Annotated in this window: 47 protein-coding genes (1 of these 47 running past the window's edge); 19 read left to right on the top strand and 28 right to left on the bottom strand. The window is 59.3% G+C overall.

All coding sequences use genetic code 11. The features are described 5' to 3' along the window. Positions 1-226: 226 nt before the first annotated feature. The gene (locus P8K07_02675) at positions 227-1246 is read left to right on the top strand and encodes a phosphotransferase family protein (GenBank protein ID MDG1957422.1); all 1020 of its coding nucleotides are present in this window, start codon (positions 227-229) and stop codon (positions 1244-1246) included. 43 nt (positions 1247-1289) lie between these two features. On the opposite strand, the gene P8K07_02680 is transcribed toward P8K07_02675, so the two are convergent. Then, on the bottom strand, positions 1290-3905 hold the full coding sequence (locus P8K07_02680; GenBank protein MDG1957423.1) for a TonB-dependent receptor: 2616 nt from the start codon (positions 3903-3905) through the stop codon (positions 1290-1292). 141 nt (positions 3906-4046) lie between these two features. On the opposite strand from P8K07_02680, the gene P8K07_02685 reads away from it, so the two are divergent. Further along, positions 4047-5201, top strand: a complete 1155-nt coding sequence (locus P8K07_02685; GenBank protein MDG1957424.1) for a CoA transferase — start codon at positions 4047-4049, stop codon at positions 5199-5201. A 30-nt stretch (positions 5202-5231) separates the two neighbouring features. Here the strand turns inward: P8K07_02685 and P8K07_02690 are convergent, their stop codons facing one another. Continuing rightward, complete coding sequence (locus P8K07_02690; GenBank protein MDG1957425.1) at positions 5232-6071, bottom strand: SDR family oxidoreductase; 840 nt, start codon at positions 6069-6071, stop codon at positions 5232-5234. Positions 6072-6203: 132 nt separating this feature from the next. Here P8K07_02690 and P8K07_02695 point away from each other — a divergent pair, with 132 nt between their 5' ends. Next, the gene (locus P8K07_02695; protein ID MDG1957426.1) at positions 6204-6488 is read left to right on the top strand and encodes a helix-turn-helix domain-containing protein; all 285 of its coding nucleotides are present in this window, start codon (positions 6204-6206) and stop codon (positions 6486-6488) included. Then, positions 6476-6718 carry a hypothetical protein gene (locus P8K07_02700; protein ID MDG1957427.1) on the top strand — a complete coding sequence of 81 codons (243 nt, stop codon included), beginning with the start codon at positions 6476-6478 and terminating at the stop codon, positions 6716-6718. The genes P8K07_02695 and P8K07_02700 overlap by 13 nt, the downstream gene beginning before the upstream one ends. On the opposite strand, the gene P8K07_02705 is transcribed toward P8K07_02700, so the two are convergent. Genes P8K07_02705 through P8K07_02715 form a run of 3 tightly spaced genes read right to left on the bottom strand, consistent with a single transcriptional unit; the run spans position 6701 to position 8645 of the window. Then, positions 6701-7309, bottom strand: a complete 609-nt coding sequence (locus tag P8K07_02705; GenBank protein MDG1957428.1) for a TIGR04211 family SH3 domain-containing protein — start codon at positions 7307-7309, stop codon at positions 6701-6703. The two genes, P8K07_02700 and P8K07_02705, sit on opposite strands and share 18 nt — an antisense overlap. 26 nt (positions 7310-7335) lie before the next feature. Beyond that, positions 7336-7854: a dihydrofolate reductase gene (locus tag P8K07_02710; GenBank protein MDG1957429.1), complete on the bottom strand. Its 519-nt coding sequence runs from the start codon at positions 7852-7854 to the stop codon at positions 7336-7338. Then, the gene (locus P8K07_02715) at positions 7851-8645 is read right to left on the bottom strand and encodes a thymidylate synthase (protein ID MDG1957430.1); all 795 of its coding nucleotides are present in this window, start codon (positions 8643-8645) and stop codon (positions 7851-7853) included. Before P8K07_02715 ends, P8K07_02710 begins: the two co-directional genes overlap by 4 nt. Before the next feature lie 412 nt (positions 8646-9057). On the opposite strand from P8K07_02715, the gene P8K07_02720 reads away from it, so the two are divergent. After that, on the top strand, positions 9058-10017 hold the full coding sequence (locus tag P8K07_02720; GenBank protein ID MDG1957431.1) for a hypothetical protein: 960 nt from the start codon (positions 9058-9060) through the stop codon (positions 10015-10017). A gap of 230 nt (positions 10018-10247) precedes the next feature. Here the strand turns inward: P8K07_02720 and P8K07_02725 are convergent, their stop codons facing one another. From P8K07_02725 to P8K07_02740, 4 genes are all read right to left on the bottom strand, one after another. After that, positions 10248-10391 carry a hypothetical protein gene (locus P8K07_02725; GenBank protein ID MDG1957432.1) on the bottom strand — a complete coding sequence of 48 codons (144 nt, stop codon included), beginning with the start codon at positions 10389-10391 and terminating at the stop codon, positions 10248-10250. A gap of 146 nt (positions 10392-10537) precedes the next feature. After that, positions 10538-11065, bottom strand: coding sequence for a hypothetical protein (locus P8K07_02730; protein ID MDG1957433.1), 528 nt, complete (start codon positions 11063-11065; stop codon positions 10538-10540). 90 nt (positions 11066-11155) lie between these two features. Next, positions 11156-12547, bottom strand: coding sequence for a DEAD/DEAH box helicase (locus tag P8K07_02735; GenBank protein ID MDG1957434.1), 1392 nt, complete (start codon positions 12545-12547; stop codon positions 11156-11158). A gap of 10 nt (positions 12548-12557) precedes the next feature. Further along, positions 12558-13313: a Sir2 family NAD-dependent protein deacetylase gene (locus tag P8K07_02740; GenBank protein MDG1957435.1), complete on the bottom strand. Its 756-nt coding sequence runs from the start codon at positions 13311-13313 to the stop codon at positions 12558-12560. A 127-nt stretch (positions 13314-13440) separates the two neighbouring features. Between P8K07_02740 and P8K07_02745 the strand changes: the two genes are divergently transcribed. Both P8K07_02745 and P8K07_02750 read left to right on the top strand, forming a co-directional pair. Beyond that, entirely contained in the window at positions 13441-14565 is a 1125-nt protein-coding gene (locus P8K07_02745) for a DUF1214 domain-containing protein (GenBank protein MDG1957436.1), read from the top strand. A gap of 61 nt (positions 14566-14626) precedes the next feature. Continuing rightward, positions 14627-16420 (top strand): carbamoyltransferase N-terminal domain-containing protein, encoded by a 1794-nt coding sequence (locus P8K07_02750; GenBank protein MDG1957437.1) that lies wholly within the window; start codon positions 14627-14629, stop codon positions 16418-16420. 33 nt (positions 16421-16453) lie between these two features. Here P8K07_02750 and P8K07_02755 read toward each other — a convergent pair whose 3' ends face one another. Both P8K07_02755 and P8K07_02760 read right to left on the bottom strand, forming a co-directional pair. Then, positions 16454-19552: an efflux RND transporter permease subunit gene (locus P8K07_02755; GenBank protein ID MDG1957438.1), complete on the bottom strand. Its 3099-nt coding sequence runs from the start codon at positions 19550-19552 to the stop codon at positions 16454-16456. Between the two features lie 6 nt (positions 19553-19558). After that, positions 19559-20689, bottom strand: a complete 1131-nt coding sequence (locus P8K07_02760; GenBank protein ID MDG1957439.1) for an efflux RND transporter periplasmic adaptor subunit — start codon at positions 20687-20689, stop codon at positions 19559-19561. Positions 20690-20821: 132 nt separating this feature from the next. On the opposite strand from P8K07_02760, the gene P8K07_02765 reads away from it, so the two are divergent. Further along, entirely contained in the window at positions 20822-23254 is a 2433-nt protein-coding gene (locus tag P8K07_02765) for a vanadium-dependent haloperoxidase (GenBank protein MDG1957440.1), read from the top strand. A 16-nt stretch (positions 23255-23270) separates the two neighbouring features. On the opposite strand, the gene P8K07_02770 is transcribed toward P8K07_02765, so the two are convergent. The 4 genes from P8K07_02770 to P8K07_02785 all read right to left on the bottom strand — a co-directional run bounded on the left by P8K07_02770 (position 23271) and on the right by P8K07_02785 (position 29750). Further along, positions 23271-24251, bottom strand: a complete 981-nt coding sequence (locus P8K07_02770) for an SDR family NAD(P)-dependent oxidoreductase (GenBank protein ID MDG1957441.1) — start codon at positions 24249-24251, stop codon at positions 23271-23273. 2 nt (positions 24252-24253) lie between these two features. Beyond that, positions 24254-26176: an ABC transporter ATP-binding protein gene (locus tag P8K07_02775; GenBank protein ID MDG1957442.1), complete on the bottom strand. Its 1923-nt coding sequence runs from the start codon at positions 26174-26176 to the stop codon at positions 24254-24256. Further along, a complete protein-coding gene (locus tag P8K07_02780) occupies positions 26173-28050 on the bottom strand; it encodes an ABC transporter ATP-binding protein (protein MDG1957443.1) in 1878 nt (625 codons plus the stop codon). Before P8K07_02780 ends, P8K07_02775 begins: the two co-directional genes overlap by 4 nt. A gap of 122 nt (positions 28051-28172) precedes the next feature. Further along, positions 28173-29750, bottom strand: a complete 1578-nt coding sequence (locus P8K07_02785) for a transmembrane 220 family protein (GenBank protein ID MDG1957444.1) — start codon at positions 29748-29750, stop codon at positions 28173-28175. Positions 29751-29838: 88 nt separating this feature from the next. On the opposite strand from P8K07_02785, the gene P8K07_02790 reads away from it, so the two are divergent. The 4 genes from P8K07_02790 (at position 29839) to P8K07_02805 (ending at position 35535) form a co-directional block, all read left to right on the top strand. After that, positions 29839-30627: an enoyl-CoA hydratase-related protein gene (locus P8K07_02790; protein ID MDG1957445.1), complete on the top strand. Its 789-nt coding sequence runs from the start codon at positions 29839-29841 to the stop codon at positions 30625-30627. 140 nt (positions 30628-30767) lie between these two features. After that, a complete protein-coding gene (locus P8K07_02795) occupies positions 30768-31793 on the top strand; it encodes a hypothetical protein (protein ID MDG1957446.1) in 1026 nt (341 codons plus the stop codon). Between the two features lie 194 nt (positions 31794-31987). After that, positions 31988-32437, top strand: a complete 450-nt coding sequence (locus P8K07_02800) for a hypothetical protein (GenBank protein ID MDG1957447.1) — start codon at positions 31988-31990, stop codon at positions 32435-32437. A 17-nt stretch (positions 32438-32454) separates the two neighbouring features. Beyond that, entirely contained in the window at positions 32455-35535 is a 3081-nt protein-coding gene (locus tag P8K07_02805; GenBank protein MDG1957448.1) for a DUF4215 domain-containing protein, read from the top strand. A gap of 97 nt (positions 35536-35632) precedes the next feature. Here the strand turns inward: P8K07_02805 and P8K07_02810 are convergent, their stop codons facing one another. The 4 genes from P8K07_02810 to pgeF are packed head-to-tail and all read right to left on the bottom strand — an operon-like array spanning position 35633 to position 38931. Then, positions 35633-36247, bottom strand: a complete 615-nt coding sequence (locus tag P8K07_02810; GenBank protein ID MDG1957449.1) for a YceI family protein — start codon at positions 36245-36247, stop codon at positions 35633-35635. Positions 36248-36277: 30 nt separating this feature from the next. Next, entirely contained in the window at positions 36278-37177 is a 900-nt protein-coding gene (locus P8K07_02815; GenBank protein MDG1957450.1) for an ROK family protein, read from the bottom strand. Positions 37178-37225: 48 nt separating this feature from the next. Further along, positions 37226-38269 carry an A/G-specific adenine glycosylase gene (locus P8K07_02820; GenBank protein MDG1957451.1) on the bottom strand — a complete coding sequence of 348 codons (1044 nt, stop codon included), beginning with the start codon at positions 38267-38269 and terminating at the stop codon, positions 37226-37228. After that, positions 38266-38931 (bottom strand): peptidoglycan editing factor PgeF, encoded by a 666-nt coding sequence (gene pgeF, locus P8K07_02825; protein ID MDG1957452.1) that lies wholly within the window; start codon positions 38929-38931, stop codon positions 38266-38268. The genes P8K07_02820 and pgeF overlap by 4 nt, the downstream gene beginning before the upstream one ends. 95 nt (positions 38932-39026) lie before the next feature. On the opposite strand from pgeF, the gene uvrA reads away from it, so the two are divergent. After that, positions 39027-41936, top strand: a complete 2910-nt coding sequence (gene uvrA / locus P8K07_02830) for an excinuclease ABC subunit UvrA (protein MDG1957453.1) — start codon at positions 39027-39029, stop codon at positions 41934-41936. Here the strand turns inward: uvrA and P8K07_02835 are convergent. From P8K07_02835 to P8K07_02845, 3 genes are all read right to left on the bottom strand, one after another. Then, positions 41920-42969, bottom strand: coding sequence for a site-2 protease family protein (locus P8K07_02835; GenBank protein ID MDG1957454.1), 1050 nt, complete (start codon positions 42967-42969; stop codon positions 41920-41922). The two genes, uvrA and P8K07_02835, sit on opposite strands and share 17 nt — an antisense overlap. A gap of 90 nt (positions 42970-43059) precedes the next feature. After that, entirely contained in the window at positions 43060-44064 is a 1005-nt protein-coding gene (locus tag P8K07_02840; GenBank protein ID MDG1957455.1) for a hypothetical protein, read from the bottom strand. 18 nt (positions 44065-44082) lie between these two features. Next, positions 44083-44664, bottom strand: a complete 582-nt coding sequence (locus P8K07_02845; GenBank protein ID MDG1957456.1) for a D-sedoheptulose 7-phosphate isomerase — start codon at positions 44662-44664, stop codon at positions 44083-44085. A gap of 111 nt (positions 44665-44775) precedes the next feature. Here P8K07_02845 and P8K07_02850 point away from each other — a divergent pair, with 111 nt between their 5' ends. The 4 genes from P8K07_02850 to trxA all read left to right on the top strand — a co-directional run bounded on the left by P8K07_02850 (position 44776) and on the right by trxA (position 48731). Next, positions 44776-45792 carry a phosphotransferase family protein gene (locus P8K07_02850; GenBank protein ID MDG1957457.1) on the top strand — a complete coding sequence of 339 codons (1017 nt, stop codon included), beginning with the start codon at positions 44776-44778 and terminating at the stop codon, positions 45790-45792. Further along, positions 45792-46151, top strand: a complete 360-nt coding sequence (locus P8K07_02855) for a DUF6285 domain-containing protein (GenBank protein MDG1957458.1) — start codon at positions 45792-45794, stop codon at positions 46149-46151. The genes P8K07_02850 and P8K07_02855 overlap by 1 nt, the downstream gene beginning before the upstream one ends. A gap of 49 nt (positions 46152-46200) precedes the next feature. Continuing rightward, entirely contained in the window at positions 46201-48252 is a 2052-nt protein-coding gene (locus P8K07_02860; GenBank protein ID MDG1957459.1) for a hypothetical protein, read from the top strand. A 152-nt stretch (positions 48253-48404) separates the two neighbouring features. Further along, a complete protein-coding gene (gene trxA / locus P8K07_02865; GenBank protein MDG1957460.1) occupies positions 48405-48731 on the top strand; it encodes a thioredoxin in 327 nt (108 codons plus the stop codon). 70 nt (positions 48732-48801) lie between these two features. On the opposite strand, the gene rodA is transcribed toward trxA, so the two are convergent. Genes rodA through P8K07_02890 form a run of 5 tightly spaced genes read right to left on the bottom strand, consistent with a single transcriptional unit; the run spans position 48802 to position 54302 of the window. Further along, a complete protein-coding gene (gene rodA / locus P8K07_02870) occupies positions 48802-49995 on the bottom strand; it encodes a rod shape-determining protein RodA (protein MDG1957461.1) in 1194 nt (397 codons plus the stop codon). After that, positions 49943-51916: a penicillin-binding protein 2 gene (mrdA, locus tag P8K07_02875; GenBank protein ID MDG1957462.1), complete on the bottom strand. Its 1974-nt coding sequence runs from the start codon at positions 51914-51916 to the stop codon at positions 49943-49945. Before mrdA ends, rodA begins: the two co-directional genes overlap by 53 nt. Continuing rightward, entirely contained in the window at positions 51903-52412 is a 510-nt protein-coding gene (gene mreD, locus P8K07_02880) for a rod shape-determining protein MreD (GenBank protein MDG1957463.1), read from the bottom strand. Before mreD ends, mrdA begins: the two co-directional genes overlap by 14 nt. Positions 52413-52415: 3 nt before the next feature. Then, positions 52416-53261: a rod shape-determining protein MreC gene (mreC, locus tag P8K07_02885; GenBank protein MDG1957464.1), complete on the bottom strand. Its 846-nt coding sequence runs from the start codon at positions 53259-53261 to the stop codon at positions 52416-52418. Between the two features lie 6 nt (positions 53262-53267). Continuing rightward, positions 53268-54302, bottom strand: a complete 1035-nt coding sequence (locus P8K07_02890; GenBank protein MDG1957465.1) for a rod shape-determining protein — start codon at positions 54300-54302, stop codon at positions 53268-53270. Between the two features lie 130 nt (positions 54303-54432). Between P8K07_02890 and P8K07_02895 the strand changes: the two genes are divergently transcribed. Both P8K07_02895 and P8K07_02900 read left to right on the top strand, forming a co-directional pair. After that, positions 54433-56361, top strand: coding sequence for a SurA N-terminal domain-containing protein (locus P8K07_02895; protein MDG1957466.1), 1929 nt, complete (start codon positions 54433-54435; stop codon positions 56359-56361). Positions 56362-56363: 2 nt separating this feature from the next. Then, positions 56364-57146, top strand: a complete 783-nt coding sequence (locus P8K07_02900; protein MDG1957467.1) for an alpha/beta fold hydrolase — start codon at positions 56364-56366, stop codon at positions 57144-57146. A gap of 15 nt (positions 57147-57161) precedes the next feature. On the opposite strand, the gene radA is transcribed toward P8K07_02900, so the two are convergent. Continuing rightward, positions 57162-57671, bottom strand: the end of a protein-coding gene (radA, locus tag P8K07_02905) for a DNA repair protein RadA (GenBank protein ID MDG1957468.1). Its footprint extends 867 nt past the window's final position; 510 of the gene's 1377 nt are visible here — the last part of the coding sequence; its start codon lies beyond the right edge, outside the window; its stop codon occupies positions 57162-57164.

Here is a 57671-nt window from a genome sequence, read left to right on the forward strand (position 1 = left end):
ACACCGACACCGACACCGACACCGACACCGACACCGACACCGACACCGACACCGACACCGACACCGACACCGACACCGACACCGACACCGACACCGACACCGACACCGACACCGACACCGACGCCGACGCCGACACCGACACCCACACCGACGCCTTGAAGCGAGGTTTCGGCGCGGGACCCCGTTTCCGGTTGGAGTCCGGGCGCTCAGTCGTTAATGGCTAGGGATGCCCGACGGTATCGATATTGAAAAAGTAAGCGCCTGGCTTGAGGCCGAGATCGAAGGAGTGAAAGCTCCGTTCACGTTTTCTCCTATCGCAGGCGGTCGCTCGAATTTGACCTTCCGTGTGCAGGGCGCGGACGGGAAGTTGCTGGTTTTGCGGCGGCCCCCGATGGGTGCCGTTCTGGCAACCGCTCATGATATGGCGCGTGAGCATCGTATCATCGCGGCCGTCGGGGCCAGCACGGTTCCGGTGCCGCCGGCACTCGGACTTTGCCTGGACGAAGAGGTCAATGGTGCTCCCTTCTACGTGATGGACTTTGTCGAGGGTGTGGTGCTGGGTGAGCCCGGCAGCGGTGAAGATCAATTCGATGCTGCCGCCGGCCGGCGCACCATGGAGCATATGATCGAGGTGATTGCTGATCTGCACACGGTGGATCCGGACGATATCGGTCTGGGGGATCTGGGTAAAAAGGAAGACTACCTCGGACGACAGCTGAAGCGCTGGCGCGGACAATGGGAGAAGTCCAAGCAACGCGAGTTGCCGGCGATGGAATCCTCCTACGACCTGCTCGTCGATATGCAGCCCGAGCAGCGCTACACCGGCATCGTGCACGGGGATTATCGCCTCGGCAATGTGCTGCTGGCCCCGGAAGGCCGCGTGGCCGCCGTGCTGGATTGGGAGCTCTGCACACTCGGCGATACCCTGGCTGACATCGGCTACCTGCTGAACAACTGGCCGGAAGCCAGCGCGGGCTCGGCGACGCTCAGCGTGGTGCTTGCGGGGTGCCCGTCCAAGGAAGAGTTTCTGGCCATCTACACCGAACGCACCGGCCGCGAGGTTCGCAATATCGAATACTATCAGGCGTTTCAGTTATGGCGTCTGGCCTCGATCTGCGAGGGTGTCTACGCCCGGTTTCGCAAGAAAGTCATGGGGGATCAGAAAGTGGATCTCACCCAATTCGAAGCGCAGGTGACCTACCTGGCCGAGGCCTCGCTGGACATGGCGCGGCGCGTGGCCGGCTGAAGGCCTGCCCGCAGGCAGTCCCTCAGCCGACATCCGCATAGCATCAGAAGCGGTAGCTGAATTCGGCGCCGAAGGTCGCCGGCGGCGCGTAGAATTGCATGACGGTGCCCATGGTGCTGGCAACCGGTGTGGCATTATTGAAATACCTCGTGTTCGTGACGTTCTTGCCCCAGAGAGCAAATTGCGCCTGATCGTTCATGAACTCATACGACAAGCGCAGGTGCAGCAGGTGGTAGGCGGGTTGGGTGGCCGAGGTCAATTCGGGCCCATAGTAGTGGACCGAGGTCTGGAAGGACCAATCAAAGCGAGGCGTGATCCAACCGTTCATCATCGAGCTGCCCAGATCGATCGGGAAGGAATATTGTGCGCCAAGATGGGTCTGCATCTGCGGCACGCCCGGGAAGGTCTCGCCCGAGCGGTTTACAAAAGCGTTGTCGGGATCAAATGTCGGATCAACCAGGTCGGATGCGGCTCTGGGAAAGCTGTTGTACTTCGCATCGAGCAAGGCGAATGAACCCTGAATCCGCAGGCCTTCAATGGGAAGAGCCATGAACTCCAATTCCAGACCGCGCGTCGCGGCGCTGGCGGCATTCTCGATCACCAGGTCGACTTGCGGGACGCAGGGTTGGGGAGAACAAGGTTGCGGCACAATCGTACGCACCTGGATCTCGTCATATTGCCCCATGAAGACTGCAGCGTTGAGGGTCAGTCGCTGCTCGAAAGCAATCATCTTCGATCCGATCTCGAAGTTGTCGAGAGTCTCGGGGTCATAAGCGTTCAGGTTGGATTGCGAATCGGACCGCGCCCCGCCGTTGAAGCCGCCCGCCTTGTAGCCGCGACTGTAGGTGAAGTAGGCCATCAGGCTGTCGATCTCGGTATCGTCGAAGTAAGCTTCGGGCATTCGGTAGGCGACACTCGCCATCGGTGTCCAGGCAGAATAGGTTTGCGAAAGAGAGGTTGGTACGAGAGCGCCGGTTTCCGGATCAACGGTACCGACGAGCGGCTTGAAGGTGGTTTCCTGCCCTGTTTCGCGGTTGTAGAGGGGCGGGATCGACATAAGCTGGTCATATCCCTTCTTGTCCTGACTATAGCGGAGTCCGGCGGTGATCCCGAGCCACTCCACCGGGTCGACGGTGGCTTGTGCGAAAAGTGCCCAGGACCAGTTGTCGACCTCGATCTCTTTCAGTGTCGATCCGCCCTGAGTCCTGGTCGCGACGCTCGGGAAATACTCCTCGGCGCGGGTGGTATCTGCCTTTTCCCAGAAGCCATAGGCACCAAAGACACCCACCGCGCGCCCGTCCCAGGTCTCGACGGTGGCCTGCGCTTCCTGACTGGCCTGCCACGCGTTGCCAGGCTCTCCCCAGGCTCCTGGTCCGCCAACCTCGTTGGCGCCAAGGCCACTGAAATCGCGGTTTCCGCCCGCGGCTCCGCGGTAACCCACCGGCTGAGTGGTCATGTCGATATCGGTCTTCTCGCGGGACTCTTGCGCGCGCCAGGATGTAATCGATTTAAGTTGGAGATCCTCGATGAAGCCGAAGGCGCCCGCTTCATAGGTCGCGGTGGCCCAGGTACCATAACTTTCGATGGTGGCCAGCTGCGGGGTATTCAGGGCGATATTATAAGCGGTGCTTCCCTCGCATGCATCAAAGTAATCAGCCCCTGCATTTGGAAGGAAGCTGTCGGTCAAAAGCGTTGATTGCACAAAGACGCATTTGGCCCCTCGTGCCCGGGTCTGGTCCTTGAACCAGCTACCGGTCACTTCGATCGTCAGCTCGTCGGTGGGCAGGAATCGCAGGCTGCCCAGAAAACCGAGTGAAGCATGATTGTTCAGGTAGACATCGTTGCCCGCGTCATACACGTAGCCGCGCTCATTCTGTGAGGCGAAGGTGAAACGAGAGAAGAGTTTGTCTTCCAGCCAGCCGATATCAATCGGGAGATCGAGCGAAACGCGGGTATCGACGGTGCCGAGCGTGCCGGCGCGCAGGTAGGCATAGGCACCGAGTTCCTGTGCGGGTTTGATCGTGGTCAGGTTGATGGCACCACCGACGGTGTTTTTCCCGAAGAGTGTTCCCTGCGGCCCGCGCAGGACTTCGATGCTCTGGGTGTCGACCAGGCTGAGGATCGATCCTTGCGAGCGGGCAAGATAGACGCCGTCCACATAGATGCCGACGCCGGGGTCGAAGGTGATCTCGGTGTCGCCCTGGCCGACGCCGCGGATGATCACGGTGGCATCATAGCCGGTGATGCCGTCGCGGATCTGCAGGTTGGGCACAAGGTTCTGGATTTCGTCGAGTCGCTCGATGCCGGCGTCGCGCAGCATATTGTCGCTCAGCGCAGTCACGGCAATCGGCGTGTCTTCCAGAGCTTCTTCGCGCTTGCGCGCGCTGACGACGATCTCTTCGATCCGGTTGGCGGTGCGGCGTGAGACCTCGGGGATTTCGCCGTCGTTGTCGGCGGCGGCCTCGACTTGCGCGTCCATGGCGTCGATCTCGTCGGTGATCCCGCCGGTATCGGCCTCGTCGAAGAATTCGGCGGCGGGATCGGTGACAATGCCACCCGCATCTTCCTGCGCTGTGGCGCGGCTGGCAAAACTCAGCAGGGCAAGGCTCAGGACCGCAACAAAATGGACCGGCATCAGCTTGGCATTGGCTTTACGCATTCGATTCCCCCCGCGACCGCTGGATTGGGCCGCTTGCATCTATTCTCAGGAAATCGTCCATTCGTCTAGCGTTTTCGGGTGGGTGCTTCGCTCCGAGTGTTTGGTTTGCGTATCCGGTCGACGGCAGGCTTAAACGGATTTATGGATCCACGACCGCTTGCTGGAATTACTGTTCTCGACCTGACTCGGGTGTTGGCCGGACCCTATTGCACGATGGTGCTGGGGCATTTGGGGGCGCGCGTGATCAAGATCGAAGGCCCCGGCCATTCACAGGATGCCGCGCGGACGCTGGGGCCCTTTGTCGGCGGGAAAAGTCTCTATTACGCGGGCCTGAACTACGACAAGGAGTCGATCCTTCTCGATCTGAAAAAGGACGAGGATCGCGCCATTTTCGAGGATCTGTTGGCAGAGGCGGATGTTGTGGTCGAGAACTACCGACCCGGCGTGATGGAACGTCTTGGCTACGGTTTCGATGCCTTGCACGAGCGCTACCCACGCTTGATCTATGCGGCGGCCTCCGGTTTCGGTCACACCGGGCCGCTCTCCCCGCGTCCCGCTTACGATATGGTCGTGCAGGCGATGAGCGGCCTGATGAGTCTCACGGGACCTCTCGGCGGCGATCCGGTGCGGGTCGGTGTATCGGTCGGCGATATCGTGGCGGGACTCTTCCTGACCATCGGGATCAACTCGGCTCTCTATAAACGCGAAGAAACCGGTCGGGGCCTGAAAATCGATGTGGCGATGCTCGATGCTCAGGTCGCGATTCTCGAGAACGCGCTCACCCGCCATCTGGCGACGGGTGAAGTTCCCGGTCCGCTCGGCACGCGCCATCCCAATATCGCTCCATTTCAGGCTTTTCGTGCGAAGCAGGGGCAATTGGTGGTCTGCGCGGGCCATGACGAACTTTACTGGGATTTCTGTGATGCGATCGGGCGCTCGGATCTGAAGGAGGACGAACGCTTCCTCACAGCCGACCTGCGACGTCAGAATATCGACGAACTCGAGCGCCAGGTCGAGCAGACCTTTGCCTCGGAAGATGCCGCGCATTGGCTCGGCGTGCTCGAGAAGGCCCGCATTCCGGTAGCCCCGATCAACACTGTTGCCGACGTGGCGCGCCTCGATCAGGTGGCCGCCCGCAAGATGATTCGGTCGGTGGAAGATCCACCGATCGGCACGCTGCGGGTGCCGGGCAACCCCATCAAGATGTCGGGCGTACCTGAGCCCGAGACCCACCGGCCCGCACCCGAGCTCGATCAGGATCGTGCGATGATTCTGCGGTGGTTGGGCGGCACCTGACCTCGCGCCTTATATCGCGCCACGACCAATTCAGCCGGGTTTTTTACCCGTCAGCACTTCATCGCCCACCGCGTCGCGCAGGAATGACGAAAAGTCGGGACCTCGCCGCAGGGCTTGGCCGCCGTCAATATTGATGGCGGCCCCGGTGATCCAGCGGGCCTGATCTCCGATCAGGAACCGGACCAGATGGCCCACGTCCTCGGGTTCGCCGACATCCCCCAGCGGCGTGTTCTTGACGTAACTCTCGAAGACTTCACTGTCGCGGGGGACCCCCTCCATGATCTCGGTGGCAATAAACCCGGGTCGAACACTATTGAAGCGGATCTTTGCCGGACCGAACTCGTCGGCGGCATTGCGCATCATTTGCTCGATCCCGGCCTTGCCGGCCGTATAGGCCCCGAAAAGAGGGTGCGTGACATGGCCCGCGAGCGAAGACATGCCGACAAAAGAGCCGCCGCCCGCGTCTCGCATCAGCGGAACCGCATGTTTGATGCAGAGCATGGTCCCCAACACATTGAGTTGCAGGACCCGCAGGAATTCGTCCTTTTCCTGCATATGAAATGGCGCGATCATGCCCCCACCACCGGCATTCGCGACCACACCGTCGAGGGTGCCGGTGAGTGAGGCTGTGGATTCGATGGTCTCGCGCACCGAGTCCTCATCGGTCACATCGCAGACCCGATGTTGGACATCGCCACCGAAGCCCGCCTTGTCGCGGGCACGTCCAGCGGAGTCGACCAGGCTGGATTCGGTCCGGCCGCAGATCATCACTTGCGCGCCGTCGGCTGCCAGCGCGGCGGCACAGGCATGGCCGATGCCGGTGCCTCCTCCGGTTACCAGAATTGATTTTCCCTCAAGTCCACCTTGCATGCGTGTCACTTCCTTCCACCTCTAGTGCCGGAATACTGCAAGAGGCGTTACGCGTCGAGCCATTCTCTGACTTTTGCTGAGGTCGGGTCCTGTTCCGGACCCCGTCTGACCATGGGAGGTGAACCATTGAAGATGATTCGGAATCGATTGCACCGGGTTCTTTTCGAGCGCGAGGTTCTGGGGAAGGATTTTGCGAGTTGGTGCGAGATGGACCCCAGCCATTTCAATCGGATCAAAAATGGGCATGTTGTGCCCAGTTTGAAAACGGCTTTGCGGATTTGTGAAATCCTCGGTCTGGAGGTCGAGGAGATTTTCTCATTGGATGACACGAAAAAATCAGCGCCGGCACGCGCGAGTTCATCGTCGGGAGAGACAGCCAAGAACATCGGCAATATGAGGGGCCGATGGTCCGCCTGAGTCTCGACAACCGCATCGCAAAAATACTCGCAGCTTCGGGATGGCGCGAGAGCGAACTGGCCTTCCATTGCGAAATGGACCAGGGCCACCTCAATCGCATCAAGCATGGGCGGGTGCAGCCGAACCTGCTGACCGCGCTCAAGATCTCGCGGAGCCTCGAGTTGCCCGTGCGTGCGATTTTTCGCTTGCGGCGCTCGGATCCGCGGGGAGACTCAGAGCCGGACGCGTGAGTTCTTCTTGCGTCCGTTCCCGCGCAAGACAGCACCCAGCGCCATGCCGAACAGAAGGATCCCTCCGCCCGTCAGCCATTCTCGCCATCGAACGTCGGCCCGGAGTTGGTCTCGCTCGGCCTGTAGCAGGTCGATTTTGGCGACCTGATTTTTGTCGCGGCTCTCCAGTGCAAGGTTCTCGGATTCGAGTTCCTCGGTTCGCGACCGCAGGCCGTTGGTGATGCGAGCGGCTTCGGTTTGGGCCTGTAGGAGAGATTCTTTGGTGGCCGCCAGGGCCGCGGTGACGGTTTCCAACTGGATACTGGCGGGTGGGGTGTCCACCAGATAGCCCGAGGGAATCCAGCCCGAGCGGCCCTCGTCCGGTTGGACCTCTCGCCAACCCTCGCGCGAGTTGAGGATGTCCACATGTGCCTCGGCCGAGATCTTGCCGAGGATCTTGTATTGCGTGCCAGGGCCACGCCGGAGGTTCAAGGTCACCTTGCCGCTGACCCAGGCGTCTTCGGCGTGGCTTGTTTCGGGGCCGAGTCCGAGGAGGCAAAGCGAGGCTAGTATGATTCCCGTGCGACGAAGCGGATTCCGGATGCGCATCATCGGAGTATTGAGCCATCCGGGGTTGATCACAAGCCCTCGGGGTTCGTCGGCCCTGCCACTCGCGAAAGTATTGAAAAATTGAAGGAAAACGTATGCTTGCTGTCGGCCGGATGGGTCTTGCCGCGCTCTTCCTGAAAAAGTGAGGTGTCGATTGGAGGCAGAAAGACGTCGCCTTCAGGGGCCGCATGAACACGGGTCAGATAGATTCTGTCCGCAAGAGGGAGGGCTTCGGCGTAGAGCGATGCCCCGCCGATAACGAAGGCTTCGGTTTCTCCAGCGCTCTGTGCTGCCTTGAGTGCCTCGGTGAGATCGGGCAGGACCCGAGCGCCCGGCAACTCGAGAGATTTCGAGCGGGAGAGCACCAAACTGGTGCGCCCGGGCAGAGGTCGGCCAATCGAATCCCAGGTGCGCCGGCCCATCAGAATATGATGTCCGGTCGTCAGAGCTCGGAATCGTTTCAAATCCTCCGGAAGGCGCCAGGGAAGGTCGCCGCGCTGCCCGATCACGTTATTCTCACCGGCAGCAACGATCAGCGAAACTTTCAAATCGCGACCGCGGCCTTGATATGGGGATGAGGATCGTAGGCTTCGAGGGAAAAATCCTCGTAGGTGAAATCGAAGATGGATTCTCTGGGCTGCAGGATTCGCATCGTCGGGAGTTCCCGTGGCTCTCGCTCCAACTGGAGCCGCGCCTGGTCGAGGTGGTTGGCGTAGAGATGGGCGTCGCCGAGAGTGTGGACGAACTCGCCAGGCGCCAGACCTGTGGTCATCGCCAGCATCTGTGTGAGGAGAGCATACGAGGCGATATTGAAGGGAACGCCCAGAAAAACGTCCGCGCTTCGTTGGTAGAGCTGGCACGAGAGCCGGCCCTGACTGACATAGAACTGAAACAGGCAATGGCAGGGGGGCAGGGCCATTTTTTCGACATCCGTTGGGTTCCAGGCCGTAACCATGAGCCTCCGGGAGTCCGGATTAGTGCGAATTTCATTCTCGACCCAGGCGATCTGGTCAATGGTCTCGCCGCCCCGGCCCGGCCAGGAGCGCCACTGATGGCCGTATACCGGCCCCAGGTCGCCTTCGGCATCTGCCCACTCGTCCCAGATGGAAACGTTGTTCTGTTTCAGCCATGCGATGTTGGTCTCACCGCGTAAAAACCAGAGGAGTTCAATAATAATTGAGCGTAAGTGGAGCTTTTTTGTGGTCAGGCAAGGAAACCCCTGAGCCAGATCGAAGCGCATTTGATGGCCGAAAACGCTTCGTGTGCCGGTCCCCGTGCGGTCACTGCGGTCGGTACCGGTGGCAAGGATTCTCTCCAGAAGGTCATGGTAAACTCGCATCGCGGACCCCGATCATAGTCGGAAGGGTGGGCTTGCTCCATGGTTCGGGATGAATTGAGGCATGATTTTTTGGAAAACTGCCGATGGCGTAGCCAGAGGTTGGAAAAGGCAATGGTATGCCCCGCGTTTGGGCAATCGCTGCTGATTTAGGCACTCGAGATCAGGGGGGTTGGGCGGTGCTTGCATTGAACCCCATGATTTCTGTAGAATGGAGCGACTTCTCGTTGTCCCAAGGTGGTGACGACGTTCGGGCATGATGGTTGCTGTGTGGATGTGGTGTGGCCTGCGTTGCAGGATTGGCTCTCGGATCAAAGGATCCCAAGTGCGAACTTTGCGCAAAGCTTGATCTCGTTGGGGGGCGTCCCCAATGGGTCCAAAGGCTCGCCCAGAATTGAATGAGGAGAAAAAGAAAATGAAGAGTTTGAAAACAGGAAAGAGCTTCCGCTTCGCGGTGGCAATGATGGCTGCGGGTTCGCTCGCAATGGCGGGTGCGGCGCAGGCGGACGAGGTCGTCCCCGGCGAAGCCGTAATCGTTGGCGAGGAAATCGTCGTAGTCGAAGAAGGATGTGCCGATTGCCCCGTGGGCAATAACGGTTTCATCACGATCGCCGGCGGCGTGGACCTCTACGACAAGTACTTCTTCCGTGGACTGACCCAGCAGACAGCCGGTTTGCAGGCGCAGCCCTGGGCCGAGATAGCGATCCAGTTGGTCGATAACGGCGAAGGCCCTTTCCAGAACGTTTCGTTCTTTGTGGGCACGTGGGCCAGCCTGAACTCCAAGGATCTTGGTTTCGGGAATCTGGATGCCACGCAAAATCCGGCTCCTCTTTATGAGTTGGATCTCTACGTCGGCGTGAGTGCATCGCTGGGCGCCGGTTTCACCGCTTCGGTGAGCTACGTCAACTATCTCTACCCCAACAACGGATTCTCGACGATTCAGGAATTGGATCTCGGAATCAGCTTCGATGACTCCGAGCATTTGGGTGCCTTTGCTCTCTCTCCCTACGCGTTGTTCGCTTTTGAAGTGGCAGGCGGCAGCAGCGGTATCAACGGCAACAAGAACGGCAGCTATCTCGAAATCGGCGCCGAGCCGGGATACACCTTCAACGAAGATGGCTCCACGCCGATTACGGTCAGCGCCCCGATTGCTTTGGGCATGGCCATTGGCGAGGACTACTACTACGGTGGCGACACGCTCGGCTTTGCTTCGCTGGGCCTCTCCGGAGCGGCACCTCTGTCGTTTGTGCCTGCGGGCTACGGCGACTGGTCTGTCTGGACCGGGATCACCGGCATCTGGCAGGCTGCGGCAATTCGTACGGGTGGTTCGGATTGGAAGCCGAACTTCGGTGCCGGCATTTCCATGGAGTACTGATTTCCCTTTGTTCGGAAAGCGGTTTCCAAGGGGAACCGCTTTCCGGCAGATGGTTTTCAAAGCCCTCGACCTTCGGGTCGGGGGCTTTTTTGTGCCGAAAGAGTTGGGCCGGGGACTGACGCGACCTGAGTCTCGGTCGAGTCGCCGGTGCCCCGCAAATTCCCGGCGGGATCACGGGAGGTCAACCGCGGAAGCAGGCGCTCGAACGGTCTTCGCCAGCCCGGCGATTGCTATTGGGGAGAGGTACCGCCGAGAACAGAGGCTCCGACGAGAATCAGAGCCGATATCAGCCATACCCCAAGTGCGAGGGTGATCGGAAGCGGCGTCGCTTCTTCCTCCCCAACAACCTCTTCCACCAACCCCTCCGTCCGCATGGGTCTTGCTTAACAGTTCCGCAGAGTCGTTTCGATCGCAAGCTGGCAAAAACTGAGATCGGGGGGCGTGTCGACTCGATGCACGCGGCCTTCGGTGAGGCTCCGAGGGCCATGATTCAGGATCATGGCCCTCGGTCTCGGGTCGATCAGAATTGGGCGATGATCTTTTCGCCGCTCTTGGTTTGGCATTCGCCTACGCCGCCGCCTTCCATGCCGGCTGCGGGCTGCGAGAGGTGGAAACGGCAGCGCATGGTGCCCCCCTTGTCGCCAAAGAGCGTCGCGATGACCTTGCCGCTATAGTTTTTCACAAAGGTCGAGTAGTTATTTCCATAACCCCAGGGACTCCCGTAGGGGCCCCAATCATTCCAGTAGCCGCCGCCGGCGCCCCAGCCGCCGCCCCAGCCGCCCATATAGCCGCCTCCGCCGAGGGTATTGGCGCTGGTGGAGGAAGTGATCTGGAGATATTTGCCGGTATAAAGCTCCCCCGAGGGGACGTGTACCGACATGGTGCCCCCACCGCTGAAGCCGGGGGTATTCCAGTTCATGGTGACGGGCGTGGTTGCTTTTTCGCCGGGGACTTCCAATCGGCCGAGGATGGTGCCTTGTTGCGCACATCCTGCGAGTAGCGCGAAGCTGGCCGCAATCCCAAAGTTCCGAATTAATTTAGCGTTCATTATGAGCCCTCCTAGGCGCCTAGTATACGCTCTCTGGCCTACGTCGATTCCGGAGCTCCTGCAAGCTGATCCAGAGAAACCCAAAGATTTTCAGTAGAAGCTGGGTTGGACCGGGCGGGCCAGCCGGCCCGTCTGCAGGGCCGACTCGAATTGGCGCACAGCGTCCGCGACATGCAGATCGCTGGTGCGGATGGGTCGCAGGAGCAGCACGTCTTCGAGGCGACGGCAGCGGCTGAGAGCGACGTAGAGTTGACCGTCGGCAAACGCGCCGCGGCCAAGGTCGATGGCCATTTTCTCGAGAGTCATTCCCTGACTTTTATGAATGGTGATCGCCCAGGCCAAAACCAGCGGCAGCTGGTGATATTTGCCGATCACGCGGCTTTCGATGCGCCCGGCCCCCGGGTTCCACTCAAAAGAGGTCGATTCCCAAGTCACCTCGCGGACCTCATGAACGTCGCCGGTTCCGGGACCCCAAAGAATCTCGACCTCGGCACTTTCCTCGCCGACCTCGACCACGCGCCCCAGGGTGCCATTGACCCAACGGTGCCCCGAATCGTTGCGGGTAAACAGCACCTGAGCTCCTACGGCAAGATCCAGCTGCATGGGGGCGGGGAGCCGCTCCTTTGTCGGGGGCAACTCGCCCTCGGTCCGACCCAAATACCGACGAGAAGCGTCGGTGAGCTCCCGGAGTTGATAGCGATTCCGAGTTTCGGCGTCGTTGACTCGTGTGGTCAGGGTGACGCGTCCCTCGAGTGCGGCAGCGTCAATCCCGTCCGGAAATCCGACCCGGCACCGTTCGTTGATTGCCTCGATGGCCGCAGGTGCGCCGGGACCGCCGTCGCGGACAGCTTCAAGCAGCGCGAGATCTTCGGCATCCTCCTGTCGATACACGGTTTCCAGTTCGACATGCTGCAGCACCGCATCCTGCAGGCAGAGGGCATCAAAGAACCATTCGCTGGCATAATGGGTGTCAAAAAAAGGTTTTTCAGCCTCGCGGACCACAGGGGCGAGTTGAAAGAGATCGCCCACGCAGATCATCCGCACGCCACCGAAGGGGCGGTCGCGGTAGGGCCCATTCATGCGGAGGAACTTCTCCATTCCATCGAGGAGGTCTGCACGTACCATCGAGATTTCATCCACGATCAAGACGTCGAGGTTCTCGTAGAGCGCCCGGTTGCGGAGCTTGCGGATATCGGTCAATTCCACGGGCCTGGGGGGGAGGCGGCAGAAAGAGTGGATGGTTTGCCCCCCGATCTGAATCGCCGCCAACCCGGTAGGCGCGACCACAGCGACATTCGCCTTGTTTTCCAGAGAGTCGCGCAGAAGGTGGATCAGGGTGCTCTTGCCGGTCCCCGCGCGCCCGGTGACGAGGAGAAACGGGGCTTCGTCCTGCACCAGCTCGATGGCTCGAAAAAATCCTTCGTCGAGTTTCAGCCCTCGCTCGGCGGCATCTTCCTGAATCTGATCGAGAATGAGGTCCATGGGTTCTGCCTCAGAGGTTTTCGGCCGGCGAGCGGACCAGAAGGCTCAGCGTCTCGCTGATACCGGCATGCACGACGGCGTCTGCCTGATGATCCATTTCCGTGGGCTCGCCATTGATAATCACCACCCGTGCGCCATTTTTTCTGGCCAGAGGTACGACTCCGGCGATCGGGTAGACGCCAAGCGTGCTGCCGATCGCCAGAAGCAGATCGCAGTTGCGGGCTTCCTCCTTGGCGCGACTCAGATCTTCGGGGACCAGAGCCTGACCGAAGGAGATCGTGGCGGATTTCAGAATCCCCGCACAGTCAATGCACGCAGGGTCGGACTCGCCGTCGTTGACACGGTCCAATGCATGCGACATCGGCCAGCGACGATCGCAAGAAAGGCAGACCACCTCGCGGACCGTGCCGTGGATCTCGACAATCTTTTCCGGGTCGGAACCCGCGGCGTGATGCAGACCGTCCACGTTTTGTGTCAGGATCGCCTGCAATTTCCCTTGTTGCTCGAGTTCGACCAGGGCGAGATGGCCCGGATTTGGATCCCGCGGGCTCCCGAACATTGCCTGCCGGCTTTGCCATGCCGCTTCCCTCACTTCCGGGTCGGCCACGTAGTGTTTGAGGGTGGCCATTTTTTCCGCCTTGGGGTTCTTGGTCCAGAGCCCCTGAGGCCCGCGAAAATCCGGGATCCCGGAATCCGTGGAGATTCCGGCGCCGGTCAGAGCGACGATGCGTTCAGCCGCTTCGATCCAATTTCTGATTTCTTCCATCTCGCTCACAGCTTGGTCCTAGCCCAGCCCGCGCCGGTCGGGAAGTGTGGCGCTGGTACAAATACCCGCGGCCAGCATAGAGTGGTCCCGGAGTTGAACGGGCCCCGCGCCCAAGAAGGAGAAGTCGATGTCGGATCCCGAGAGTGTCAGTCGAGAAGCCCTGCGGCGTTTGATCGCCTTGTTGGAAGAAGTGGATAGCCGCTGGCTGGGACCGGAATGGAACCTGAACTCCGCAGACGATATCGCACAAGGCACGCGCGCGCTGATGCATATGCTCCAGGGTGGGCTCGATTCGTTTTTCGAGTGTGATCCCAAGCATCCCGATTTTCGCAAGATTGTGACCCCCTACAAGAAGTTCACGGGTGATAATGCAGATGCGATTTATTACGACGCTCCGATTGATCCGGGATGTTCCTACGAGGTGGAAGGCAACCTGAGCGGCGCGGTCTATACGGCCTTTACCATAGAATGTGGTGTCGGAGATGGCCGGATGGGCACGCGTCTGGGCGGTGTTCTGAATGACTCGGACCTCGATATCGATGCAGCGGGCAACTTCGTGATTCGTCTCGGCGGTGCGCCGCAGGAGCGGAATTGGCTTCCTTTACCCGAGGACGCCTTCCGGATTACGACGCGACATTATTTCGAAGACAAAGTTCATGCCGCTGTTGATACGAACCGGCATTGCTCTCTAAGTATTCGCAACTGCGATGCTTCGGCACCGCCGCCGGCGCCCAGCGATACCACCGTGGCTGCCGGCATCGACCGCGTCGGCAATTTCATTCGCTCACGCACCCTGGAGCAGCCTGCGATGGCAGACGCCGAGACACCGGCCTTTGTGTCCAAGGTGCCCGGAGTTTTTCCCGCTCCGGTCTCGCCCGGCGATCATGGTTTGGCCGCGTCGGATGCTGCCTATTCCATGGCGCCGTTTTTTCTCGGCCCGGACCAGGCATTGGTGATGACGGCTCGATGGCCGGAATGCCGTTGTGCGAATGTCGTGCTCTGGAACCGGCATATGCAGACGTTTGATTACGTGAATCGCACGATATCCCTGAACCGGGAGCAGACGGTGCTGGAGGAAGACGGTAGTTTGCGAATTATCGTGGCCCCTGCTGATCCGGGGCATCCGAACTGGCTGGATACCGAAGGGCGGGCCCTGGGGTTGGTTTTCTGGCGCTTCATGTTGCCGGAGGGCTCGATCGAGACGCCGGTCGCCGAAGTCGTTTCCATGGAGTCGCTTGTGGCGAAGCCATGATCCGACGGGTGAGGCATCGAGTTGAGGCTCGATACCGGTTGAGATACCAGCAATAGATCCTATGGTCGTCCTTGGTCTGTCTTTTTTTTACCACGATAGCGCGGCCGCGCTGGTGCAAGATGGTGTGGTGGTGGCCGCAGCAGCCGAGGAACGATTTTCTCGTATCAAGCACGATAGCGGGTTTCCGTTGCGGGCGATCGATTTCTGTTGCAAACGTGCCGGCATCTCGATTCACGATGTGGATCAAATCGTTTTTTACGAGAAACCGTTTGTGAAATTCGAGCGCCTCTTGCTAACGGCATTCGCTACCTTTCCGCGATCGCATCGGGTCTTTCAGGAGTCGATGCGTCGTTGGATTACGGACAAACTTTGGGTCAAACCTCTGATCCGCGACCAGTTGAAAGTCGATCCTCGAAAAATTCTCTTCTGCGACCATCATATGTCGCATGCGGCAGCTTCGTTTTATTGCTCGCCCTACGAGGAGGCCGCGATTATTACGGTCGATGGGGCCGGTGAGTGGACGACCGGGACAACAGGTCTGGGTCGCGGCAATCATATCGACCTGGAACAGGAAAGCCGTTTCCCGCATTCGCTGGGCTTGCTCTATTCGGCTTTCACTGCGTATTGCGGCTTCGAGGTCAATGAAGGTGAATACAAGCTGATGGGGATGGCGCCCTATGGCGAGCCGCGTTACGTCGAGCGGATCGAAAAGATGATTCACGTCGGCAGCGATGGGTCCTATTGGCTGGATCTGGATTATTTCTCATTCCATCATTCTCCGGACCAGACCTTGTCGCCCAAATTTTCCGAGTGCATGGGTGCCCCGCCACGTGATCCGTCGCTGGGGGACAAGACCCTCGATCCATTTTATTGTGACGTGGCGATGTCGATTCAGGCAGTCACCGAATCCATCCTGATCAAGCTCGCAAGGAATATGCGGCAAAAAACTGGCCAGGATAATCTCTGCCTCTCCGGTGGGGTCGCGCTGAACTCGGTCGCGAATGCGAAGATTCTTCGCGAATCCGGATTCTCGAGTATCTATATACCGCCCGGCCCCGGGGATGATGGTGGGGCCATCGGGGCGGCATTGTGGTGTTACCATCAAGTCTTGGGCAAGCCCCGTGGCCCGATGCTCGACTCGGCCTATCTGGGGAGTGAGTACAGCGAGAGTCAGATCGGAGATTTCCTCAAAGAGCATGATTTGCCGTTCGAGCATATCGATGACGATGAGAAATTCTTTGATCGAGTCGTCGAGAATTTGCTCGACGGCCGTGTAGGCGGATGGATGCGCGGCCGTCAGGAATGGGGCCCGCGTGCTCTTGGGGCGCGATCGATTATTGCCGATCCACGGCGCGCCGAGATGAAGGAAATCGTCAACGCGAAGATCAAGTTTCGGGAGGCCTTCCGTCCCTTTGCGCCCAGTGTTTTGGCCGAGCGCTGCAGCGAGTTTTTTGAACTCCCGAATGCACTGGACCATTATCCGGCTGATTTCATGCTCTATGTCGTTCCTGTGGTCGAAGATAAGCGCGAGGAGCTGCCCGCGATCACGCATGTCGATGGCTCCGGTCGCCTGCAGACCATTCGGCAGTCGACAAATCCGGCGTATCATCGGGTTGTCGAGAAGTTCGGTGAAGCGACGGGTGTTCCTGTGGTGCTCAACACGAGCTTCAATCTAAAGGGAGAGCCGATCGTGGAAACGCCTGCGAACGCCTTCAATACGTTCAGTCGTTCCGAGATGGACGTGCTCTATCTCGGGAATTTCATCGTCCCGCATAAGGCCAAGAAGAAGATCGTTGACGACGAGAAGTTTGTTCTCCGCCACGCCGGAGACTCTGTCGTCGGGATGCTCTCCTGAAAGATTTCGTTGCCCTCAGGCGGCCGCCTTGGATCAGTGGGCTTCGGGTTGTTTGCCTCGAATGCGTGAGGCGAACTGTTGCAGGTCTCCCGCGACTGTATAGATGACGGGAACGAAGGCGAGGCTCGCGATGGTTGTGAGTGCCAGGCCCCAGCCAAGTGCAAGTGAGATCGGTGCGACGACCGAGTCGTAGCCGCCGATTCCATATGCCATCGGAATCACACCGCCGAGTGTTGTAATGGAAGTCACCAGAATGGGGCGGAGTCTGCCGCTGGCTGCCTTGATAATCAGCGATTGTCGGGCGGCGCCATGCACTTCCTTGCCCTTGGCTTGTCGGTGAATGGAATCGACCATGACGATGGCCGAGTTGACCACAACGCCGGAGAGGCCGATCGTTCCGGTCATGGCAAAAAGCGATAGCGGCTGGTCGTGCACGAAAAAGACGAGGAGAACCATCGCGAGAGCAAAGGGGATGATCGAAATCAGAAGGAAGGCTTCGAGGAATGAACCGAGCATCAGGGCAATGGTCACGGCGATTCCTGCCATGGCTATCAGTGCGGCGGTTCCGATATCGCCGCCGGTCTTGCGACTTTCGACAGCCTCTCCGCCCAGTCGGACGGCAAGACCGGAGACGCCGGCAAACTCCGGCATCAACTCGCGATCAATTTTTTGACCCATCGACAAGGGGGTATGCCCGCTATCGGGAACGAAATTCGCGGTGACCGTCGTCGCTCGAACTCCGTTGCGATGGTTGATTCTCGAGAGGGCAGGCATCTCGATCGGATCCACGACATCGCGCAACTGGACCAAGGAACCATCGTGGGCACGAATGGGTAACTCGAGAAGTGAATCCAAAGAGTTTCGGTAGGCCGGGTCGATGGTCACGAGCAATCGAGTTGTTTGGTCGATGTCGCGGTGTTCGGATGCCGGAATTCCGTAGAAAGCGGCTTGCAGCGTTCGACCAATATCGGCCGCTCGCAAGCCTCGCAGTGCCGTCCGTTCGGGGTCGAGATTGAGATCAATCTGGAAGGGTCCCGATCTTTCGTCCACATCGATATTGCTGACGCCGTCGACGCTACGGAGCCATTCCGCCACGCGGTTGGCAGCCTGTCGCCTTTGGGTGTCATCATTGCTCTCGATGTAGAGTTCGACGGGGTAGCCCATCGGTGGACCGAGCACCTCGGGCACGAAGACAACGGTGACGTCGTCGGGGACGACGATTCTCTCCCGGAAAATGGGAACCCATTCGGCACTCGATGTTGCGCGTTTTCTCGTGTGATCAAAGATCGCCCGGACAACAGCCTCGTTGGTGTTGGCACCCGTATCTCGTTCGAAGCCTACATCCGTTTCGCTATGGCCGATTCGAGCGGTGACGGCGAGGAGATCATCGCCGGTAATTTCCGGGATCTGTCGCTCAATCGATGCCGCGACTGCCTCGGTTTGTTCGATCGGAGTTCCAGGGGGCATGACAATTTTCGCAAACAGGGATTGCGAGTCGTCCTGCGGAAAGATGACCACGGGGGTGCGGGGTCCCACGACCAGGAAAGCGAATGCGAGAATCGCAAAAAATCCGGCGATGACGAAGGCGCGACGGCGGAGCAAGCGCCGGAGCAGGCCGCGGTAAATCTCCTCGAGGCGTGTCACGAAAGCGCGCTTGGCAGGGGGCGTACTTCCGCCCATGCTCATATGGCCGGGTAGAATAAAGAACGACTCGAAAAGAGACAGTAGAAGCGCCAAGATGACAACCGTCGGCATCGTTTGGAGCATTTTTCCCGCCAATCCGCCAATCGACCACATGGGCATGAACGCCAGCATGGTGGTGATGGCCGATGCCGTTACGGGTCGAATCATCTCCATGGCGCCTTGGACGGCGGCGTCGCGCGCGGACTGACCTTCCTGGCGAAGTGTCGTGATGCGTTCTGCGACAACGACGGCATCGTCCACCAGCATTCCCAAAACGACGACACAGCCGGTCAGCGAGATGACGTTGATGGTCAGGCCGAGCCAGGGGAAGAGGGCAAAGGTGCCCAGAAATACAACAGGCACTCCGATCAGGACCCAGACTGCAACGATACGCGACAGGAAAATAAAAAGGGTGATCATGATCAGGGCAGCCCCGACCATTCCATTGGTCGTAATCAGATCGATACGGTTTCTCGTCCAATGCGAATCGTCATTCAGCAGTCGCGCCGAGACGCCCTCGGGCATCTGGAAAGTTCCGAGAAAACCGCGAACCTCGTCGACGGTATCAAGGATATCGGAGCCTTCACGTTTGATAATCTCCAGAGCAATACCGGGTCGACCGTTGGTGTGAACGATCAGGCCTCGGTCTTCACGCGTGCGTTCGACGCGCGCGACATCAGATACATGAAGTGCACCTCCGTCGGGGAGATAGCGGATCACTGCATTGGCGGCGTCTTCCGGTTCCTCGAAGCGATTCCATAGAACGACTTGTCGCCTGTCGCCGCTGGTTTCGAGGACGCCGCCAGTGTTGGAAACGTTGCTGCTCGCAATTGTTTCCACCACATCAAGAATGGTGACCTGATGCGCGCGGGCGAGCAGCGGGTCGATGAGGACTCGTAGCTCGGGATCTTCGAGGCCGATGGTCGTTATTCGGGAAATATTCTCGAGCCGTCGAAGCTCGTCTTCAAGTTTTTCGGCCGCGGTAATCACGCCATCGGTCGGTCCCCAGAGGGCAATCTGGACCACCGGGAAACGCTTGGTGTTGGCCCTCTGAACTCGAGGCTCTTCCTCCATTTCAGGTGGAAAGTCGGTGATGGAATCGATCAGTGCACGAAGTTCCTGCTCGGCGTCGCGGATCCGCGCGTCCGAAACATCTTCCGGGAACTCAATCTGGGTCTGGCTACTATTATCGGTGATGACCGATGTGAATTCTCTTACACCGTCGAGTTCCTGAACGGCTTCTTCGATCGGTTGTGTCAGCTTTGTTTCGATATCTTGCGCGGCAGCACCTGGCAGGGCGGCTCCGACAAAGAGAGTGGGCAGGGTGATCTCGGGGAATGTTTCGCGGGGGGCACTGGCGAGGGAGCGTGCACCCAGAGCAATGATCGTGAGTACGATGATGTGGACGACGAGATGTCGCTCGACGAACCAGCGGACAAGTTTCTGCACGATGGTTCAAGTCCCGTTGTTTCTGTCGATGAGGACAGGTGAGCCATCGTTCAAGGCGAAATGGCCATCGGTGACCACCATTTCTCCTGCTTGAACTCCATCGAGAATTTCGACCTTGTCCTGATCGCTCCGACCCAGGCGGACCATCCTGCGCGTTGCTCTCTGGATCTCGCCCGCGCCTTCGACGACAAAAACCACGGCGCCCCGGGGCGAACGTGCAAGGGCGGCCCGCGGGACGAGAGGGCCATCACTCTCGGTGGAAGGGTTGAACGCCAGCGTCGCCGTGATGCCATCGCGAATGGATCGGTCCGCGTTTGGCATCCAGACCTCTACGGAAAAGTTGCCCGTACGTGGATTGGCGACTTGGCCAATACTTTGAACCAAGGCCTCAAAGGGCCGCCCACTTCCGGCGTCGAATACGATTTGCACGGGGTCACCAACGGCCAATCGCGATGCTTCGCTCGCGGTCACTCCTGCGTGGACCCGGACGCGCGCGAGATCGACGACCATCGCGACCGGCGTTCCGGCACGGAGGAAGTCACCCGGATCGGCATCGATGCTCTCCACAATCCCGTCGAATGGCGCTCGAACGGTCGTGTCCGCGAGGTCTTGCAGTGCGCGTGCAAGATGAACCTCGGCGAGGCTCAAGGCGGCTGCGGCGCGATCGCGCCGCGAACGCAGGCGATCCAATTCGCTATCGCTGATGGCTTTTTCTGCAGACAATTCCTCGCCGCGTCGGGCACTCCGCGTGGCCTCGTCCAGGTCTGTTTGTCGGGAAACCACACCAGCTTCAGCTTCCCTCAGGGCGAGTTCGGTGCGGGTGGGGTCGAGTTTGAGGAGGGGGTCGCCGGCGCGCACCGACGCCCCGGGTTCGGCGGCGCGCTGAAGGACTCGCCCGCTGACTTCGGCAGCCACTTGGGCCCGCTGGAAGGCACGCGTGAGTCCGGTCGCGCTGGGGCGCACCTCCAATTTATCCCGCTTGGCCTCGGCGACGAGAACACGAACCGCGGCCTGCTGAGTCGTGTCGTCCGCGATCGTTTTCGTCGATTCCTCAGGGCGCTTCTCGCCGCAAGCTGCGAGCGGCAGAAAGGGAATAAAGCAAAGAATAAAGAGCTTTTTCTGGCAAACTGAGAACATCTCACTTTCCTTTCTAACGATCCGTCGGCCTCCGTACCAGCATGGCGCCTTGCAAAGAAAATGTACTGGCAACCGCGTCGTTCTGCGGTAAGCTGTGGGCGGTCCGTGTTCCAAGGCGGACAGCCACTCGTCATGAGAAAAATTCTGCCGATTTTCCTGATTCTGATCCTTATGCCGGCGACCAGTTTTTGGGCGACTCCGGTGCACGGGCAGGAAGCTCATAGCGCCGCGCGGCATTGGAACGAGCAGGCTTTGGCGGCAGTTCGGCTCGATTTTGCTCGCCCTACCGTCATTGCGCGGAACCTTTTTCATCTTTCCATCGCGATGTACGACGCGTGGGCTGCGTACGATGAGGTGGCTGCGCCGGTGCTGTTTGGAGAAAGACCCGTCTCGGTCGATCCTGCCATGGATCGCGAGATTGCAGTCAGCTTCGCGGCTTATGGCGTCTTGCGGTCTCGATTCGCCGGTTCGCCGAATGCAGGGGCGACTCTGTCGGCACTCGAAAACCAGATGATCGCACTCGGCCATGACCCGACGAATCAGACTCTTGTCGGCGATTCGGCTCAGGCCGTCGGAAATCGTATCGCTGCTCGCGTCCTCGAATTCGGGCGAACCGATGGGGCGAACGAGGCCGGAGATTTCGAGAACCGATGGTACACTCCCGTGAACCCGCCATTGCTCCCGGCATTGCCGGGGAATCCGGATCTGGTCAATTGGAACCAATGGCAGCCTCTGGCGCTTTCGTTTTTTGTGGACCAGTCCGGAAATATAATCATTGGCGGCTCGCCCGATTTTCTCAGCCCGGAATGGGGCGACGTGACCCCCTTCGGTCTTTCGCCCATCGATCGGACGCTTCGCCAGCGGGCCGGCAACACCTGGACGGTATGGATGGATCCTGGTCCGCCGCCCTTGATGGGATCGGACAGGGAAGACGAATATCGCCGAAATTTTGAAATGGTCCTCGCGTGGTCGAAGCACCTCTCGCCGGATAATGAGGCCGTTTGGGATATTTCCCCCGCCGGTATTGGTGCTGCCTACGTCCCGGACTCGGCCGCCGACTGGGAAGATTTCTATAATTTCACGGAAGGCGGGGACGGCTCGACGGGTTATCCCGCGAACCCGGTTTCCGGTGAAATCTATACGCCACAGCTCGTCCAGCGCGGTGATTATGTCCGCGTTCTGGCGGAGTTTTGGGCGGATGGCCCGGGCTCGGAAACTCCTCCGGGGCATTGGTTTCAGATTCGGAATCAAGTGATGGACCATCCACAGTTCGAGAGACGGATGGGCGGTGCAGGACCGGAAATCGAGCCTCTGGAATGGGATACGAAATCCTACCTGCTTCTCGGCGGGGCGATGCATGATGCGGCGATCACGGCATGGAGCCTCAAGGGTTTTTACGATTTCATTCGACCGATTTCCGTCATTCGCGCCATGGCCGAGCGCGGTCAGAGCTCGGACCCCGCGCAAGCGTCCTATCATCCGGAGGGTCTCCGGCTGATTCCGGATTTGATAGAAATGGTGACTTACGAGACGACTCGAGTTCGGAAGAAGCACCGACACCTCCGGGGGAATGAGGGCAAAGTAGCCGTCCATGCCTGGCGCGGGCCCGATTTCATCAATAATCCACTCCGCGATACCGCGGGGGTCGGATGGATCCTGGCCGAGGAATGGTGGCCCTATCAGCGACCGTCTTTTGTAACCCCGTTTTTTGCGGGGTACGTGTCCGGCCATAGTACATTCAGTCGAGCCGCGGCCAACGTTTTGCATCGCATTACTGGCTCGCCATATTTCCCCGGGGGACTCGCAGAATTCGTCGCCGAGAAGAATGAATTCCTGGTTTTCGAAGACGGCCCCAGTGAAACGGTCCGTCTGCAGTGGGCCTCCTATTATGATGCGGCCAATCAATGCTCTCTCTCCAGGATCTGGGGCGGAATTCATCCTCCGGCAGATGATCTCCCCGGCCGCGAGATTGGGGATCAGGTGGCTCTGGGAGCCTGGGATCGCGCACAGCAGTATTGGACGGGCGCAGTTCCCGGTCTTTCGATCGCGCTATTCGAATTGCCGATCGCGCAGGAAGACCTCTTCTACGAAGTCGATCTCGGGATTGCCGGGGGGACGACACCGTACGAATGCCGGTTGATCTCCGGTGATCTACCCGAGGGATTGGTCCTGACGGCGGATGGTCGCATTCGGGGCACGCCGGAGCGGCGCCGTCGAGCTGAAACGATCGTGATTGGTGTCGAGGATGCCTTGGGCGTGCCAGCCCAGCGATCCTTTGAAATCGAGTCCGTGAGCGCGATGAACGTCGGTGCCCGGCGATTCCGTCGGGGCCGCGAGGGCAAGAAATATAAAATGCGCTTGCGTCCAAAACGCGGCGTTCCTCCCTACTCAATTTCGATCGCGGCGGGTGCTCTTCCTGCAGGACTTTTCATCAACGATGAAAAATATCGAGTCGAGGGTACGCCCAGCGAGTCCGGCTTCTTCCCGCTGACCTTGGAAATCCAGGATTCTATCGGAGCAAAGCGCACGCTGCAGGGTGAACTGTTCGTTCGACCGGCGAAGTAACGTCCCCGCGCTGCGGCTACTCAGCCGTCTTTTTTTGCTGACCATCCTGAAAGATTTTCATCACTCTCACATGGAAGTCGGCATCGTAGGCTTGTTCCGGAGATTCTCGAACGAGTGCATCGATGGCTTCGGCATCGTTACCGACGAGGATCCGCCAACGTTCCTCTCGCACCCCATCAAGGATGATCTCGGCTGCGCCTTCTGCGGTCAGCGGCGCTTTTTTCTCGAAATCGATCGCCTGCTGCGCGACAATGCCACGCACCTGATCGTCGCTGAGAGCATCAGCGTCCAGACCCATACGCTTCATGCGGGTTCGCACCCCAAGCAAGTCTTTGGGGCCCATATCGCCCGCTTTGGGGGCTCCATGGATACGTGCGGAGTTCGCGACGATGCCCGTGCCAATATGACCCGGCATGACTACAGCTGCCTTGACGTGGGGCGCGTTCATTCGCAAATCCGTGATCAAGGCTTCGGTGAAACCCTTCACTGCGAATTTGGAGGCGCTGTAGGCTGAGTGAGCGGTATGGGGGCCCAGACTGGCCCAGAAGCCATTCACGCTGCTCGTGTTGACGATGTAGCCGTCATCGGCTGCGACGAGCAGGGGCATGAATGCTCGCGCACTATAGTAGACACCGAACCAGCAAATATTGAACGTCTTTTCCCAGCTCTCTCGCGGATCATTCACAAAGCTTCCGCCGCCACCAACACCTGCATTATTGAATAGTAAATGGATGGCTTCTGTCTGATGTTCGCGCTGAACCTCGTCGCGAAAATTTTCAACATCGGGTTCTTGCGAGACGTCGCAATGGTGTGTCGAGATCCGCAAACCGTCGGGTGCCTCAGCTCGGGCGAGGCGGACGGTCTCTTCCAGATTTTCCATCAGAATATCGCAGAGGGCGAGGTGGCATCCGGCTGCGGATAATTGGCAGGCAAGCGCTCGGCCCATTCCTGTGCCGGCACCTGTGATCACAGCTATCTTATTTTTGAAATCTCGCATCGTTACTCTCTCTCGGCTGCTCCAGCAGCGGCCCAAGTCTCGAACATGGCTGCATAGCGACCTTTTTGGAAGATCAGCTCTTCGTGGGTTCCAATTTCAACTATCCGGCCATCATCGACGACTCCGATTCGATCGGCTCTTTGTGCTGTGGCCATTCGGTGGGCGATGATAATCGCGGTGCGGCCCTCAAGAAGGATGTCGAGAGCTTGTTCAATGCGGGCCTCCGAGCGGAGGTCGAGATTGGAGGTGGCTTCGTCCAGGACCAGCAGTCTTGGTTCGGCGAGAAAGGCCCGAGCCAGAGCGAGCAACTGTCGCTCCCCTGCGGAAAGAGTGACGCCTCGTTCATGAACCATGGTATGGATCCCCTCCGGAAGTTTTTGGACCTGCTCGATCACACCGACGGCGCGGCAGGCGTCGAGAACCTCGTCATCGGTCGCATCGGGGCGGGCAAAAGCGACATTGTCCCGGACTGAACTGGCAAAGAGAAAAGGCTCCTGCGGGATCACACCGACCTGAGATCGAAGAGAGCGAAAGGTGATGTCGCGAAGGTCGTGCCCGTCGATCCGCACACTACCTCGGTCGGGCTCGTAGAAGCGAGATACCAGTTTGGCGATTGTGGATTTCCCTGATCCGGTCGAGCCCACCAGAGCAAACGTTTCGCCGGGGCGAATTTGCAAGTTCAGATTTTCCAGAACCTGCTGGTCCTTGGCGTAGGAAAAGTCCAGGTTCTCCAGTTCGATCGCCCCGTGAATCGGAGGAAGTTCGTAGGCTTCGGACTTCTGACGAACTTCAGGGGCAACGGCGAGAAATTCTCGCAACTTCACGACGGCCGCACCACCTTGTTGGTAAACTGAATATAATTGCACGAGTTGTTGAATGGGCGAGAAAAATGCCGTCAGATAGAGAATGAAGGCGGCAAGATCGCCCACGGTCAATTCTCCTTGCAGGACCATATTGCCGCCCACGAAAAAGAGGATGGACTGGCCCAAAATGCCGACCATTTCGCTCCCTGGGCCGTATAATGCGTTCACCCGGGAGGTAGCTTCATTTGCCTCTCGATAGTCTCCGACAATATTCCGGTGCTCGACGGTATTATAAGCGTTGCGGTTGAAGGCAGTGACCGTTCGGATCCCGGCCAGGTTTTCTTGCAGGTGGGCGAGAACATCCGCAATTCTGTCCCGCACCGCGAGAAAGCGATCGGCCGAAGCGCTACGGAACCAAAGCGTCATTACGGTCATCGCTGGAATCACCGAGAGCAGGAGAATCAGTGCCAGCTTGACGTTCAGAGTGAGAATAAAAGCTGTGACCACGAGCAAAGTGAAAATCTGCACGGCAAGCTGCACGAGTCCTTCATGGAACAATTGGGCCAGGGACATGGGGTCGCTGGTCATCCGGCTGAACAGAACGCCGCCCTTTTCCTGTGTGAAGAAACCGAGAGATAGACGTTGCAGGTGGGTAAAGAGGCGAACGCGGAGGCGAACCATCAGGTCGGCACCCACTCGGGTGGTGACAATGATCCGCGCTCGAGATGTGAGAATCGTGATTCCGATCAGGACGAGATAGGTGAGGGCCACGCCTACGAGGACATCAAACTTTCCGGCGCGAATTCCCGAGTCGATGGCGATCTTTGTGAGCAGAGGCCCTGCTTGAAGCGCGAGCGTTTCGAGAACAACCAAACCGAGAGCACCGCCGAGCGCGAATTTATGAGGAGCCAGAAATCGCCAGAGCCCGAAGGGGCGACGGTCGTAATCCTCGGGGTCGAATTCAATCTCTCGGCGAGGAATCTCGGGTTCATCCTCGAGAACCCGATCAACCTTCTCGCGCAACTCCTCGGGTACACCAGCAAACGGAAGGTTCTGCCCTCCCTGTCCTCCCAGACCTCCGAACATCGGTCCCGGGGCAAAGCCGCCACCGCCAAAACTCATGGTGCCGCCTCTTCTTCTTCCTCATCGCTGAAATGAGCCAATACCTCGGCATAGCGCGGCTCGGTGCGCATCAGGTCGAGGTGTTTTCCATCGGCAACGACCTGACCGTCATCGATCAGAATCACTCGGTCGGCCAGGGCGATTGTCGAAAGTCTGTGCGCGATGATCATGGTGGTTCGGTTCGCGAGCAGGTCACGAAGTTTGTCATGAATGGAACGCTCAACGTGGACATCGATGGCGCTGGTCGCGTCATCGAGAATCAGGATTTTTGGATTCGCGAGGAGAGATCGCGCGATGGAGATTCGCTGTCGCTGTCCGCCAGACAGGTCGTAGCCCCGCTCGCCGATCACCGTATCGAAACCATCGGGCAGATTTTCTATGAACTCGAATGCCCCCGCAGCACGCGCAGCTTCTCGAACCTCCGCTCGCGTGGCTGAGGGTCGAGCGTAGGCAATATTTTCATGGATCGCAGCGGTGAAAAGAAATGGATCTTCCGCAACGACGCCTACCTGTGCGCGCAGGCTGTTCAGGGTGAAATCCCGGATGTCTTCGCCATCGACCAGGACAGCACCATCATTGACTTCATAGAACCGAGCCAGAAGTCGCCCTATGGTCGATTTTCCACAGCCTGTCCGTCCGACAATCGCTATCGATTCTCCGGCCGGAATTTCCAGAGAGAAATTTTCAAGGACTTGAGGTCCGTCTCCGTAGCGGAAGAAAACATTTCTGAACTCGAGAGCGCCGGAGGGTTGGTGCAGGTCGGTCGCATGCATCCGGTCCACAACCTCGGGATCCTCGTCGAGGACTTCATAGATCCGCAGGGCAGAGGCAGCAGCACGTTGGAGCATCATCAGGAAAAATCCGAACATCCGAAATGGCGCCTGAAGCATTACGACATAGGTCGTGAAGGCAACGATCGCACCGATCGTGAGGTGCCCTTCGAGCGTCAGCCAGCCACCGACGAGCAGCACCATGGCCGTCCCGATTCTGGGCATGGCTTCCATGGCTGGCGCGTTGGCGGCCTGAACCTCGGCCTGTCGCACATTGATCCATTGGAGCTGACGCGCGATCTGATCAAATTGCTCGATTTGAGAACGCTCGCCGGCAAATGCCTTTACGACCCGGACGCCGGATAAATTCTCCTCAACGGTAGTGGCCAGATCGGCCTGTCGCGCCTGCACAATCCAGGAGATCGGGAAGGTGAGGCGGCCGAGCCGCGCGCCGAGGATCGCGACAAAGGGAAGGGGAAGAATCGTGACGATCGTCAGCGGAATGCTGATGGTCAGCATGAGTCCGATAGCCGCAGCGAAGGAAAGCAGGGTGAGCGACATAAGAGGTCCGAAAGTCAGAAAGAGTTGTAGCGTGCGGATATCGGAGTTGGCGCGTGAGATGAGTTGCCCGGATTGTACGCGGTCATAGAAGGAAAAAGAAAGGCGGGAGAAATGCTCGAAAAGCATCACGCGCAGGTCGTTCTCGATCGCGTAGGCTACCCGAAACAGGAAGGATCGACTGATATACCCACCGACACCGCGCAGAAGTCCCAGCCCTGCAATCAGAAAAATGAATCCCGATAGCGGCTCAGTGCGCTGGTCGAGGGCTTGATCGATGGCAGCCATCATGATGCGGGGCACGGCAACTCCGCAGAGCAGGCTGACAACGGAGGCCCCAAGCGCGATTGCAAAGATACCGCGGTGGCCTGCGACCACCGGCCAGAGTCGTCGAATCCAGCCCAGATCGCGGTCCGGATGAATGGTGCCGCGAGGGGCGGCGAAGCGAGCATGCGCGTCGGCTGCTGCCGAAGGTTCTGGCTCTGGAGCAGACCCCGAGGCGGTGGGATCGGAACTGGTGGTGTTGACCGGCACTGTGGGGGTCATCAGTAACCGCCTGTGCGCTGCATGCAATCAGCGCGATGTCGGAAGGTGAATTTGTGGGTGCACCCGGTTCGATACGTGCTTGTACGGGCGTCGAGCCGGGAGCGGATGCCCGGTGGCGTTCGCTATCGCCCGAGCAGGCTGCGCTGCGAGAACCGGCGACGTAAAATTCGGGTCGGGCTGCAGGACTTTTTTTGCGCAAAGGATTCGCTCGAGACCCGAACGGCTTCGACGCGGCCTTCCAGCGGTAGGTCTATCCTGTCGGGGCCCGGGATCTGTCGGCCGGAAGTGCCCATTCCGGTGGAGATTAATAGCCATCCACCGGCCGATGACAGGTTTGTTGGCGTATCGAGTTGTCGGGCGATCTCCTCGACGGTTCCGGCAGTGCGATCGATTTGCAGAAGGCGACCGGAAAAACGACGGAATCCGCCATGCGTTGTTGTGTCAGCCATTTCGCGGCGATTGCGGACGGGGCCGACAAAGCTGTCGCAGAGTTCGAGGATCCAGAGCGTATTCCCATCGGCTGAAAGCTCGAGATCGGTCGGGGCGGTCAGGCCGGTAACCAGATCGCGTGTGGTGCCTGTCTGCGGATCGACGCTCACAACCTTTCCGGCTCCGTGAATGATTTCGGTGCCGTCCCCGCCGGCTTCACCGAGTGGCGAACCGGAGAAAAGGCTCACGAGAAGTTCGTCGGTCCGGGGGTCATGACGAAGGTAGCCCGGAACCGCTTCCTGCCCCCCCTCGAGTGCAGGAAAGGAGGTGATAGTGACCGGAGCGCCGCTTTCGGAAAGCCTCAACAGTTCATTGGCGGAGCTCGATACCGCAAACCATCGTTTTTCTCCGGGATGCCAGACGATATCATTCAGATTTCCTGCCACGTCGCCTACCGTGCGCACGCGACTGTCGTCGATGGTGAGAATTCGCGAGGGTCCTTCGTAATAGGCCGCGGTGGCGCGAATCTCATTTTCGCCAGCTTTGATCGCCGCCACCCCGAAAACTTCGTCCCGGCGAACCAGCGCGAGAAGATTTTGCGAATGCTGATTGGCCAGAAGGGTTGCCGGTGACCGGGGATGTCCACCGGCGTCGAGTTGGAAGCGGAGGATTCCCCCATCGGATCGCTCGGTCCCGGTGCCGGCGACCGCCACCAGAAGCGTTCCGTCGTTCGCGAGGAGTGTCCCCCGGGGGTTATGAAGTCGACGAAGTACATGGCTGCGCGCGGATAATTTTTGCGGGACTTCCGCCGGGATTTGTATCGCCTCGATGGGTGGAGGAGCGGACGACCACGGTGTCGCCAGCGCGCAACCTCCGAGAAAGGGAAGCGCCAGAACGAGAATCGCGGCTCGCCTGCTGGTTGTTGCCGATTCTTTCGCGTTTCTCCTACGCAGAAAGGCCGTCCAGCTCGCGGCGAGCAGCAGGCCCGCGCTTTCGCGGGCGCGTTCGGCGCCGAGATCGGCCATTCCGAAACTGGCGTAGGACGAAAGTGGGGCCCCCACAAGATCGCCAAGCAGGGGAATCGCGGGCAATAGGCATGTCAGAAGCCAGAAATTCAGCAGAATCGGAGAGATTCGGCCAAGTCCGAAGGCCAGAGATACGCCTGCGGTGCCGCTGTAGATCAGGACCCAGGGCAGGGAATCCGGATCATTGATTTGCACCCCGGCAAACGCGAGAAACACCAAACTAGCGACGATCTCCAACCAGCGCATGGGTACGAAAGTTACCGTATCTTCGGCCAAAAGCGACCATGCCAGAGCAAATACTCGACGTCGGCGCCTGTTCCGTTAAGAAGGCGCTATGGCTGAAAATCCGATCCTCCAGGAACTCGATGAAGAGGGCGTCCTTCTCGTCACGATGAATCGCCCCGACAAGAAGAATGCCTTCAATGACCCGCAATGGGACGGGATGCGCGACGCCTTGCGAGAGGCGCGCGAAAATCCGGCGGTCGCGGTCGTGGTCCTGACCGGCGCTGGTCGCGACTTTTCCTCCGGGCAGGACCTCTCGGCATTCAATCAGGCGTCGGAAGCACGCGACGATGGAAACCCGAACGGTTTTCAGGGATGTGTCGATGCGGTTTTTGCGTTCGACAAGCCGCTATTGGCTGCGGTCAAGGGCGTCGCCGTCGGTGGCGGGTGCACGCTCGCGGTGGCATGCGATATCGTCTACGTGGGCGAGAGTGTCCGGATGCGCCTGCCCTTTGCCAGCCTGGGCCTCGTTCCCGAGCTTGCGAGCAGCTACACGCTGCAATCGGCGATTGGACGGCAACGTGCCGCGGAATTATTTTTCACCGCCGAATGGATTCATGCTGATCGAGCCGTTGAGGTAGGGATGGCGGCCCGGAAGTTCTCTGACGAGGAACTATTGGCGGCAACCATGAGCAAAGCTCGCGAAATCGCGCAGTGGCCCGTCTCTGCGTTGATGGGCATCAAGCAAACCCTTCAGGTGGCCAACCGCGGTGGCATTGATGCCGCGCGAGTTGCCGAAGATGAGGGCATGGTTCAACACGCAGGATCGCCGGAAAATATGGAGGCTGTCATGGCCTTCATGGAAAAAAGGCCTGCGGACTTCAAGAAGTTTCGCCGCTAGAGTACCTATTCCGTCCTTTGCCGGATCCGTTCGGGCCCTTCGCCTGCCGCGGCGCGTCGTGAAAGTCTTCCCAAATAAGGGTAGATCGTCAGGCTCTCTCCCAGTAGATACTTCTGCCCCCTGTTCTGGAGCAACCTCTCATGCGCCTCGTTGGCCTTGCACCCATCTTTTTGACCACTCTTCTTCTTGCCACCAGCGCGATCGCTTCGGGCGGGGTTTGTGGGAACAACGTGGTCGAACTTGGCGAAACTTGTGACGACGGGAACCATGCGAATGGCGATGCCTGTTCAAGTCGCTGTCAGGTCGAAGCCTCGCAGACCAAAGAGCAGCAGAAGTGTATTGTTGTGCTCAACGGTTTGACGACCAAGTTGGTAGATACGCAGGCGCAGGTCAGTTCGTCCTGTTTCAAGAATGCCGGCCGTAAAAAACTTCGAGGAGACCAGAGTTTGTCGGATTGTCTGGTGATCGAGGGGGGGCGTAAATCGCGCAGCATCGCCGCGCGGATCAAGGTCGCTCAGGACGGTACCCCGCAATTCCCGGGTCGCACCAAATGTCCCGAGACGCCGAACTTTGGCTACGCTGATGATGAGGTTATCGCGGCGGCGGCACTCGCGGAGGCGAGGGCCTTCCTGCAAAAACTGATCGTGGCAACCCCCGAGGAAATTGTTGTCGATTCTACTGTGCCGGGAAATAAATACGCAGCGCTCTGCCAACTTCTTCTGCTCAAGACCTCGGATCAGGTCCTGCGCAGCCAAATGAAAGAGTTTGCCTCTTGCCAGAAACGGCTGCTCGGAGCTTCGTCCGGACCCGCGGTTTCTGCGGAGGATTTGGAGGGGTGCTTCGCGGAGAGCCGGACCGACGCAAAGGGCCGCGTGGAGAAGGCCCGCGCCCGAATCGAACGAATTTATGACCGCAAATGTTCTGCTTTCGATGTGGGATTGAACGAGGTGATGGGCGTATCCGAGGAACAGCCGATTTCCGTTTTCGCCGAGGATGCGGTGGTCGCTGGCCGATGCACGGCTTGTCGGATCTTGAACGCAACGGAAGGTTTGGAGCAGGACTGCGATTTTTGGGATGATGAGGCAAGAAACGAGTCCTGTGCCGAGGAAGGAATGCCTTCGCCCCGGGGCGCATTCGTTGACGGCCCAATCTTCGCTCGTTTCTGACGCAGGTAATCGCAGGGATTGCAAAATTACTTAGACACCCCATTTTCAGCTGATAGCTCGATTATCGCTTGACGCCGTGCCCGATGGTGTGGTCTTGGACAGGGAGGTCGCGGAGGCAGATGCGTTTGGCAAATTGTCTGCCGTGCCTCGAAAAACTTTTCGCAGACTTGGGGGATTCAAAGATGTTGAGGAAGATGACGCGGTGGCTTCTGGCCGCATCCTTGATTGTCGGCCTTGCCGGTTGGGGTAGCGCAGCACCCTATTCGTCCGGTCCTTTGCCGCCTGAGTTCACCAACCCTGGAGATCAGGCCTGGCTGCCCACGGAACCCAAGATGTTCGTCAACCAGATGGCGATCTCGAAGGAGCAGACCAAACTCCTGCAAAGAAGCGCCAAATGCTACACGATCGGCGCAAAGAATTACTCCAAAGGGAAGCCGACTCTCTTGTTCGAATGCCTCGCGTCGGTGGAAGCGAAATATCAGCTGAAGCTGGAGAAAATCCGAACCAAACCCGAAGGGCTGCCGGTCTGTCACGCGTATGAGGAAGAAGCGGCGCTTTCGATGGACTCGATCGGTGCTGCGATTCCGGACCTTCTATGTGCCTCCCCCGAGGGTGCATTTGTCGATGGGGCGGTGATCCTTTGAAACCCGAATTGCCGAACATGAAATTGACCAGCCTTCGTCGGAGTCTGCGATTCCTCGCGATGTTTGCGTTGATGCTTTTCGCTGGTTTTGGATTTTCCATGACCTCGTTCGCGGATCCGGACTCGGATCGCATTCCGGATGTTGGGGGTTTTCTCGCGCCGGATGACGATGTGATGAAGGCGGAACTGAAGGCCCTGGCGGCCTGGGGCAAGCTGCAAAAGGATCTGAAAACTTGCCTCGATAAAGGGGCCAAGAATCAGTCGAAAGGCAAGGATTCAGGGCTAGATATCTGCACCTTGCGCGCTCGGGCCAAGTTTGAGGCACGGACGAGTTCGCTGGCCCTGCCGGAATGCTGGGATCGGGATGCCCTTTTTGCGAAGAGTCAGGAGGAAGCAAAAGCTGCCTTTGCGCGCATGTATTGCGACGAGAACTCGCCGGCACCGGTTTGTGGCGACGGAACCGTGGATCCCTGGGAAGAATGTGACGATGGGAATACATCCTCCGGAGATTGCTGCGCTTCAGATTGTACTTTCGAGTCTGCTGGGTCGGTATGCCCCGCCGACGGGAATGTCTGTACCGACGAAGTTTGTGACGGAAGCGGGCAATGCCTCTCCCAGGCTAATATCGCCCCGTGCGACGACGGTCTTTTTTGCACAATAACCGATATTTGTGCTGCAGGAGTCTGTGGTGGTTCGGGCGATCCGTGTGCCGGAGGCGATACGTGCAACGATCAATGCGATGAAACCGGGGATACCTGCGCGGAAACCGGAACAGCTTGCGAAGATGGCTTGTTCTGCACGGGCAACGATACCTGCCAGAGCGGTACATGCACAGGAGGCAGTGATCCCTGCAGTGCGGGGGATTCCTGCAACAACACCTGCAATGAAGATCTCTTTCATTGTTTTGCGCCGTCTGGTTCCGATTGCGTCGGAGGGGAATGCGATGCTGCCGGAATGTGTTTGCTGGACCAAGGTGGCACCTGCAACTCGGATGCTGACTGTCTGATCGGCGGCTGTATCGACGGAACTTGTTGTGAGTCGGCCTGCGACGGTGGTTGCGAAGCCTGCAGTTTCTCCTTGACCGGAGTGGCAGACGGGATTTGTGCCCCGGTGCTGGCCGGAACAGACCCCGATGATGAGTGCCGACTACCGGGCGGCGTCGATACCTGCGACGGCAGCGGTTCCTGCACATTTTGCGGCGACGGGATGCTGGAAATCGGAGAAGAATGTGATGACGGTAATTTTGAGTCAGGGGATTGTTGCAGCTCGAGTTGCCAACTCGAGAACGAGCTCCCCGGATGCGCCCCTCGTCCGACGATTCTGACACCGACCCACGGTGACTTTACCGAAGCGCAAAGCGTTCTGGTGGAGGGGCAGGTGGATAATATTCAGTGGGGAAACGCATCGCTGACCATTGGTGGTCAGTCGATCCTGCTCAACCCCGATATGTCCTTCTCGACACAGGTGGCGATTTCACCGGATCAGGTCTTCCAGCCGATCGTTGCCAAGTTGACGCGCACCAGTGATGGCGAGGAGTTCAATGACCGCGTGGTCTTGATTCGAGGTGTTGCTGTGCCCGTCGGCGCCAATATTGCTGATGGGATCGGGATGCGCCTGACCGATACCGGTCTGGATTCTGTCGAGCCGGCGATCACCAATCTTGTCAGTATCGATCCCAAGGAGCTCATCCCGGACGGAACCTGTTTCCTCACCAACTACTGTTATCAGGACACCTTTTTAGGCTGTCTGGGGCGGGTCGATATCTGTATCATCCACACGCCGACCTTGCCGCGTATCGATGGGTTCTCTCTGGACGTCGATTCGCAGCAGGACTTCGTTGAAGGCGATATTGAGCTCACTGGTTTGGCTGTGCGAGCCAAGGTGACCAACCGGACCGGAGTCAGCGTGAATTGCAATATTGATATCTCGGCCCAGACCACCGAAATTTTCGGAGACTATAGTCTCGAGCCAATGCCGGTACTGGCGACCAAAGTGGATGTCGTGCAACAGGGCGGGGTTGCGGTTGCGACCACTGGCTTCAGCTACTCGACCAGTTGTAGCGGTTTTCTTGGCGGGATTATCGAGGGTCTGATCGGTGCGTTTGTGACCGACATGGAGGCCTTGGTCCGGGATGGATTACAGGATTTCCTCAATGCGACCGACGGCAGCGGCAATACGCCGATTGCGGGTGCGATCGAGACGGCTCTGGACGGAATTGATCTGGCGGGCCCGATTGGAGAGGGCCTCGGATTGGATCTCGATACGCCTTTTGCGGGTGTGTTGGAGGATACGCTCGGGATCACCTTCCCCATGGACGCTTCGATTCTGGCGACGGCCCCGGATCCGGAAGCACCCACATTTGCCGGTTCGCTGGCAGTACCCACCGCGACGCCCACATGGCCGGATACGGTTCCCGGAACACAGGATTCCTATGGGATCGCGTTGGGGTTCAGTCCCTCCACCTTCAACCAATTCTTGTCCGAGAGTGTCACTTCGGGGCTGTTGCGCCTGACTCTCTCGGAATTGGATGTGGGGGGCACGCCCGTGCCGATCAATTCAACCGTCCTGGGAGCATTCCTGCCCGCCTTCAATGCCCTGCCGCCGCTGACGCCATTGGAGGTGCGGATCGCTCCGACGCTTTCCCCGGTGGTCACCGATACTGTGGGCCCGGATGGTGAGGTCGCGACCTTGTACCTGCCCCAGCTGTTGATCGAAATCGTGCAGCCAACTGCGGGAGACGCGGTTCGCCTTGCGGCCGCGGTCGACCTGGAACTCGGCTTGAGCCTTGAAGCCGGAGAAGCCGGTCTGGATATTCAGGTCGGTTCTCCTGTGACCGAGAGCATCAACGTTGTCTTGCTGGATAACCCGTTGTTTGTGGAAACGGTCAATGTCGAGGCTTTGTTGCCCCCGATGTTGGAGTTGGCCTTGCCGGCATTCCAGGGCGAACTCGGCAGTTTTCCGCTGCCCTCGTTCTTCGGCCTTTCTCTGCAACCGGCCTCGGACATGGTGCGCTACGAGAACTACCTCACGATATTCGCGGATCTGGTGTCGGAGGGAGCGCCGAGTCCAGCTTTCATGGACGAAGAGGATAATTTCTAGAGACGCTGTCCGGGGCTGTTTCCGGGACCCTTCGGATTCACTCGACTGCCAAAGATCGGCGGGAGTGACTCCGAAGGGTTTCGGGGTCGCTTTGTGATCAGCCGCAGTTGGACGTGAAGTTTCCCCTCAAGGCGAGGTCCACCTGAGTCCACGTCTTGGAGATGCCGTCGTCGCCGGTATGTTGCCCTTCACAGGCCTTGTGGATCTGGTCGTACGCCGGCTTCATGCGAAAGTCGAGAATATCGATCGAGGCCTTCGCGGCCACGGTGCCATCCTTGCCAATCGTATAGGCAAAAGGAACGTCGCGGGTTTCCCCGTTCATGGTGATGTCGATATGAACGGTGCCGCTGGTATCATCGCCTTCGACCTTGGTGGCCTTGCCGGTGATATTGCCGCTGTCTTTCATGAACGCAAAGAAGAAGCCGGCGACGGTTGCATCACGACCGGGGTTTCCCGTTTTCACGGATTTTCCGACGATCTTCATCGACAGCCCCTCGGCCAGGGCGGTTAGAGTCTTCGCTTCTCGCGGACCTTCGAGCGTGGTGTCGGCAAAATTCCCACTGACGGGAGCCTTGCTGGTGAATTTGAAGGCCGTCCATTCAGCCTGAACGCCGTCCGCATTCAGATTGTAGGTGCACTCAGCATGAGCAAGCGTTGCACCCACCGAAGTGCTGGCGAGAGCCATGGCGACGAGAAATGGTTTCCAGATCATAGTTTTCCTCCGCAGATGATTTCCTTCAGACTAGCCGTTGGTTGTCGACTTGGCGAGGAGGGCCGCTCCCAGCACTCCGGCAGAATCTCCCAATTCGTTTCGCATAATGGGGGTGCACAGTTCGTCATTGAACAGATGGGCCGCGATTGCGGGCGGCCCCATTTCATAAATTTCGTCGATATTGGAGAGCCCGCCACCCAGCACCACGACTTCCGGATCCAGAATGTTGATGACATTGGCCATCGCGCGGCCAAAATTCTGAATCCAGCCAGAAAAAACCTCCCTTGCCTCAGAATGGCCATCGCGAAGATCCTGGAGGACCCCCGCGGCATCGGATGCTTTGCCGGTAGCCTCCCTGTACGACTGAGAGAGCGCGGGGCCGGACAAGCGCGATTCGACGCAACCGCGGCCGCCACAGTAGCATAGGTGCCCACGGTCATCGATTTTATGATGCCCCCACTCGCCGGCGATATGCTGCGGCCCGCTCCAGATTTTCCCTCCCAGAATGATTCCGCCACCGACACCCGTGCCCAGGATGACGCCAAAGACGACCGCGGAATTTCGAGCGGCACCCAACTTGGATTCGGCGAGGGCAAAGCAGTTCGCGTCATTTTCGAGGTGAATTTTGCGCTCCAGCAGGGTTTGCAGATCCTCATGAAGTCGTTTGCCATTGAGACATTGGGTATTGGAGTTCTTGAGTGTTCCATCCCGGCTTGAAATGGAACCGGGAGTCCCGATGCCGAGAGGTAATCTCCCGCCGCTTCCTTCCAATTCGCTGACGACTTGCCGAATACGGTCAAGGATCGCTTCGTAGCCGTCCTCCTGATTCGTCGGGATTCTGTATCGATGAAGCACGCGGCCAGCAGGCCCCATCCGGACCCCTTCGATCTTGGTGCCTCCCAGATCGATTCCCAGACATTCATCGCTCATGAATTTTCCATGCCTTGCCCTGCGCGACAGTGCAATGCCATCGGTTACTCAAGCCCACCCAGCCTGTCGCAGAGACTTTGTGAGGAGAGAGGATCGACCGATCGATTCGAGCTCTGCCGGAGTGAAAATCCGGCACTCCGCCGTGTCCGAATCCTTTCGCAACTCTTTCTGGAGTCTTCGAGAGGTGACCTCGCGCGTGATCACATGGACCTCAAAGACGCGATGCACGATGGCGTGCCGGAAGTCACCTCGGGAAAGCGGCGCTGGTATCGACTGGATCGGCGGTAGCCATAGATGAGGGAGAGCCTGAAAGTTTCCTTTTTGCAGGAGAAGTCGGCTCTCGGAATCACGGATCAGTTCGACTCGAATCCCTTCACGGGTGATCTTTCGCCGTGCTTTTGGCGGCGGGTGTTGCTCCACGACCCCGTCTTGATGGGCTGTGCAGTCCGAACGCCAGGGGCAGGCGGGGCAATCGGGGTTTCGGGGACGGCAATGGGTCTCGCCGAGTTCCATCAAGGCTTCGTTCCAGTCCCCGGGGCGTTTCGGGTGAAGGAGAGTTTGCGCCCGACCCGCGTAGGGCTCGCGCTTATGGTCCGCAACGCCTAGCCGATCCAATCTGGATAAAACGCGGGTCACGTTCCCATCGACAGCGGCATAGGGTTTCTGATGCGCGATGGAGAGCACGGCGGCAGCGGTATAATCGCCTACGCCGGGCAGGCTTAGCGCCTCCTCCCAACTTGTGGGGAACTGGGTGGCACCGCTGGCATGCAGTGTCCGAGCGGCGCGGTGGAGCGAGCGTGCGCGCGAGTAGTAGCCGAGACCCGACCAGAGAGCGAGCACATCGTCCTCGTTGGCAACCGCCAGGCTCTCGATATCCGGGAAGCGTTTCAGGAACCTCTCCCATGCGGGTGCGACGACGGCCAGGCGTGTCTGCTGGGCCATGGCCTCGGAGATCCAGATTCCGTAGGAATCCGTGCGCCCTCTCCAGGGCAGGTCGTTATGGCCGGCATCCCACCACGCAAGAAGCGTGCGCCGCAGACGCCGATTGCGTGCTTCGTCCGTTCGATCTGTCGCCGTCCCGGCGGCACTCATCTGGCTGCCCGAATCCAGCTGATTTGTCGCCCGGCTGCCTCACCATCGCGACGATAAGAGGCGAAGGCGTCGCCGCCGCAAAAAGTACAAGGGCCGACCTGATGGATTGCATCCTCCGGAACGCCCGCGCGAGTCAGCAGCATCCGGTTGAGACCCGGCAAGTCCAAAGCCCCATGTCCTTCTCGGCCCGGTTGCCAGTGTTGGCGAGTCTCGTCTCCGAGGGTATCTACGAATCGCGCTTCGAATTCGCTCTCGACTTCAAAACAGCAAGGACCGATCGCGGGTCCGATGGCCGCTTCAAGGTCCTGCGGATCGATGCCTCGCTCTCCGAGAGACCCTACCACCACGGCAGCGATATTCTGGAGAGTACCCCGCCAACCTGCGTGAATGGCGGCGACCGCATCTGCGCTCCTGTTGCTTAATAAAATGGGAACGCAATCGGCGGTGGCGATGGCGACGGCTACCCCCGGAGTCAGGCTGATCAGGGCATCGCTTTCGCCGGCCGGCGAGGGTGTTTCTGCGGATACCTCGAGGCAATGGTTGCCATGGACCTGCTGGACGCGCACTGGCAATGGTTTGGTCGTCGGAGGAGCTTCGGGGCCCGAAAACCCATGGAGAATCCCGCGTGAATTCCAGCGGTCAAGTTGCCGATCCTTAATCACCGACTTCTTCTCTACCACGTGGGTTGGTTGATTCGATCGCGCGCTCTCGCCGGCCCGAGGTGCTTTTTCTGGCGAGGATAGATATTCAAGCCGAGGTGCAGAGTGAAATCGAAATCCGTGGGGCCCGAACGCATAACCTCTCGGGAATCGATTGCGCGATTCCGTCCCGAAAATTGACTGTGGTAACGGGGGTCTCGGGTTCCGGAAAATCGAGCCTCGTTTTTGATACGCTCTATGCGGAAGGTCAAAGGCGTTTTGTGCAATCGATGTCGACCTACTCGCGAATGTTTCTCGAACGTATGGAACGTCCCGACGTCGATTTTATTTCAAATATTCCACCCGCCCTTGCGTTGGCTCAGAAGAATACGATCCGGAACGCTCGCTCGACGGTCGGGACGATTACCGAGATCAACGACCATCTGCGTCTTCTCTTTGCCAATGCCGGTGAGACATCATGCCCCGACTGCGGCGGGCGTGTTCTGCGGGATGATCCTGAAACAGGCCTCGCGGAGTTACGCGGACTGCCGAAGGGACAGGTGGTGTTGGTGGTGGCACCTGTCCCGGTGGGCGAAATTCCCACGGAAGATCTGCTCGTCGGTTTGCTCAAGAATGGTTATCGCCGCCTCCTGATCGATGGAAATCTGGTGCGACTCGAGGAGGATTCTCAGCTGGGAGATTTGCCGATCGCAGCAGAGCGCCCGGCCGCTTATCTGGCTGGGAGCGATCGGCCGGTACGTGGGCGCCGCAAGAAGAAGAAAGTTGCCGTCCGAAAGCCGAGAGCGGTCGACAAGGGTGGAAGATTTCTTCCCGTCGTGGTGGATCGCCTGACGGTAGGCAAGACCAGAGGCGCCCGTATGCGCGAGGCACTCGAAGCAGGGTTCGCGTTGGCGGAGGGGCGGGTGTCGCTCTTTTTGGAAGAGGAGGAAACGACGATCGAACTTGATCGTCGCTTCACTTGTCGGCCCTGCGGACGCGCGATGCCGGAGCCGACGCCGAATCTTTTCTCCTTCAACAGTCCCCTCGGGGCCTGTCCGGATTGTGAAGGTTTCGGGCGCATCGGTGGGATCGATATGTCAAAGGTGATTCCCGATACCCGCCGTACACTCGAGGACGACGCGCTTGCGATTTGGGCGACGCCTGCCAACCGCCGATTGCATCGATGGATGCTGCGTACCGCACGTGAGCATGGAGTGCGCACGGACGTGCCGTGGGCGAAACTCAAGGCGTCCGAGCAGGCCTTCGTGATGGACGGCGAGGAGGCCGGAAGCAAGGTCGGCCGTGAGCGGTTTTTCGGACTGCAGGGATTTTTTCGATGGCTGGAGCGCAAGCGTTATAAAACCCATGTACGCGTGCTGCTGGCGCGCTATCGCGGCTATACGCCTTGCACAGCCTGCGCTGGCTCTCGATTGCGCCCGGAGGCGCTCGCGGTGCGAATCGATGGTCAGTCGATGGCGGACCTTGCCGTCCAGTCGATCGGGGACCTTCTCGCGTGGGTGGAATCTCTCGAGCTTGATTCGGCCGCGTCGGCGCGTGGGTCCCGGCTATTGGACGATATCCGTAATCGGCTCCGATACCTGGTGGAAGTCGGACTGGAATATTTAAGCCTTTCGCGGCAGGCGCGCACCTTGTCGGGCGGCGAGGCCCAGAGGATCCATCTCGCGAGTGCCCTGGGGGCTTCGCTGACCGAGACACTTTATTGTCTCGACGAGCCGACCATCGGTCTTCATTCTCGGGATTCCGAGCGCTTGTTGCGAGTTCTTGGACGTCTGACCGACGCCGGCAATACGGTCGTACTCGTCGAGCATGACCCGGTTCTGATCGAGGGTGCGGAGTTCCTGATCGATTTGGGCCCGGGTGGTGGGAGCGAGGGTGGCCAGATTGTGTTTGCGGGTCCTCCCGCGAAGTTGTCCGAGGCTTCCTCGGAGACAGGTCGCATGCTTCGGGACCGTCGTGCCGATCGCGAGGCAAGACCCAAGCCGGGATCCCGATCCTTCATGACCATCAAGGGTGCTCGGGAGAATAATTTACGTGACCTGACAGTGAAGATACCGAGGGAAAGACTGACCTGCATCACGGGTGTGTCCGGATCCGGGAAATCGACGCTTATGGAACAAACTCTGTTCCACGGATACTTGCGGCAACAGGGACAGGCGGCAGAACCCGGCGAGTGCGATGCCTTACAGGGTTTGGAAGGATTTTCCGAGGTTGTCTTGATGACGCAAGCCCCGGTCGGGCGTTCCTCGCGATCGAATCCGGCAACCTATCTCAAGGCCTGGGACGAAGTTCGGAAGGTATTCGCCGCGACACCGGCGGCGAAGGACGCCGGTATCAAGCCGGGTGCATTTTCCTTCAACGCGGCCGGTGGGCGCTGTGAAGAATGCGGCGGCATGGGCACAGTGACGCTGGAGATGCATTTCATGGCGGACTTGACCGTGGATTGCGAAGCTTGTGGAGGGCGACGATTCCAAAGGCACGTTCTGGACCTCCGCTATCGCGGAGTAGCGATAGACGAAGTATTGCGCATGACGATCGACGCGGCTGCGGAGTTTTTTGCGACGACCCCGCGAGTCGGGCGTCGTTTGGCACCGCTGCGAGCTGTCGGCCTCGGCTATCTGACGCTGGGTCAGCCGACATCCACGTTGTCCGGCGGCGAAGCTCAGAGAATGAAATTGGCCAGTTTCCTCGATTCCGGTGGTGACGGGGGCAAGCGACTTTTTCTCTTCGATGAGCCGACAACCGGTCTCCACCTTAGGGATGTGGCTCGGCTCGTAGGTGTTCTGCACGAACTCGTCGCCGAGGGGAATACGGTCGTGGTTGTAGAGCATAATACCGACTTCATCGCGGCCGCCGATTGGGTGCTCGATTTAGGGCCAGGCGGTGGAATCTCCGGTGGCTCGCTTGTTGCGGAGGGCTCCCCCTTGTCGCTGGTCCGGGCGGGCACGGGTGAGACGGCAAAGGCTCTGGCCCCCCTGTTCACGGATGCGCTGACTAACGATCGCCCATGATACTGCGGCTCGCAGGCCGCGGTGCCAGCTGAACTTCGAGGAGCTTTTCCTGGGGGCCTCTGTAGCGTCGCTCGTAACGGGGCTCTGCAGGTGATGTCGGCGTTTCGTTGATGACGAAGGGAACCGGCATGAAGGTCGCAAAAAAGATGACGACTGTCGCCCAGGCGAGCGCGCGTCGTTTTCGATCCAGAGGTGTGTCCCGGTCAACTGTATCCGGGTGATCTACGCGAAGAACGAAAAAGAGCAGAAGGGCCCAGAGCAGCCAGCCGTTCCACCCTCCCGGAAGAAAGTAGAGGCTGATCAGGACGACCAGAAACCCGCGTGAGACCAGTCGGTGCCTGTCTCCGAGGAGCGCGTAGGCGACATGACCGCCATCGAGTTGCCCGACAGGCAGGAGGTTCAGGAAGGTGACAAAGAAGCCGAACCATCCAGCGACTGCGACCGGGTGGAGCATGACATCGACCTCATCGAGGTCGACGCCGAGAACCAGAGTGCCCATCAGGTCGAAGAGGAAAGATGTGCCGAGAGCAAAGGGAGCCTCCGCCCCGATCTGTCGAGGCAGAATCTCGGACCATGAAAGTCCTATGGCGACCGCCGGCAGTGCGATTACCATCCCGGCCCATGGGCCGGCCGCACCGACGTCGAAAAGTGCGGCGCGGTTGCGAGGCATCCCGTTCATCTTGATGAAGGCTCCAAATGTCCCAATCAGAAACGGTGGTCCGGGAATGAAATACGGCAAGGTGGTTTGAATGCCGTGCCAGCGAGCCAGCGAGTAGTGACCCATCTCATGACAAAAGAGAATGAGCAGAAGGGTGAAGGAGAAGGGGACGCCCAACGCCAGACTCTGGGGATCAGTGAACGGGTTGGCCCCTTGTTGAAATGCGCCAGCAGCGGTCGTGGTCAGCGCCGTCGCGATGAATAGCAGCCCGTGCAGCCACAGGGACTTTCGGGGGGCTTTTGCCGCGGCGGGAAGCGGTGGGGGCCGCAGCACTGACGGGAAAGGGGGAACGGTTTCGTGGTTCGGGGGATTCATGTGTCTTCACGATCAGTATAGACCCGGATGTTCGGGCAGGGAAACTCTTTAACCGGAGGGGGGTTCAGGAGCGAACCAGACGAGCCTCCGTCAGGAGACGCTCTCCCGATGCGATTTTCCCTCCAACCCTTCGAGGATGGCTCCCACAAGAAGGGGAAAGAGCAATTCGTGGTGCCCGGTAATGCGCAGCCCGGTGCCTCCCGAAGCGGTGGGGCGATTCACAACGTTGACTCCGGGCCGATAGTGGCGGATGAAATCCAGATCTACGGTGGTCAGCGGTTTTACCCGATGACCGAGATTTCTTGCCAGATTCAGGGCTTTGACAAACACCTCGGGCAAGATCACGGCAGAGCCGAGGTTGATATAGACGCCACGGGTCAATCCGGCGACGATTTCCGCCAACCGATGGAAGTCACGCATGGAAGACTCACCGATGGCCGCACCGTCAGCACTCGGGTGCATATGAATGATATCGGTGCCGATCGCTACGTGAACGGTGACCGGGATGCCAAGCCGCGCACCCGCGGCGAGAATGCTGCGGTCGCGGTGCGGGTAGCGTCCTCTGGCGATATGATTCCCCACGGCTTCGCCGATGCCGAGGCCGTTTCGAGCACCGAGCCGAATGGTTTTATTGAGAATCGCCCCCGTTTCGCGTGCCATCCCGAATTTGCCCCGGTCGAGGCCCGGGCCTACGTCCTCGGAAGTTTTCCCGCTCGCAGCCATCTCGAAATCATGGATGATGCCCGCTCCATTCAGCGAAATCGAGGTCAGAATGCCGCGCTCCATCAAATCGATGATGATGGGTGAGAGGCCGACCTTGATGGGATGAGCGCCCATTCCGAGCGCGACGCTGCGTCCTTTTTTTCGAGCGAGCACGATCGCAGCCGCGGCCCGGCGAAGGTCTTCTCCCGCGAGGATATTGGGTAAGCGGTCCAGAAACGCAGCCAGGCTGAGGCCGGGCTCCAGCGGGAGAGGCAGGCTTTCAATCTGTACTTTGCTCGGACGTTTTTGCAGTGGATAGGTGCGCGCCTTGCGAAGGTCGAGCCGAGGCCTCTCGGGAATCGGGTAGGATTTTTTCTCTTTGGACGCCTTCATGGCCGCAACCTCGATGCTCTAATCTGACTCGGGGAAAAGAATTCGGTCGACAAGCTCGCAGATCATATGCCCGACCAGAATATGGGTTTCCTGTATGCGCGCGGTTTCGCGAGAGGCCGAGACGTTGAGCAGAAAATCAACATGATTTTTCATCGAGCCTCCGTCCCCCCCGGTCAAGCCCACAACGAAACAACCAGCATCGCCGCAGGCCTCAATCGCGCGCAAAACGTTTGGCGAGTTGCCGCTCGTTGAAATTGCGATCGCGATGTCGCCGGTTTGGCCGAGAGCTTCGACCTGTTTGGAAAAGATCTCCTCGAAGCTGTAGTCGTTGCCGATCGCCGTGATCGCGGAAGTGTCGACCGTCAGGGCGAGTGCGGGGAGCGGACGCCGTTCCATGCGGAACCGGTTGACGAATTCTGCTGCAAGGTGCTGGGCGTCCGCGGCACTGCCTCCATTGCCGAAAAACAGCAATTTATGGCCATTGGTCAGAGCATCGGCGCAGAGCCTGGCGACGCTCTCGATCGTCTCGCCATGCTCGTTGAGAAAAGTCTCTTTGACCCGGATGGATTCGGTGAACGCGGCGCGAATAAGATCCTGCATTACCGTGAACATAGAATTCCCGGGTCCGGGAAGCTACCCTGCGAGGAATTTTCACGAATCTTCACCGATCAACGCTTCGCTTCAGGGTAGCCTCGCGCTAGGAATGTAGGCATGTCACCCGAGGAAATGGTCTCTCGACTCGAACCTTTTTTTGCCGAGGCCGCCGGCGTATCCAGCGCGCGGATCGAAGGATTTCGCACTCTGACTGGTGGGGCGGTGAGGTCCGCTTTCGCGCTGGACCTGCACCTCTCCGGATCTCCCACTGTTCAGGAATTGGTTCTGCTGGCTTTTCGCCCGGGAGGTGCGAGCACGTTCGGCGCGCCCGAGGAGTTCGGTTTGCTGGGGGCTGTTCATGACCTGGGAGCGCCCGTGCCGAGACCGGCTTACGTCGGCGAAGAGACGTTGGGCCGCCCGTTTTACGTGATGGAGAGAATGGCAGGAGAAAGTATCGGTCGCCGGATTGTGACGGCCGACTCTCTGGCATCCGCACGCGAGGCGCTACCCCGACAACTCGCAGCCGCTCTGGCTTCGATTCACCGTGTCGATACCGCGGATCCGCGGCTGGCGTTTCTGGGGCAACCCGAGGCAGGCCAATCGGCGGCCGAGCATACGCGCCTGCAACTGGATGCGATCTACGAGATGATTCGGGTCGAAGCCCATCCGGTGTTCGACGAGGCGTTCCGCTGGTTGGCGGAGAATCCTCCTCAGGAGGGGGCGCTCGCTCTGGTTCATGGAGACTTCAGAATTGGAAATGTGCTGGTGAGCCCGGATGGGCTCGAGGCCGTTCTTGATTGGGAACTGGCCCACATCGGAGATCCGATCGAAGACCTTGGTTGGCTTTGCGGCCGATCCTGGCGATTCGGTCTCGATGAGAAAACCTGCGGCGGAGTCGGTAGCCGGGAGGATTTGCTGGCGGCCTATCAGGAGTCCAGTGGTCGCGCGGTTTCGACCGGTGACCTTTTATATTGGGAAGTTTTTGGCAACCTGCGTTGGGGGGTTTTCACCCTGGTCCAGACACGTCCCTTTCTGGATGGAAGTTCTCGGAATATCGAGCTCGGTATGATCGGTCGCCGAGTCGCCGAGACCGAGTGGGAATTGTTGAACTTGATGGAAGGAAAGGCACTTTGATGACGGATCGACCGAGTTCCCGGGAGCTTTTGTCTGCGGTAGAGCGTTTCCTGGACGAGGATCTGGTGCCTGACCTCAAGGGGCGGCGACAGTTTCTCGCGCGCGTCGCCGCGAATGCCCTGCGATTGGTGGCTCGTGAGATGGCGACGGAGTCGCCCTCGAGTACGAAGCGCGACCCGGAGTTGCTGAGGCAGCAGATTCGCCAGGGAGAGTATGCTGGCTCTGAAGAGCGGCAGCACTTGCTGAGGATCCTGCGAGAAGACGTGCGGGCCAAACTATTGGTTTCGAATCCTCGCCTCCTTGAAGCAGACGAAGCGCGCGGACGTGCGTCGCCAGAGGGGGCGGCAGATCGCGCATAAACTCTCCCGGGAAGTTTTTTTACTTTTCGATTTGGAGTAAGGCTCCAACGTGCGTACCTCGAGCCTAGCTGCTGTCGCCGGCTTTTTGATATTGGCGGCCTTCTGCTTGCAGCCCGTCTGGTCGAGTCCGACAACTCTACTCCTCGAGAACGTGAACCTTGAGGAAGGTTGGGGCCTTCTGGGCCGGACCGACCAATCGATGGTTCTTTCAGTGGTGATGCGCAATGCAGACCTTCTACTGTCGGATCCGGCGGCGCTTCGAGGCTGGGGGCCATGTTTCCCCTTCCCCCAGAGCTTCACCCTGGGCGAACATGCGTTTGGCGAGGGGGTTCTGGCGATGTTGCCCTGGGCTGTCACTGGCGATCCCATTCTCTCCTACAACTTCGTGCTCCTGATCACCTTTTTTCTGCCCGGTTTTACGATGTTTGTCTGGGCCCGCTATTTTACAGGCAGCGCAGCAGCCGGCTTCATCGCCGGGATGCTGTTTCAGTTGATACCTTCTCGTATTTTCGATGGCGGCCATCCCTTCCTGCATGCCGACTATTGGTTTCCCCTGGCGATGCTGGCGTTGCACCGACTCTTTGTGACCGGACGTGCGGGCTACGCGTTTCTGCTTGCGGCCCTTCTGGTTCTGCAGTCCTTTGCCAGCATCTATCTGCTGATTGGTATTTTTGTAATCTTGACGGTGTATGGAAGTTTTCTTTTGTGGCGACACCCACAGTACCGAGCGCGAGGTCTCGCAGCTTCGCTGTCGGTTGTCGTTGTGGTGACAGGGTTCGCCGTCTGGCTGCTGAATCCATACCTGACGACCCGCGAGCAATGGGACCTTCTTGCCGGTAGAGATGCGATCTTCGCACCTTTGCAGTCCTTCCTTCCGGGTGATTTCGGCTTTCCGGGTTGGGTGTTTGCAGGACTGGTTCTGATCGGTCTTCTGGATCGGGGGCGGGGACCGATTCTCCGCGCGGGAGAGGACCCCCGACTCATCATGGTGGTCGCGATTGTCATTCTGGTCCTGGCAACGTTCTCCGGGCTCCCGACCATGGGAGGGGGAACACCATTTCCCCCGCTGCTGGTGTGGTTGAGTGATATCGTTCCCGGGCTGGATGCGGTCCGCGCGCCAAGTATTGCGGGACTGATGATCTGGGGCCCGCTGGCGCTCGTCGCAGGCTATGGCGCGCGGGCATTGCTCGCCAAGCGGGGCCGCCTGGTGGAGATCGCGGGCTTTTCCGTGTTGGTGCTGGGCATCGCGGCTTTTCGTTTTGTTCCCGCGCTGGCAAGTGCGTCTTTCGGACCCGATGTGTCGGAGGTCGAGGCTTGGCGGGCGCGGCCTGCTGAATCGAATATTGCCTTGGCGCAGTCTTTTTTTCGCGGTGCGATCGCGGAGCTTCCCGTCGGCAAGGCATCCAATCCGCTGACAAATTTTCACGAGGCCGACAGACTTCTATTAAACAGCTACGCGCCTCATCCAACGACAAGTTGTTATAATTCCTTCCCTTCGCCCTATGCGGATCAGATGTCGCAATTATTGAAACGCCTTCCCCGCTCGAGTGCTGTGGCCGCCTTGCATGCTTTGGGGGTGGAAACACTTACGGTTTACCCCGAACTCTTTGGCCCTCGCAGTTGGGACCACTTCCAGGCGGTTTGGGCCAGCGATAGCGTGGCACCCGAGGACCGGAAAGATCTTCGACTTCTCGGGACAAGCGATACTTTGCAAATTTACCGACTGTCCGCGGGCGGGCAGGAGATTACCGCCGATGCAGGTGTTCTGACCCCGGGGGACTCGGAGGTGCAGCAGGTTCGGGACGACTCGGGAGTCTCTGTCCGGTTCCGGGTGCAAAATAATTCCGATCAGGTCTACCGGGAGGACATTCCGCTTGGCTACCGCGAGGGATTTCTGACTTGGCAGGGAGGAGTCCCCGAGCGCCGCGAGCGCAGCAAGGTTCGTTTTCTGATGCCGGTCGTTTTGGGCCCGGGGGAGGCGATATCACTTGCGGTGCGATCCGAATCACCCCGTGGCGGCCCGGGGACCTATGGCGTTTCGTTGGTTCTCGGTGGTACCCCGGATCGTATTCTGGGGGAGTCGATCGTCGAAATTCCCTGAGAGCAAGATGTCCTGCGTCCGCGGGATCGCTGTGGCTGTGCTTGAGATCTGGCGAGCCGTAGTTCATGATTGTGCAAAGATGGATCTTGTTTTATCCGAAATCGAGGTTAGGTTCCGGAACATATTACACCTCACAACAAGGAGATAGAGTCATGTCGGGAGTAAGCGAAGTCACAGATGCATCGTTCGATGCCGAAGTTATGGAGTCGGAGATTCCGGTGCTGATCGACTTTTGGGCTCCCTGGTGCGGTCCCTGCCGCGCGATCGCCCCTCTGGTGGATGAACTGGCCGGTGAGTACGAAGGCAAGCTCAAGGTCGTGAAGATGAATGTTGACGACAACCCGCAGACACCCGGCCGGTTCGGTGTGCGCGGGATTCCCAATCTCATCTTGTTCAAGGGAGGAACAGTTCACGAACAGATCGTTGGCGCCGTGGCGAAACAGAAGCTGACCGATGCTGTCGATGGAGCTCTGAGCTGATCTGATTTTTTCTGTACAGCAGGATTTTGAGCAAGGGCTCGTATGGCGATTGGCTATACGAGCTCTTTTTTTAGAAGCGCGGTAATCGCTCTCGATCGAGTCGTCGCATGCTCACATTGATCACGAGGCCCATGCTGGCCATCAGTGTGAGAAGCGAGGATCCGCCATAGCTCAAATAGGGCAGGGTCATGCCAACCACGGGCAGCAGTCCGGTGGTCATTCCGAGATTGATCAAAACTTGCCAGAAGATGTTGGCAAGGATTCCGAAAGCCAGCAGCGCACCAAATCGTTCCTTGGCATGGCCGACCACGAAAAGGCCACGGAGCAGGAGAGCGGCGTACAGGCTCAAGAGAACGAGCGCTCCTGAAAAGCCCCATTCTTCGGAGAAGACCGAGAAGATGAAATCGGTATGTTGTGCGGGGAGGAAATTGAGCTGATTCTGACTTCCTTCGAGAAACCCTTTGCCCCATAAACCACCGGAGCCGATCGCAATTTTTGACTGGATGACATTATAGCCCGCTCCCAGAGGGTCGAGTTCCGGGTTCAGGAACGTGACGATACGTCGTTGCTGATACTCCCTGAGCATCGAATAGAGGAATGGAATCAGGGGGAGCAAAGCCAGTCCGCTACCCGCAACGATCGCCAGAGTGCGCGGACTGGGGCCCGCGAGCAGGGCCATGGTGAGAAAAAGGAAGAGAAAAAGGGAGGCTGTCCCGAGGTCCGGTTGCATCAGGGTCAACGCACCCGGGACCAGCGTATAGAGCAGAGGGATGCCGAAATCGCGTAATTTGAGGCCACCGGGGCGCGAGTTGTGGTGGAAATAACGCGCGAGAAGAACCACCAGCCCCAATTTCATGGTCTCGGAAGGCTGCAGATTCGCTGGCCCAAGCGATAGCCAGCGACGAGAGCCTCCGGACATCGAGCCCAGCAGAGGCACCGCTGCGAGAAGCAGCAAGCAAATGGCGTAAATCAAGGGGGCCCAGCGCTCGAGGCGGCGGTAGTCAAAACTGACCATCGCCAAAGCCGCGATCAAACCGACGCCACCCCACATGGCTTGCCGGAGGGCGAACCGCGGAATGCCCTCTTGCCCCGGCGAAAAGCTGGCGCTGTAGATGGTGAGCGTTCCGAGGCTGACGATCAGCAGCATCGACAGCAAAAGATAAATATCAAAGCGTGCGATCAGCCTGCGATCGAGCATCAGGCGCATGGCATCAACCCTCGGCGCCCGGTCGTTCGGAATCGACAGGAGGCAGAGCTTCGGCATGCGTGCCGGCACCTGCAGGGATCTCTCGCGCGAGAACTTCGGGTACCGCAATATCCCAAGGTGCCGGAAACGCGCGAGCGCCCGAGTCGGCGATCTGATAGTCCCGGCCTCGCGTCAGCGAAAAATAGAAATCGGCAAGATCGTGGGCCAGTGGCGCCGCGCGTGAACCGCCGCCACCTCCGGCATGCTCGATCAGGACCACAATCGCAATCTCGGGATTTTCGACGGGAGCAAACGCGATGAACCAGGCATGATCGCGTAGGTGTCGCGCCAGAGAGTCGGTCTTGATCTGCTCTTTGCCCATTTTGAAGACCTGAGCGGTCCCGGTCTTGCCAGCCACCTCGATCGTATCGAGTCGGGCGGCTTTGCCTGTTCCCTTTCGCGCGTGGACAACCGAACGCAGCGCCTCGCGAATTTGCTGCAACGTTTTGGGCTGCAGGCCAAGGCGACCGCGGGTCTCGGGTTCCATCTCGAAGAGGGTCTCGCCATCTTCCGATTCAATTCGCTCGATGAGCTGAGGTTTCATGCGCAGACCACCGTTGGCGATGGTGGCTGCCAGATTGGCGATCTGGAGTGGGGTCGCGAGCAGGAAACCCTGGCCGATCGCGACCGAAAGAGTTTCCCCCGCGTACCAGGATTCGCCGTAACGCTCTTTTTTCCAGTTTCGAGTCGGAACGAGGCCGCGTTTTTCGCTGGCCAGGTCGATACCGGTTTGTTCACCGAGGCCGAATCGCGCGGCGTAAGCGGCGATCCGATCTACCCCGAGCTTGTGGCCCACTTGATAAAAATAGACATCGCAGGACTCGGCAAGTGCATCGTGCAAATCCATCTCGCCGTGGCCCCCACGTTTCCAGCAGCGATAGGTCCGATTGCCCAATTTATGTGAGCCACCGCAGAAAACCTTGCTTTCGGGGGTGATGATTTCTTCCTCGAGTGCGGCTGCCGCTGTCACGACCTTGAAGGTCGACCCCGGAGGATACTGACCCTGAACGGCCCGATTGTTGAGAGGCCTGAGTTCGTTCTCGAGGAGGGCGCGCCAATCGGTATTGCCGATCCCGCGAGCGAATTGATTCGGGTCGTACCCGGGTGCGCTCGCCATCGCGAGAATTTCGCCGGTCTTCGGGCGGATCGCGATGATCGAGCCCTCCTGACCGTCGAGGAGCTGCTCGGCGAAGGCCTGCAGCCGTTTGTCGATCGTGAGATAGAGGCTTTCTCCGCGCTGACCTCCTGCTTCTGACAGGACACGAAGGCGCCGGCCCCGGGCATCGACTTCGATTTGTTGCGCACCTGACGCACCACGCAGATTCGATTCCCACATTTGCTCCGCCCCTGTTTTACCGATGCGATCTCCGGGGCGATATTGCTGACGATTGCTTAGGTCTTTTTCGGACACTTCACCGACGTAGCCGAGAATATGCGATGCGAGGTCACCTTCGGGATAGGTGCGCATGGGTCCCACGGCGAGACGAACGCCAGGCAGCCGATGCTCGTTGGTCTCCAGAGCAACGATCGAGGCCCAATCAATATCTCGCTCGATGACGATGCCTTCGAAGGGTGGGCGTTTGCGGGCGGCGGCGCGGATTTCTTCGGGCTTGCGCAGCTCGCGGCCGACCAAATCTTCGACCTGCGCCATCGTATGATCGAGGTTTTTGGTATCCTCGGGCACGAGGACGATATCGAAGGAAGGACGGTTATCCGCGAGAGGTTGCCCGTGGGTATCCAGAATTCGTCCTCTTGTCGCTGCAATTCTCTCCCACCGAATCCGATTGACGTCGGATCGGTCCTGCCAGTTCTGACCGTCACCGACTTGCAGGGAAAAAAGCCGGACCGCGAGTCCGACGAGAAATCCCAGAACGACCAGCGAGGCAACTCGCGACCGCCTGCGAAGCTCTTCCGGCGGTTCGGGATCATTCAGCTGCATGGATTTTCTTTCGCGCAATCGCCGGGATGTAGAAATCGAGAGCCGAGAACGCCAGAGGTGCGATCAGCAAGGCGAGTGCGGCCTCGATCACCAATGTCCGCAGAACGCCGCCCACAGCAGACCCCATATTCCCCGTCATCGTGAAGTAGGCGGCAAGCGTGGTGACCTCCAGAATGCAACCGAGAATCATGATTGCGAATCTGGTGAAGGGGTTCTGCATCCATAGGCGTCCCGACACAAAATATACCATGGCGAAGACCAGCGTCATGGTAAAGCAGTGCAGGCCCGGAACCGAGCCGGAAACGGTATCGAGCAGGTAGCCCAGCAGGAAGGCGCCGAGGGCCCCCCAAGGTGTGGGCAGACGCAGTCCGATGTAGACAGACAGGATCAGGATCAGGTTCGGCGGCGCGGGCAGAATTCCGAGTCTTCCGAGCAGGGTCGTTTGGGTGACCACGGCAAGAATGCCACAAAAAGCGAGAATCAGTGCGGCGCGCATCCGTCAATCCGCCTCGATGACGGGAACTTCGTCGCGTTTGGGTGCGTCGAGCACCAGAACTTCTGCCAGTTTCCCGAAATCGACTGAAGGCAGAATCTCCGCTGTCTGGAAGAGGCCGCCCGGCGCCGAGCGTACCTCGATGATCCGGCCAAGGGCGATCCCGCGCGGGAAAATCTGATCGAATCCGGAGGTCACGACGGTATCCCCAACCCGCAACTCTTCGTCCGGCTTGATATATTTGAGTCGAAGGCGTCCCTCCGAGCCCCCCTCGAGGATACCACGCGCACGTGAGCGCTGAACCACGGCGTCGACTCCGCTGGCCGGATCCTCCAGAAGCAGCACGCGTGAGGCGTTCGGGCTGGCGGCAACGATTCGCCCCACGACGCCTTCGTGGGCCAGAACCGCCATCCCTGCGGTGATTCCCTGCGAGGTGCCACGGTCGAGTGTCGCGGTATGGAAAAGTGGGCTGGCACCGATACCGGTGACTCGGGCCGCGATCGGCATACCACCGAGGGCTTCCCGCAGATCGAGCAAGGCCGTGAGGCGCTGATTTTCGCGTCGGATCTGTTTGTCGGCATCGGCCGCACGCTCCAATGTGCGTACCCGATTTCGGAGCCACTCCCGCTCTTCGCGGACGCCGACCAGATCCACATAGGAACTCCAGGCCTCTCCGAGTCGTCGTGTCACGGCGCCGGAAAGGCTCGCAACTGGCGTGACCGCTTCGAGAAAAATCACGCCCAGCGGGTCCACGCGGCGCTGGCCTCGCGTATTGACCATCAACAGGGTCAACGAGATCAGAAGCAGGCCTGCGGTTGTGACCAGCACTGCGTGCTGCCGGAGCCAGCTCACAACTGGCTACTCGATGGTGACGTCTTTGAGAAGACTCAGCTCGTCGAGTACTTTTCCCGCGCCGACGGCAACGGCGGTCAGCGGATCCTCGGAGGTCATGATGGGCAGGCCGGTTTCCTCTCGGAGGAGAATGTCGAGATTTCGCAGGAGTGCGCCACCTCCGGCCAGCACGATACCCTTGTCGACGATATCCGAGGCCAACTCGGGGGGGCAGCGTTCCAGGCCAATTCGAACGGCCTCGACAATTTGGTTGATGGTCTCGAGCAGGGAATCACGGATTTCTTCATCCGAAATCTCGACTGTTTTGGGTACGCCTGCGACGAGGTCGCGACCCTTGATTTCCATCGTCTGAATTTCATTGGAAGGGTAGGCCGAGCCAATGGTGATCTTGATCAACTCGGCGGTACGCTCACCAACCAGAAGATTGTACTTCCGTTTGATGTACTGAATGATCGCCTCGTCCATCTTGTCGCCGCCCACACGGACCGATCGAGAAAAGACGACCCCGGAAAGGGAGATGACGGCGACCTCTGTGGTGCCGCCCCCGATGTCCACGATCATATTGCCGGTCGGCTCGGTGATCGGCAGGCCCGCTCCGATGGCGGCCGCCATGGGCTCCTCGACGAGATAGACCTCTCGGGCGCCAGCAGACTCGGCGGCTTCCCGGACGGCGCGCTTTTCGACCTCGGTGCAGCCGAAGGGCACGCAGATGATGATCCGGGGCCGAATCAGAGATTTTCGTTTGTGGATCTTCTGAATGAAGTACCGCAACATCGCTTCGGTGATCTCGAAATCGGCGATCACGCCATCTTTCAGGGGGCGAATGGCGACAATATTCCCGGGCGTTCGCCCCAGCATGCGCTTGGCTTCAGCTCCGACCGCCAGAACCCGGCGTCCGCTCCGGCTCTCTTTTTGCATCGCCACCACCGAGGGTTCGTTGCAGACGATGCCTTCTCCCTTGAGATAAATGAGGGTATTCGCCGTGCCCAGATCGATCGCAAGGTCGACCGAGAACCATCCCAGCAGCGAATCGAAGATCATTTAGGCCCTGTACCCCTCATCCATGGAGGTCGCGAAGCGCGACTTGGTTTTGGGTATCAGATGGCCCCCGGGCCAACAAGGGAATCCCGGGGTGGTTGCTACCTTCGCTCTGCATTCGTATCCTCCCTGCATGCTCCATATCGTTCGACAACACGCGCAATCTCTCGGGATCAAGATTATACTGGGCATCATCGTCGCCGTTTTCGTCTTCTGGGGGGTCGAAGGCGTCGTCAGCGGCGTCAACTCGCAGGCGACAGTGGCTGTGATCGATGGGGCTCCCATCGAGATCAATACCGTGGCTCGTGCCGAGTTCAATCTTCGCCAGGCTTACGAGCGGAACTTCGGGGATCAGCTGACGCCCGAGATCATGACCCAGCTGGACTTACCCGCCCGCGCGCTCGAGGGACTGGTCGAGCGACGACTACTTGCTCTGGAAGCGGATAATCTGGGACTTGAAATCAGCGATCGGGAGGTCAGCGATCGCGTGCGCGCAAGTACGGCCTTCTTTTCGAATGGACGTTTCGACAAGGAAACCTACGTTCGCTCACTTCGCTTTTCCCAGCTCACGCCCGCTGAATACGAATCTTCGGTTCGGGAGGACCTCGCGATCGCCCGACTTCAGGGGTTGATTGCCGATGAGGTCGAAGTCTCCGAGAGCGAGGCTCGAGCCGAGGTGACAGCGCAGGAAGAAAAACGAACTCTTCAGTACGCCAGTTTCCGCCAGGCAGACTTTCAGGAAGCCGTCGTGGTTGAGGATGGCGCGCTCTCCGCTTGGTACACGGAAAATGAAGACAGCTTCGAGGAGCCCGAGAAAGTTGTTGTGGCGATGCTGGTCTATCGCGGCGGTGATTTCGAAGAGGGCATCGTCCTCGAGGAAGACGATATCGTTGCCGAGTATGAAGCCGGCCGGGAAACGACCTTCCAACAGGAAAATGAAATCAGTGCGCGCCACATTCTGAAACGGATCAATCCTGAAGCAACGGAAGAAGAGAAGCAGGCGGTTCGTGCTTCGATAGAGGCGTTGGCGGCTTCCCTGGCCTCGGGCGCAGATTTCGCAGAACTCGCGACCGCGGAATCGGAAGACCCGGGCTCGGCCGCTCGGGGCGGCTCGCTGGGCTTCTTCGGCAAGGGGCGGATGGTGCCCGAATTTGAAGCGGCGGCCTTTGCGACAGAGCCCGGTACCGTGAGCGAAATTGTGGAGACACCCTTTGGTTTGCACCTGATTCAGGTGGACGAGGTGCGCGAAGAGCGTGCCCTGACCCTCGAAGAGGTTCGTGCGGATATCGAGTCGAACCTCCGTCAGACGAAAGCTGGCGAGAGGGCCGCAGAAGCGGCGAAAAGTGACCGAGAGGCCGTCAGTGGGGGGCAGGCATTGACGGAAACTGCGACGGCCCGTGGAATGGAAGTCGAGACACCGGCTCCCTTTGCAAGGTCCGGAGGCGTAGCGGGTGTCGGCCGATCCTTTCCGCTGATGAACGCAATTTTCTCCATCGAGCCCGGTGAAGTAACGGAAGTTTTCGAAGTTTCGGGGGATCATGTGCTTGCGGTCCTGCAGGAGAAGATCCCGGAGCGAATTCCCGATTTTGAGGAAGTTCGGGCTGCCGCGGAGCGGGCCTATCGCGATGCTGAAGCGAGTGCTCTGGCGCTGGCCGCTGCCAACGAATTCATGGCCAAGGTTCAGGCCGGCGAAGATTTCGCCGCTGTGGCGAATGCCGGCGGCCAGAGGCTGAATGACTCACTTCCTTTCTCGCGGCAGGAACAATTCATCCAGCCTCTCGGCGGCAACCGCAAGATGAGGGACGCGGCGTTTGCTCTTGGCGCGAACGAATCTCTGCTGGAGGAGCCCTTCGTGATTGCGGGTGACGTTTATATCGCGTCGGTCAGCAATCGTGAAGTCCCAGAGGGCAGTGATCTGGAAGAGAAGGTCTCCGATATCCGAGCGCAGATGACGCAAAGTCGCCGCGAAGAAGTCTTCCAGCGATACGTCGAGGAACTTCGCGCGGCAGCAGTTGTGGAAGTCTATTCGGAACGTCTCGACGCGCTCCGCGCACCCAGTTGAGGATGATCGAAGGTTTTCATCTGGGGGCCGCCGGAACCGCGGGGCAGGTTTGTCTGATGCATGGCTTCACCGGCTCGCCCTGGGATCTGATTCCCGTGGGGGAGAGCCTGGCGGCCGGCGGTTTCGAGGTCGATTGTCCGCGCCTTCCGGGTCATGGTTTTCCGGATCAAGCCGAGGATAACTGCTGGGAGGCCTGGCTGGCACGGGGTCAGTCGTGTCTCGATGCCGCGGTCGATCGTGCGGATGGGCGCCCGGTGATTGTCGCAGGGTTGTCGATGGGCGCCTTGCTTACGCTGCAGTTGGCCTACGCGAATGCCGGGCGGATTGACGCGATCGCCACGTTTGCTCCAGCGGTCGAGGTATCGACTTTCAATCGCTTTGGTATCTGGGTCCTGGGGAATCTTTCGCGGGTTGGCCTGGGGGCGCTGGAGATGCCGAAGGGAGCATCCGATGCTCAGGATCAGGCGTCCCAGGAGGAAAACCCTGGTTCAAACCCCTTTCCCTTCTCGGCGTATCGCTCTTTTGGCGAATTGCGAGTGCGGACTCGAGCGATTGCAGGTGAGGTTCGTACGCCGACCTTGATTTTGCATGGTGCGCTGGATGCGACTTGTCCCGTGGCGGGGTCCGCGTGGCTGGAGCAAGCTCTGGGTGCCACGGATGTGGAGCGCCATATTCTGCCTCGCAGTGGTCATGTCATTACTCGGGATCTGGAGGTGGCTGAGGTCGGCTCCCATTTACTGGATTTTCTCCGGACCCGTTTGAAGACGAACGCAGTCGAAGTCTGAACCAGGCGAGAGGTCTCAGCTGACGGCGCGCAGGAGTTCGGCGACCGAAGCAATCGGTGTGAGGGCAAGGCCGGGCGGGGGTTTGATTTGCTGGGCGACGGCTTGCGGTACGAGGGCTTGCTCAAAACCCAGTTTGGCGGCCTCGCGCAGGCGAGTTTCGGCGTGACGCACGGCACGGACTTCTCCGGCCAGACCAACTTCCCCGAAGACGACGGTATTTGCGGGAACTGCCTGATCCCGAGCGCTCGACATGATGGCCGCGAGGATGGCGAGGTCGGCGGCCGGTTCCTGAACCTTGAGCCCCCCGGCGACGCTGGCAAAGAGGTCATGTTCATAAAGCTTCAGGCCGGCTCGTTTGTCCGCGATTGCGGTCAGGACGGCGGTTCGGTTGCCATCGAGTCCCAGCGTTGTGCGGCGCGGCATGGCGAGGGAGGAATGGGCGGCCAGGGCCTGAATTTCGACAAGGAGCGGCCGGGTGCCCTCGATCGCGGGAAGCACTACGGAACCAGCGGCACCGCGGGGCCT

The sequence above is a fragment of the Candidatus Binatia bacterium genome (assembly GCA_029248525.1).
GTDB lineage: Bacteria > Desulfobacterota > Binatia > UBA12015 > UBA12015 > UBA12015.

Bases quoted from the DNA above. Each gene is read 5' to 3' on its own strand.
- P8K07_02675 (MDG1957422.1), top strand. From the start codon at position 227: ATGCCCGACGGTATCGATATTGAAAAAGTAAGCGCCTGGCTTGAGGCC.
- P8K07_02680 (MDG1957423.1), bottom strand. From the start codon at position 3,905: ATGCGTAAAGCCAATGCCAAGCTGATGCCGGTCCATTTTGTTGCGGTC.
- P8K07_02685 (MDG1957424.1), top strand. From the start codon at position 4,047: ATGGATCCACGACCGCTTGCTGGAATTACTGTTCTCGACCTGACTCGG.
- P8K07_02690 (MDG1957425.1), bottom strand. From the start codon at position 6,071: ATGCAAGGTGGACTTGAGGGAAAATCAATTCTGGTAACCGGAGGAGGC.
- P8K07_02695 (MDG1957426.1), top strand. From the start codon at position 6,204: ATGATTCGGAATCGATTGCACCGGGTTCTTTTCGAGCGCGAGGTTCTG.
- P8K07_02700 (MDG1957427.1), top strand. From the start codon at position 6,476: ATGGTCCGCCTGAGTCTCGACAACCGCATCGCAAAAATACTCGCAGCT.
- P8K07_02705 (MDG1957428.1), bottom strand. From the start codon at position 7,309: ATGATGCGCATCCGGAATCCGCTTCGTCGCACGGGAATCATACTAGCC.
- P8K07_02715 (MDG1957430.1), bottom strand. From the start codon at position 8,645: ATGCGAGTTTACCATGACCTTCTGGAGAGAATCCTTGCCACCGGTACC.
- P8K07_02720 (MDG1957431.1), top strand. From the start codon at position 9,058: ATGAAGAGTTTGAAAACAGGAAAGAGCTTCCGCTTCGCGGTGGCAATG.
- P8K07_02725 (MDG1957432.1), bottom strand. From the start codon at position 10,391: ATGCGGACGGAGGGGTTGGTGGAAGAGGTTGTTGGGGAGGAAGAAGCG.
- P8K07_02730 (MDG1957433.1), bottom strand. From the start codon at position 11,065: ATGAACGCTAAATTAATTCGGAACTTTGGGATTGCGGCCAGCTTCGCG.
- P8K07_02735 (MDG1957434.1), bottom strand. From the start codon at position 12,547: ATGGACCTCATTCTCGATCAGATTCAGGAAGATGCCGCCGAGCGAGGG.
- P8K07_02740 (MDG1957435.1), bottom strand. From the start codon at position 13,313: ATGGAAGAAATCAGAAATTGGATCGAAGCGGCTGAACGCATCGTCGCT.
- P8K07_02745 (MDG1957436.1), top strand. From the start codon at position 13,441: ATGTCGGATCCCGAGAGTGTCAGTCGAGAAGCCCTGCGGCGTTTGATC.
- P8K07_02750 (MDG1957437.1), top strand. From the start codon at position 14,627: ATGGTCGTCCTTGGTCTGTCTTTTTTTTACCACGATAGCGCGGCCGCG.
- P8K07_02760 (MDG1957439.1), bottom strand. From the start codon at position 20,689: ATGTTCTCAGTTTGCCAGAAAAAGCTCTTTATTCTTTGCTTTATTCCC.
- P8K07_02765 (MDG1957440.1), top strand. From the start codon at position 20,822: ATGAGAAAAATTCTGCCGATTTTCCTGATTCTGATCCTTATGCCGGCG.
- P8K07_02770 (MDG1957441.1), bottom strand. From the start codon at position 24,251: ATGCGAGATTTCAAAAATAAGATAGCTGTGATCACAGGTGCCGGCACA.
- P8K07_02775 (MDG1957442.1), bottom strand. From the start codon at position 26,176: ATGAGTTTTGGCGGTGGCGGCTTTGCCCCGGGACCGATGTTCGGAGGT.
- P8K07_02780 (MDG1957443.1), bottom strand. From the start codon at position 28,050: ATGACCCCCACAGTGCCGGTCAACACCACCAGTTCCGATCCCACCGCC.
- P8K07_02785 (MDG1957444.1), bottom strand. From the start codon at position 29,750: ATGCGCTGGTTGGAGATCGTCGCTAGTTTGGTGTTTCTCGCGTTTGCC.
- P8K07_02790 (MDG1957445.1), top strand. From the start codon at position 29,839: ATGGCTGAAAATCCGATCCTCCAGGAACTCGATGAAGAGGGCGTCCTT.
- P8K07_02795 (MDG1957446.1), top strand. From the start codon at position 30,768: ATGCGCCTCGTTGGCCTTGCACCCATCTTTTTGACCACTCTTCTTCTT.
- P8K07_02800 (MDG1957447.1), top strand. From the start codon at position 31,988: ATGACGCGGTGGCTTCTGGCCGCATCCTTGATTGTCGGCCTTGCCGGT.
- P8K07_02805 (MDG1957448.1), top strand. From the start codon at position 32,455: ATGAAATTGACCAGCCTTCGTCGGAGTCTGCGATTCCTCGCGATGTTT.
- P8K07_02810 (MDG1957449.1), bottom strand. From the start codon at position 36,247: ATGATCTGGAAACCATTTCTCGTCGCCATGGCTCTCGCCAGCACTTCG.
- P8K07_02815 (MDG1957450.1), bottom strand. From the start codon at position 37,177: ATGAGCGATGAATGTCTGGGAATCGATCTGGGAGGCACCAAGATCGAA.
- P8K07_02820 (MDG1957451.1), bottom strand. From the start codon at position 38,269: ATGAGTGCCGCCGGGACGGCGACAGATCGAACGGACGAAGCACGCAAT.
- P8K07_02835 (MDG1957454.1), bottom strand. From the start codon at position 42,969: ATGAATCCCCCGAACCACGAAACCGTTCCCCCTTTCCCGTCAGTGCTG.
- P8K07_02840 (MDG1957455.1), bottom strand. From the start codon at position 44,064: ATGAAGGCGTCCAAAGAGAAAAAATCCTACCCGATTCCCGAGAGGCCT.
- P8K07_02845 (MDG1957456.1), bottom strand. From the start codon at position 44,664: ATGCAGGATCTTATTCGCGCCGCGTTCACCGAATCCATCCGGGTCAAA.
- P8K07_02850 (MDG1957457.1), top strand. From the start codon at position 44,776: ATGTCACCCGAGGAAATGGTCTCTCGACTCGAACCTTTTTTTGCCGAG.
- P8K07_02855 (MDG1957458.1), top strand. From the start codon at position 45,792: ATGACGGATCGACCGAGTTCCCGGGAGCTTTTGTCTGCGGTAGAGCGT.
- trxA (MDG1957460.1), top strand. From the start codon at position 48,405: ATGTCGGGAGTAAGCGAAGTCACAGATGCATCGTTCGATGCCGAAGTT.
- rodA (MDG1957461.1), bottom strand. From the start codon at position 49,995: ATGCCGAAGCTCTGCCTCCTGTCGATTCCGAACGACCGGGCGCCGAGG.
- mrdA (MDG1957462.1), bottom strand. From the start codon at position 51,916: ATGCAGCTGAATGATCCCGAACCGCCGGAAGAGCTTCGCAGGCGGTCG.
- mreD (MDG1957463.1), bottom strand. From the start codon at position 52,412: ATGCGCGCCGCACTGATTCTCGCTTTTTGTGGCATTCTTGCCGTGGTC.
- P8K07_02890 (MDG1957465.1), bottom strand. From the start codon at position 54,302: ATGATCTTCGATTCGCTGCTGGGATGGTTCTCGGTCGACCTTGCGATC.
- P8K07_02895 (MDG1957466.1), top strand. From the start codon at position 54,433: ATGCTCCATATCGTTCGACAACACGCGCAATCTCTCGGGATCAAGATT.
- P8K07_02900 (MDG1957467.1), top strand. From the start codon at position 56,364: ATGATCGAAGGTTTTCATCTGGGGGCCGCCGGAACCGCGGGGCAGGTT.